The organism is Acinetobacter sp. SwsAc4 (genome assembly GCF_013391535.1).
In the GTDB taxonomy this organism is placed as follows: Bacteria; Pseudomonadota; Gammaproteobacteria; order Pseudomonadales; family Moraxellaceae; genus Acinetobacter.
In genome coordinates, this window is record NZ_JACAXC010000002.1 from 173,014 (window position 1) to 230,684 (window position 57,671).

General features: G+C 40.9%; 42 protein-coding genes, 4 tRNA genes and 2 pseudogenes (2 of these 48 only partly in view). 34 read left to right on the forward strand and 14 right to left on the reverse strand.

All coding sequences use genetic code 11. From position 1 onward, the window contains the following. Positions 1–292, forward strand: partial view of a single-stranded DNA-binding protein gene (gene ssb, locus HYG88_RS02205; RefSeq protein WP_178882492.1) — the 3' portion only. The gene continues 35 nt to the left of window position 1, outside the view; the window shows 292 of its 327 coding nt (coding positions 36–327); its start codon lies beyond the left edge, outside the window; it ends in the stop codon at positions 290–292. 1,736 nt (positions 293–2,028) lie between these two features. Beyond that, positions 2,029–3,288: an OmpP1/FadL family transporter gene (locus tag HYG88_RS02210; protein WP_034602548.1), complete on the forward strand. Its 1,260-nt coding sequence runs from the start codon at positions 2,029–2,031 to the stop codon at positions 3,286–3,288. Positions 3,289–3,348: 60 nt separating this feature from the next. Here HYG88_RS02210 and HYG88_RS02215 read toward each other — a convergent pair whose 3' ends face one another. The 3 genes from HYG88_RS02215 to ompR all read right to left on the reverse strand — a co-directional run bounded on the left by HYG88_RS02215 (position 3,349) and on the right by ompR (position 7,256). Then, positions 3,349–4,863: an acetyl-CoA hydrolase/transferase family protein gene (locus HYG88_RS02215; RefSeq protein ID WP_004660065.1), complete on the reverse strand. Its 1,515-nt coding sequence runs from the start codon at positions 4,861–4,863 to the stop codon at positions 3,349–3,351. Between the two features lie 147 nt (positions 4,864–5,010). Then, entirely contained in the window at positions 5,011–6,474 is a 1,464-nt protein-coding gene (locus HYG88_RS02220; RefSeq protein WP_005156660.1) for an ATP-binding protein, read from the reverse strand. 17 nt (positions 6,475–6,491) lie between these two features. Then, a complete protein-coding gene (ompR, locus tag HYG88_RS02225) occupies positions 6,492–7,256 on the reverse strand; it encodes a two-component system response regulator OmpR (protein ID WP_004657337.1) in 765 nt (254 codons plus the stop codon). Between the two features lie 339 nt (positions 7,257–7,595). On the opposite strand from ompR, the gene HYG88_RS02230 reads away from it, so the two are divergent. From HYG88_RS02230 to HYG88_RS15220, 4 genes are all read left to right on the forward strand, one after another. Then, the gene (locus HYG88_RS02230) at positions 7,596–9,953 is read left to right on the forward strand and encodes a Tex family protein (protein WP_178882493.1); all 2,358 of its coding nucleotides are present in this window, start codon (positions 7,596–7,598) and stop codon (positions 9,951–9,953) included. 128 nt (positions 9,954–10,081) lie between these two features. After that, complete coding sequence (locus HYG88_RS02235; protein WP_178882494.1) at positions 10,082–10,789, forward strand: AzlC family ABC transporter permease; 708 nt, start codon at positions 10,082–10,084, stop codon at positions 10,787–10,789. Next, complete coding sequence (locus tag HYG88_RS02240; protein ID WP_087535951.1) at positions 10,786–11,103, forward strand: AzlD domain-containing protein; 318 nt, start codon at positions 10,786–10,788, stop codon at positions 11,101–11,103. Before HYG88_RS02235 ends, HYG88_RS02240 begins: the two co-directional genes overlap by 4 nt. A gap of 181 nt (positions 11,104–11,284) precedes the next feature. After that, positions 11,285–11,443 carry a hypothetical protein gene (locus HYG88_RS15220; protein ID WP_256731036.1) on the forward strand — a complete coding sequence of 53 codons (159 nt, stop codon included), beginning with the start codon at positions 11,285–11,287 and terminating at the stop codon, positions 11,441–11,443. A 180-nt stretch (positions 11,444–11,623) separates the two neighbouring features. Here HYG88_RS15220 and HYG88_RS02250 read toward each other — a convergent pair whose 3' ends face one another. Together HYG88_RS02250 and HYG88_RS02255 are read right to left on the reverse strand one after the other, a co-directional pair. Next, positions 11,624–12,511, reverse strand: a complete 888-nt coding sequence (locus tag HYG88_RS02250; protein ID WP_005156652.1) for an SDR family NAD(P)-dependent oxidoreductase — start codon at positions 12,509–12,511, stop codon at positions 11,624–11,626. Positions 12,512–12,759: 248 nt separating this feature from the next. Further along, positions 12,760–14,037 (reverse strand): O-acetylhomoserine aminocarboxypropyltransferase/cysteine synthase family protein, encoded by a 1,278-nt coding sequence (locus HYG88_RS02255; protein WP_005156651.1) that lies wholly within the window; start codon positions 14,035–14,037, stop codon positions 12,760–12,762. Between the two features lie 297 nt (positions 14,038–14,334). Between HYG88_RS02255 and ettA the strand changes: the two genes are divergently transcribed. From ettA to HYG88_RS02285, 6 genes are all read left to right on the forward strand, one after another. Continuing rightward, a complete protein-coding gene (gene ettA, locus HYG88_RS02260) occupies positions 14,335–15,996 on the forward strand; it encodes an energy-dependent translational throttle protein EttA (RefSeq protein WP_178882495.1) in 1,662 nt (553 codons plus the stop codon). 184 nt (positions 15,997–16,180) lie between these two features. After that, the gene (locus HYG88_RS02265) at positions 16,181–16,579 is read left to right on the forward strand and encodes a cation efflux protein, CzcI-like (RefSeq protein WP_205666451.1); all 399 of its coding nucleotides are present in this window, start codon (positions 16,181–16,183) and stop codon (positions 16,577–16,579) included. Positions 16,580–16,633: 54 nt separating this feature from the next. Next, a complete protein-coding gene (locus HYG88_RS02270; protein WP_005317618.1) occupies positions 16,634–18,052 on the forward strand; it encodes a TolC family protein in 1,419 nt (472 codons plus the stop codon). Further along, on the forward strand, positions 18,052–19,278 hold the full coding sequence (locus HYG88_RS02275; protein ID WP_004803870.1) for an efflux RND transporter periplasmic adaptor subunit: 1,227 nt from the start codon (positions 18,052–18,054) through the stop codon (positions 19,276–19,278). The genes HYG88_RS02270 and HYG88_RS02275 overlap by 1 nt, the downstream gene beginning before the upstream one ends. After that, complete coding sequence (locus HYG88_RS02280) at positions 19,268–22,435, forward strand: efflux RND transporter permease subunit (protein WP_178882496.1); 3,168 nt, start codon at positions 19,268–19,270, stop codon at positions 22,433–22,435. The genes HYG88_RS02275 and HYG88_RS02280 overlap by 11 nt, the downstream gene beginning before the upstream one ends. 127 nt (positions 22,436–22,562) lie before the next feature. Next, a complete protein-coding gene (locus HYG88_RS02285; protein ID WP_005156644.1) occupies positions 22,563–23,507 on the forward strand; it encodes a cation diffusion facilitator family transporter in 945 nt (314 codons plus the stop codon). Positions 23,508–23,538: 31 nt separating this feature from the next. On the opposite strand, the gene HYG88_RS02290 is transcribed toward HYG88_RS02285, so the two are convergent. Further along, positions 23,539–23,877, reverse strand: a complete 339-nt coding sequence (locus HYG88_RS02290; protein ID WP_005156642.1) for a hypothetical protein — start codon at positions 23,875–23,877, stop codon at positions 23,539–23,541. Between the two features lie 224 nt (positions 23,878–24,101). Here HYG88_RS02290 and HYG88_RS02295 point away from each other — a divergent pair. Together HYG88_RS02295 and HYG88_RS02300 are read left to right on the forward strand one after the other, a co-directional pair. Then, a pseudogene (locus HYG88_RS02295) lies at positions 24,102–24,305 on the forward strand (hypothetical protein); the annotation flags it as partial. Between the two features lie 199 nt (positions 24,306–24,504). After that, entirely contained in the window at positions 24,505–25,440 is a 936-nt protein-coding gene (locus HYG88_RS02300) for a hypothetical protein (protein WP_004660107.1), read from the forward strand. Between the two features lie 42 nt (positions 25,441–25,482). Here HYG88_RS02300 and HYG88_RS02305 read toward each other — a convergent pair. The 7 genes from HYG88_RS02305 to HYG88_RS02335 form a co-directional block, all read right to left on the reverse strand. Further along, positions 25,483–25,558 (reverse strand) — tRNA-Glu (locus tag HYG88_RS02305). A gap of 37 nt (positions 25,559–25,595) precedes the next feature. Continuing rightward, positions 25,596–25,671: transfer RNA gene (locus tag HYG88_RS02310), tRNA-Glu, on the reverse strand. Between the two features lie 211 nt (positions 25,672–25,882). Continuing rightward, positions 25,883–27,289 (reverse strand): amino acid permease, encoded by a 1,407-nt coding sequence (locus tag HYG88_RS02315; RefSeq protein WP_087535957.1) that lies wholly within the window; start codon positions 27,287–27,289, stop codon positions 25,883–25,885. Positions 27,290–27,406: 117 nt separating this feature from the next. Next, positions 27,407–27,482: transfer RNA gene (locus HYG88_RS02320), tRNA-Glu, on the reverse strand. Positions 27,483–27,508: 26 nt separating this feature from the next. After that, positions 27,509–27,584: transfer RNA gene (locus tag HYG88_RS02325), tRNA-Ala, on the reverse strand. A gap of 58 nt (positions 27,585–27,642) precedes the next feature. Continuing rightward, the gene (gene gltX / locus HYG88_RS02330; protein WP_178882497.1) at positions 27,643–29,151 is read right to left on the reverse strand and encodes a glutamate--tRNA ligase; all 1,509 of its coding nucleotides are present in this window, start codon (positions 29,149–29,151) and stop codon (positions 27,643–27,645) included. Between the two features lie 105 nt (positions 29,152–29,256). Further along, positions 29,257–29,502: a DUF4179 domain-containing protein gene (locus HYG88_RS02335; RefSeq protein WP_372616323.1), complete on the reverse strand. Its 246-nt coding sequence runs from the start codon at positions 29,500–29,502 to the stop codon at positions 29,257–29,259. Positions 29,503–29,965: 463 nt separating this feature from the next. Between HYG88_RS02335 and HYG88_RS02340 the strand changes: the two genes are divergently transcribed. The 8 genes and pseudogenes from HYG88_RS02340 (at position 29,966) to HYG88_RS02375 (ending at position 39,195) form a co-directional block, all read left to right on the forward strand. After that, on the forward strand, positions 29,966–30,961 hold the full coding sequence (locus HYG88_RS02340) for a sulfate ABC transporter substrate-binding protein (RefSeq protein ID WP_178882498.1): 996 nt from the start codon (positions 29,966–29,968) through the stop codon (positions 30,959–30,961). Between the two features lie 197 nt (positions 30,962–31,158). After that, positions 31,159–32,082 (forward strand): 16S rRNA (cytosine(1402)-N(4))-methyltransferase RsmH, encoded by a 924-nt coding sequence (gene rsmH / locus HYG88_RS02345; protein ID WP_087535959.1) that lies wholly within the window; start codon positions 31,159–31,161, stop codon positions 32,080–32,082. Then, positions 32,082–32,420: a cell division protein FtsL gene (locus tag HYG88_RS02350; protein WP_005156612.1), complete on the forward strand. Its 339-nt coding sequence runs from the start codon at positions 32,082–32,084 to the stop codon at positions 32,418–32,420. The genes rsmH and HYG88_RS02350 overlap by 1 nt, the downstream gene beginning before the upstream one ends. 10 nt (positions 32,421–32,430) lie before the next feature. Further along, a pseudogene (ftsI, locus tag HYG88_RS02355) lies at positions 32,431–34,264 on the forward strand (penicillin-binding protein PBP3). 3 nt (positions 34,265–34,267) lie between these two features. Then, a complete protein-coding gene (locus HYG88_RS02360) occupies positions 34,268–35,767 on the forward strand; it encodes a UDP-N-acetylmuramoyl-L-alanyl-D-glutamate--2,6-diaminopimelate ligase (protein WP_178882499.1) in 1,500 nt (499 codons plus the stop codon). 22 nt (positions 35,768–35,789) lie between these two features. Continuing rightward, entirely contained in the window at positions 35,790–37,199 is a 1,410-nt protein-coding gene (gene murF, locus HYG88_RS02365; protein WP_178882500.1) for a UDP-N-acetylmuramoyl-tripeptide--D-alanyl-D-alanine ligase, read from the forward strand. Continuing rightward, positions 37,200–38,318, forward strand: a complete 1,119-nt coding sequence (gene mraY, locus HYG88_RS02370) for a phospho-N-acetylmuramoyl-pentapeptide-transferase (protein ID WP_004660135.1) — start codon at positions 37,200–37,202, stop codon at positions 38,316–38,318. A 58-nt stretch (positions 38,319–38,376) separates the two neighbouring features. Next, positions 38,377–39,195: a putative RNA methyltransferase gene (locus HYG88_RS02375; protein WP_178882501.1), complete on the forward strand. Its 819-nt coding sequence runs from the start codon at positions 38,377–38,379 to the stop codon at positions 39,193–39,195. Between the two features lie 19 nt (positions 39,196–39,214). Here HYG88_RS02375 and ponA read toward each other — a convergent pair whose 3' ends face one another. Further along, positions 39,215–41,785: a penicillin-binding protein PBP1a gene (gene ponA, locus HYG88_RS02380; protein WP_178882502.1), complete on the reverse strand. Its 2,571-nt coding sequence runs from the start codon at positions 41,783–41,785 to the stop codon at positions 39,215–39,217. Positions 41,786–41,947: 162 nt separating this feature from the next. Between ponA and HYG88_RS02385 the strand changes: the two genes are divergently transcribed. The 12 genes from HYG88_RS02385 to HYG88_RS02440 form a co-directional block, all read left to right on the forward strand. Continuing rightward, positions 41,948–43,006, forward strand: coding sequence for a pilus assembly protein PilM (locus HYG88_RS02385; protein WP_087547382.1), 1,059 nt, complete (start codon positions 41,948–41,950; stop codon positions 43,004–43,006). After that, complete coding sequence (locus HYG88_RS02390) at positions 43,006–43,647, forward strand: PilN domain-containing protein (RefSeq protein WP_178882503.1); 642 nt, start codon at positions 43,006–43,008, stop codon at positions 43,645–43,647. Before HYG88_RS02385 ends, HYG88_RS02390 begins: the two co-directional genes overlap by 1 nt. After that, positions 43,644–44,375 carry a type 4a pilus biogenesis protein PilO gene (locus HYG88_RS02395; RefSeq protein ID WP_178882504.1) on the forward strand — a complete coding sequence of 244 codons (732 nt, stop codon included), beginning with the start codon at positions 43,644–43,646 and terminating at the stop codon, positions 44,373–44,375. Before HYG88_RS02390 ends, HYG88_RS02395 begins: the two co-directional genes overlap by 4 nt. After that, positions 44,375–44,902: a pilus assembly protein PilP gene (locus HYG88_RS02400; protein ID WP_087543719.1), complete on the forward strand. Its 528-nt coding sequence runs from the start codon at positions 44,375–44,377 to the stop codon at positions 44,900–44,902. Before HYG88_RS02395 ends, HYG88_RS02400 begins: the two co-directional genes overlap by 1 nt. Before the next feature lie 16 nt (positions 44,903–44,918). Then, the gene (gene pilQ, locus HYG88_RS02405) at positions 44,919–47,096 is read left to right on the forward strand and encodes a type IV pilus secretin PilQ family protein (protein ID WP_178882505.1); all 2,178 of its coding nucleotides are present in this window, start codon (positions 44,919–44,921) and stop codon (positions 47,094–47,096) included. 10 nt (positions 47,097–47,106) lie between these two features. After that, positions 47,107–47,673 (forward strand): shikimate kinase AroK, encoded by a 567-nt coding sequence (aroK, locus tag HYG88_RS02410; protein ID WP_087535970.1) that lies wholly within the window; start codon positions 47,107–47,109, stop codon positions 47,671–47,673. A gap of 24 nt (positions 47,674–47,697) precedes the next feature. Further along, entirely contained in the window at positions 47,698–48,780 is a 1,083-nt protein-coding gene (gene aroB / locus HYG88_RS02415) for a 3-dehydroquinate synthase (protein WP_178882506.1), read from the forward strand. Positions 48,781–48,799: 19 nt separating this feature from the next. Then, positions 48,800–49,666 (forward strand): hypothetical protein, encoded by an 867-nt coding sequence (locus HYG88_RS02420; protein ID WP_178882507.1) that lies wholly within the window; start codon positions 48,800–48,802, stop codon positions 49,664–49,666. 463 nt (positions 49,667–50,129) lie between these two features. After that, positions 50,130–54,608, forward strand: coding sequence for a glutamate synthase large subunit (gltB, locus tag HYG88_RS02425; protein ID WP_178882508.1), 4,479 nt, complete (start codon positions 50,130–50,132; stop codon positions 54,606–54,608). 71 nt (positions 54,609–54,679) lie between these two features. Continuing rightward, positions 54,680–56,101 (forward strand): FAD-dependent oxidoreductase, encoded by a 1,422-nt coding sequence (locus tag HYG88_RS02430; protein WP_087535974.1) that lies wholly within the window; start codon positions 54,680–54,682, stop codon positions 56,099–56,101. Positions 56,102–56,471: 370 nt separating this feature from the next. Next, a complete protein-coding gene (locus HYG88_RS02435; RefSeq protein WP_178882509.1) occupies positions 56,472–57,062 on the forward strand; it encodes a LemA family protein in 591 nt (196 codons plus the stop codon). An 85-nt stretch (positions 57,063–57,147) separates the two neighbouring features. Then, positions 57,148–57,671: the 5' portion of a YgcG family protein gene (locus tag HYG88_RS02440; protein ID WP_372616324.1), read on the forward strand. It continues 490 nt past the right edge of the window; the window shows 524 of its 1,014 coding nt (coding positions 1–524); its start codon is at positions 57,148–57,150; the stop codon falls past the right edge of the window.

Genomic DNA, 57,671 nt, shown 5'->3' on the forward strand with positions numbered 1-57,671 from the left:
GCTAGGTCGTGACCCTGAAACTAAACAATTTCCCAATGGTGGCAGCGTTACGACATTCAGCGTTGCAACTACCGACCACTGGAAAGATAAGACCACTGGAGAGCGCAAGGAAGCGACAGAATGGCACAGAATCAGCACCAACGGACGTTTAGCTGAAATTGCGAGTAAGTACCTCAAGAAAGGCAGCAAGGTTTATATTGAGGGCAGCTTGAGAACAAGAAAATGGAAAGACCAAAGTGGTGCAGATCGGGAGGTGGTCGAAGTTTGGGCGGATGTTCTACAATTGTTATGATGCTAGATAACTTGGCACGGATAGCTCCCTAAATATGGGGAGCTTTTTTATTGGCTGAATGGTCAAGATAATCATGCAGACCATCCTTTTTTATAGGAGTGCAAGTGTTATAGCGTGATGGTTGGGTACGTGATTTATTCGCAAAGATTAAGCAAGTCAGATGAGTTGGTTACCAATGAAGTTACCAACGAAGTTACACCGTTATGGCTCTTTTTATAGGGCGGGAAATTGAATGTTTCAAAAAATTTAATCTATTATTTTTGATCGTAAGTACAATAAAACGCGCGCGCGCGCATGAAGCACACTGGGAATGACCATAAGAATATTAAACGTAACGTTTTGTCATGTTTTGACCTTAGGATTACTTAGGATTTTTTAGCAACTACTACGGAAAACTCAGGTTCTAACAAGTCTGATAAGTTGGTTCGCAAAGAACAAGTACGCAGTGAAGTTCGCACCCAAAACACTATTTTAAAAAAATGACACGGTTTTGAATAACAGGTTTTGACAGGTTATCAATGTCAAGTTTTGACAAGTCCGAGCAGCAATTGAGATGTAGTATTTTGCAGTAGTCCAAACCATAACAATTGATAACAAACATGCCGTAATCATGCCGTAATGAAAGTGGGGTTTTGTGGGGTTCAAAGCGTTTGAGCATCTTTGAATACTAGGTTTTATAAGGTTTTGTATTTTTAAAGTAGTCCGAAAAACTAACATTTACTAACAGCATGACAGCGTAAAATTGCGTTGGCTAAGTCCATGTTTTCTAAGGTAAACGCAAAATTGCGCTCAGTAATGAACTACGAACTTTCGTACAGTCACCAGTACCGATACCCAAAATATAGGTATCCCTTAACTTTCTCCAGTGCGTAAAGTTGAGTTTCGCAACAACTACGCGCGCGCACGCGAGGGATTTAAACAATCGTGTGGTTCAGGGGCTTAAAATCCCAATAGAGTTACAGTGTGATTATTCGGGCGGTTTACTTCTGCAAATAACCTGAACATAGGACTACCCCCCACTGGGAGATATATCCAAACTTGGATGGATTTCAAATGTGACCAAGTGACTTGCTCAACCAATTGGACGGCTAAGTTAATTTAGGATTACGTTATCGTTTCGGTAATCACCGAAACCCATGCAAGTGACTAGCTCAAAGATAGTTAGTGAGTATCTTTAAGCTACTCACAAAGGATAAGATTCTAAATCTAATCCCACCTAAGCCACTAGTAAGGTGAGTAGATCAAATATTTAGGTTTTGCGTTCCACCAAAAAGAGGAAGCGAAAAACACAGCAATCAGCTATACCCCTCCCCCCAGTGGTCAAGATAACCATGCCTAGACCACCAATCATGGTGAGCAGCTAAAAAGATCGTCAAAAATAACGAGCTTCATAAAAGGGAGTGAGTTATAGAATGCAAAAACCAACCTAAGCCACCAATCAGGGGGTACTTTTGCGTATTGTTGGTATTTTTGTTGGTATAAATGAAATTGTAAAATCTGAAAGCATTGCTACATAAGGATTGTAGGCTTCAATTCGGTTGAGGGTCCCCCACCATATTCAAAAAGCCCTAAACTCAAGTTTAGGGCTTTTTTTATGCATGAAGCAAAATGGGATGTGTTTTGATCAAAAAACCTGTTTATGAATAAAAAGAATATGCTTCTCAAATTAACTTAGTTATCTGAATAAAAGAAAAACAATATGCTTATACATATATTATTTTTACTGAAGATAAGTTATGCAAAAGTTGCTTGGGTTTACACTTCCTACATTATTTTTATCCGCTTTATCGTCATCAGTATTCGCGACAACAGGTTATTTTATGCATGGCTATGGGGTTAAAGCCCAAGGCGCTGCTGGGGCTTCTATTGCGGCATTTAATGATGCTCTGATCATTGCGAATAATCCTTCTGGATTGGCTTGGTTAGACAGTCGTGTCGATATTGGCGCGACTATATTTAACCCTAAGCGTTCTGCTGAAATTGAGGGGAATTTGGCAGGTGCCAACGGTCATTACAGTGGCAATGGACGTGAATATTTTGTTCTACCTGAATTTGCGGTCAATAAGAAAGTAAATGATACGGTTGCTTTGGGTTTAGCGATTTATGGTAACGGCGGTATGAATACCTCCTACAAGAAAAATCCGTATGCAGCTTTTGGAAATACAGGTGAAGCAGGGGTGGATTTAGCGCAGATTTTTATTTCTCCATCTGTAGCTTGGCGTTATAGCGAAAATCAATCCATCGGTGTTGCGACCAACATTCTTTATCAACGATTTGAAGCTAAAGGAATTTCAGGTTTTGCACCATTTTCTGTTGATGGGCAAAAACTGAGTAATAATGGTAAGGACTCTGCTACAGGCATAGGCGTTAAAGTCGGCTGGAGTGCCAAGCTAAATGATGTCGTAACTGTTGGTGCAAATTACTCTTCAAAAATTAAATCGGACAAATTTGATCAATATCGTGGTTTATTTGCACAAGCAGGAGGTTTTGATGTGCCGGAGAGCTATGGCGTAGGAGCCGCTTTTCAATTGACGCCTGCATTAACTGTATTAACCGATATAGCGCGTATTAATTATTCTGATGTAGATTCAGTTGGGAATCCTTTTAGTCTAGCTTCGGTGATGGCGGGTAATGGTTTCGGTTCAGAAAAAGGTCAGGGTTTTGGTTGGAAAGATATCAACGTTTACAAGATTGGTGCGGCATATCAAGTTAATCCAAGAGTGACGATAAGAGCTGGATATAGCCATAATGATCAGCCAATTCCCCAAGATCAAACCTTCTTGAATATTCTTGCACCTGGCGTAATTCAAGATCATCTCAGCGTGGGGGCGACGTGGATTATTGATCGTGCACAGGAGCTTAGTGTCGCATATACCTATGGCTTGAAAGAAACCGTAAAAGGAAGTCAATCTATTCCTTTGAACTTTGGCGGTGGTGAAGCTAATCTTGAAATGGATCAGCATATTTTAGGTGTTTCATATGGTCTGAAATTCTGATCAAAACGAAAAAGGCTGAATCAAATAGATTCAGCCTTTTTAAAGATGTGAAGCAAAAGATTAAGCGGTTTTTGCTAATTTTTCGTTTGCTAACATATGACCCGTTTCTTCGAAGTTCGCATGCCATGACAGTGCTTCACGAAGAATATGAGGTGTATGGCCACCGCGCTCGCAGGCACGATCAAAATAGTCATTTAAGGCAGCTTGATAAAGCGGGTGTACACAGTTGTCAATAATCACACGTGCGCGCTCACGAGGTGCTAAGCCACGTAAATCTGCTAAACCAACTTCAGTTACCAGAATGTCAACATCATGCTCATTATGATCAACGTGGCTTACCATTGGTACGATTGATGAAATATCACCACCTTTTGCGATTGACTTGGTAACAAAGATTGCAAGGTGAGCATTACGCGCAAAATCACCTGAACCGCCGATACCATTCATCATTTTTGTACCGCAAACATGCGTAGAATTCACGTTGCCGTAAATATCGAACTCGAGTGCTGTATTAATTCCAATAATACCTAAACGACGTACGATTTCAGGGTGGTTAGAAATTTCTTGTGGGCGTAATACTAATTTATCTTTGTAGTGTTCAAGATTGCCAAATACGCGTTCACCACATTGTGCAGATAGCGTAATTGAGCTACCAGAAGCAAATTTCATTTTGCCAGCATCAATCAATTCAAAAGTACAGTCTTGTAATACTTCAGAATACATGACCAAATCTTCAAAGTTAGAATCTTTAAGACCAGTCAAAACTGCATTTGCAATTGAGCCAATACCTGCCTGTAAAGGACCTAGGTTTTTCGCTAATCGACCTGCAGCAACTTCTTTTTCAAAAAAAGCGATGAGGTGATTTGCAATCCCTTGAGTTTCATCGTCAGGCGCAGTCACAGTTGAAGGCGAGTCGGCCGTATTATTAAAAACGATGCCTACGATTTTTGCTGGGTCAATTTGGATTGCAGTTGAACCAATACGATCATCGACTTGAGTTAATGGAAGTGGGGTACGTGTTGGACGATATGTTGGAATATAAATATCGTGTAAGCCCTCAAAGTTTTCGCTCAATGAGGTATTAATTTCAACGATTACTTTTTCAGCAAAAATTGCGAAACTTGCAGAGTTGCCTACAGAGGTTGTCGGTACGATATGACCATCTTCTGTAATCGCAACAGCTTCAATCACAGCAATATCTGGACGTTTAAGCTGTTGATTACGCATTTGCTCAACAGTTTCAGACAAATGTTGGTCGATAAACATTACTTCACCATTATTAATGGCGCGACGTAAAGTATTGTCAACTTGGAATGGCATACGACGAGCAAGTACACCTGCTTCCGTCAATTGTTTGTCTAAGTCATTCCCTAGGCTTGCACCCGTAATTAATGTGATTTTTAACGGATTTTTTTTAGCTTGTTCGACCAATGCTTGTGGCACAGCTTTCGCTTCTCCAGCACGAGTAAAACCACTCATACCAACCGTCATATCATTTTCAATAAAGCGAGCAGCCTGTTCAGCGCTCATCACTTTGTCATGTAGGGTAGCAAGGCGAATACGACTTAAAGACATGATCCATTCTCAATATACTTCTTAGTTAGATATGGATTTTAGCGTTAAAACTTGAAAAGGGAATTGGACTACGGCTAAGGTCTAATATGTGAAATGCGTGATACTTTTTCAGAGATAAAAAGAGTTATTTTTCCAGCATGAATTGTTCTAAAAATGTTCAGTTATGCTCTGTTTAATTTTATCAATTGCATTCGTTTGAGATTCTTCAAGATTTTCATGGTTGAGTGGAAGTGAAATCACCACTTCTAAACCGCCTTGCTCTCGGTTGCGGATGTTGATCTGTCCCTGATGAATGTCAACAATACGTTTTACAATGGCTAAGCCGAGGCCACTTCCTTGAATCGTGCGTGCTGAATTACCACGAACAAAGGGTTGCATGAGTTCTTCCACTTGATCGGGTGGAATACCTTCACCATGATCAGCGACGGTAATCAGAATATGATCATCTACATGGCTTGCCGATAATTCAATTGGTTCTGCGCCATAACGTTTGGCGTTGTTGACTAAATTTGCAATCAAACGTTTTAAAGATAGGCTTCGGGCAGGAATGATAGGTAACTCTTGTGCTTCAAAACGAATATCTAAGGGCTTAAATTGTACAGCGACTTCTTGAAGCAATGTATTAATATTGGTTTGTGATAGTTCTTCATCAGATCCATCTCGCATATACGAAATAAATTGATTCAGGATCGCATCCATATCATCTACATCATAAATTAGACCTTCGCGGAAAAACTCATCTGGGAGCATTTCTGCGGTCAGGCGGATACGCGTCAGTGGCGTGCGTAAGTCGTGTGAAATACCTGCCAACATGATTTGGCGATCACGTTCGGTTTGTTCCAGTGTATACACCATATGGTTAAAGGCTTGATTGACCTGACGGATTTCCAGTGGCCCGTGGTTGGTGTCCAGATAGGGGGCCTTGCCCGTTTTACTGTAGTTGTTGGCGGCATTCTGTAGGCGGCGCAAGGGACGGTTCATCTGCCGCACCAGAATCAGGATAATAATGGAGGACAGGATCGGCACACCAAATAGCCATGCTGCAATCAGTTCAACACTGTAGTTGGTGTAGGTCTTGAGGGGTTCCCTGACCCAGTTGCCATGCATCTCAGGCGTTTGAATCCAAATACGTGGTATCGGTTTGAATTTAAAATATACAGTAACGTTATCAGCGTTATCGACTCCTAGTTCTTTCGCAAGTTTGGTTTCGATTTGGTTGGTAAATAACTCGGCTAAGAATTTATCTTCAATTTTTGGAAATTCTTTGGGGTCAGTGATGTATTCAATACCAATACGGTTTTTAAGCCATGTGTCGATATCGACTTCGGTATCGCGGTGTAGGATGCGAATGTCAGGATTGTTGACCAGTTCCAGCTCAATGGCGAGATAACGCGCATGTTGTTGTAATTCTGGTAAATATAAAGTTCGCCAAAAGAACCACAAGGACATAAACAAGCTAAAAACGACCGTGAACAATACCAAGATCGTGGTACGCATGGCCGCAGAACGTGGTTTAATTTTATCTAAAAAACGTTCCCATTTTGTTCGCGGTCTTTCTGAATAGGTCGCGAAATCTGTAAATGCTTGTGGATCAATTGGTTCAAGTTTCAATGAAGAATTTCCTAAGATTACTCTGCACCATCTGGAACAAATACGTAACCTACACCCCAAACCGTTTGAATATAACGGGCACGCGCAGGATTATCTTCGATTAAACGACGTAAACGAGAGACTTGGACATCAATCGAGCGCTCCATAGCACCCCATTCACGACCACGTGCCAAATTCATCAATTTATCACGAGTTAAAGGTTCGCGAGGGTGCTGAACCAAAGCTTTTAATACTGCAAATTCACCTGTCGTTAACGTGACCACCTGACCTTCACGCGTTAAAGTGCGTGTAGAAAGGTCGAGCGACCAAGGACCAAAGCTCACCACTTCCACTTGTTGGCTTGGCGCACCTGGTACTTCACGGACTTGGCGACGTAAAACGGCACGAATTCGTGCTAATAGCTCATTTGGGTTGAATGGTTTTGGTAAATAATCATCTGCACCCGCTTCAAGGCCCGCAATACGGTCAGAATCGCTACCACGCGCTGTCAGCATAATAATGGGTGTATCGATATTAGATTGACGTAAACGACGGCAAATACTTAAACCATCTTCTACTGGGAGCATAAAATCGAGCACGATCAGCGAGAACAATTCACGTTGCAGTAAACGGTCCATTTGGGTTGCATCATGGGCAGTTTTTACCACAAAGCCTTTATCTTCTAAAAAGCGTTGTAATAGGGTACGCAGACGCACATCATCATCGACCACTAAGATGCGTTCGACCCGGTCTGTCTCATGGTGTACAGTTTCCGTCGATTCGGCAGGTACAACTAAACTCATGATGTGCTCCTTTATCGTTTATTGTCATCGTCTTTATGCAATGCGATTGTGAAATATCAATAGACCTTTGAGTATACGATTCATTGCACAGTTTTGGCTATGTTATAAAGCAACAAATATTGCCAATAAAATCAAGAGATAGATACCAAATGTATACAGGTAAAATTATGACAATCGATCTATTTTTCAATATTTAGGCGAAAAATTCTTAGTATTTTATAAGTATTTATCAATTAGCATAATCTACTCTAAAAATATTCAAAAAAACAATAGTGGATTTTATAGTCACGGACTTTATAATCAGTGCTTTTAGACTTAACCCTTGTGGAATCAATCACGATGACTGACTTAGTTCAGCAGTTGGCAAATGAACTTGCCGTACGTCCAAACCAAGTAGAAGCTGCTATTCGTTTAATTGATGAAGGCGCTAGCGTTCCTTTTATTGCACGTTACCGTAAAGAAGTCACGCAGGGCTTAGACGATACGCAATTACGCCAACTCGACACGCGTTTAACTTATCTACGTGATTTATACGAGCGTCGTGAAAAGGTGATTCAATCTTTACAAGAACAAGATAAATTAAGTGATGATTTATTGGCGCGTGTGAATGCAGCAGAAACTAAAAATGCATTAGAAGAAATTTATGCACCGTACCGTCCAAAACGTACCAGTAAATCATTTAAGGCAAAAGAAGCTGGTTTAGGTCCAATAGTTGAAAAAATTATTGCCGATCAAGTTGATCCAACTGAGGCATTGGCAGGTTTTAGTCATGAAGATTATCCAGATGTCGAAAGCCAACTTGATGCAATTCAGCACATCTTGATTGATGACTGGGCACAAAATATTGGATTAACTACTGAATTAAAACAAATTTTCTCTAAAACAGCAGTTCTTAAGAGCGCAGTTGCTTCTGAAGAGAAAAAAGAAGTCGGTAAAAAATTCCGTGATTATTTTGAGTTTTCTGAAAACCTAAATAAATTACCTTCGCATCGTTTATTGGCGATGTTACGTGGTCGTCAAGAAAATGTATTGGGTTTAAAAGTAGACGGCGAAGATGATACGCCGTTAGCTCGTATTGAAACTGAATATAATCTTGATCAAATTCAGCCTCAAAGCCGTCAAGATTATTTAAAACAAACTGCAAAATTATTTTGGCTTGGTAAGATTCGTCCGCAAATCGAACATTCGTTATTGACTGATAAGCGCTTAGCTGCTGAAGCTGAAGCAATGGATGTGTTTGCTGAAAATTTACGTCATTTACTCCTTTCTGCACCTGCAGGTGGTCGTACCACTTTAGGTGTTGATCCTGGTATCCGTACAGGTGTAAAGCTTGCGGTTGTGAGTGATGCAGGCGATGTTCTAGCACATAGTACGATTTACCCGTTTGCACCGAAAGAAGATAAACAAGGTTCAATTGCTGAATTAGCTCGTTTATGCCGAGAGTTCCACGTGGAACTTATTGCGATTGGTAATGGTACAGCAAGTCGTGAAACTGAAGCAGTTGTTGCAGAAATGATGGCTGCCAATGCTGACTTGAAACTGACGCGTATCACAGTCAGTGAAGCAGGTGCATCGGTTTATTCGGCAAGTGAACTTGCTTCTCAAGAATTACCAGAGCTTGATGTTTCAATTCGTGGCGCGGTTTCAATTGCCCGTCGTTTGCAGGACCCATTGGCTGAACTTGTGAAGATTGATCCGAAATCCATTGGTGTGGGTCAATATCAGCATGATGTGAATCAAACTGGTTTAGCAAAAACATTAGATGCTGTGGTTGAAGACTGTGTGAATGCAGTTGGCGTAGATGTAAATACCGCATCTCCAGCGATCTTGGCATATATTGCAGGTTTAAATAAATCGATTGCACAGCAAATCGTTGAATATCGTAAAGAACATGGTCGTTTCGATAATCGTCAAGCCTTGAAAAAAGTGCCACGTTTAGGTGAGCGTACTTTTGAACAATCAGCAGGCTTCTTACGTGTTCAAAATGGTTCTGAGCCATTGGATGCATCAGCGGTTCACCCAGAAAGTTATGGCGTGGTTGAAAAGATTGTTGCAGCAAAAGCCACAACAGTAAAAGACATTATTGGTAATACTGAAATTATCCGCCAAGTCAAAGCAGATGAGTTTGTTGATGACAAGTTTGGTTTGCCAACGATTCAAGATATTTTAGCTGAACTTGAAAAACCTGCTCGTGATCCACGTCCAGAGTTTCGTACTGCCAAGTTCCGTGAAGATATTACTGAAGTTGCTCAACTCACTGAAGGCATGCAGCTTGAAGGTGTAGTGACCAATGTGACCAACTTTGGCGCGTTCGTGGATGTGGGTGTACATCAAGATGGTTTAGTGCATATCTCTGAACTTGCAAATGAATTTGTTTCTGATCCACATAAAGTGGTGAAACCAGGTCAAATTGTGCAAGTTCGTGTGATGCAAGTTGATGTTGAACGTAATCGTGTGAACTTGAGTATGCGTGCTGAAGGTTCTGCGCCTGCTAAAGCACCACGTCAGCAGCAGCGTCCACAGCAAGAGCGTACTGAACGTTCAGAACGTAAGCCTCAAGGTCAACGTCCGCCACGTAAAGAAGGTGACTTTAAGCGTCCACAAAATAACAAGCCAAAAACTGAAAAACCACAAGAGCAAAAAATCGGTGGTTTAGGTGCTTTGTTATTACAAGCAGGGATTAAAGGTTCTAAATAACCTAATTTAATCTACTTACAAAACCTTCCTTCGGGGAGGTTTTTTACATTCAAAATAGATGATTTTTCCGCTTTTTATGTTGAACTTTATTATAATTCCTCAGTTCCCAACGCAAACTTGTTGTTCTTATGTCCCCAGATTCTACTGAAAATCTTTCTTCCCTCCAGCATGCTTTTTTACAAGGAGTGATCAAAATACTGCCGCTATGTTTCGCGGTATTGCCGTGGGGCTTGCTGGCAGGCTCAATGGCGATTCAGGCTGGTCTGACCACTGGGCAAGCCATAGGAATGTCTGCATTGGTTTTTGCTGGTGCAGCGCAGTTGATGACACTGGGTTTGGTTATGGCGGGTACACCTGCACTCACCATTATCATTTCAGTATTTTTGATTACCACACAGCATTATTTGTATGCTCTATATTTTCGTGAAGAAATTGCCAGACTGCCATTAAAACAGCGTTTGTTATTTGGTTTTTTGCTGACTGATGAATTGTTTGCTGTTGGTATTCATAAGCGTGAATATTATATTTATTTTTTGCTTGGGGCTGGCAGTTTTTTCTATTTGGCTTGGGTATTGTGTAGTATTGGCGGTATTGTGTTGGCTTCCTCTCTGCCAAATTTAGATCAATATCATCTCGATTTTTCCATTGTTGCAACCTTTATTGCCATTGTGATTCCCTTTATTAAAAACCTGAATACGTTGGTGGGTGTCCTGGTTTCGGTGCTTTTAACCGTTGTTTTTCTAAGCTTAGGTTTTAAAAGTGCAGCGATCATGGCAGGAGTAATTGGTATGTTGACCGCAACCTGCCTACAGAATATTCGGGAGCGTACAGCATGAGTTGGTTTCTCCTGATTATTCTGGCAATTGTGGTGTTTATGAATCGCTATATCTTGCTTGAACCTAATCTTCCTTTGCGTTTACCCAAATGGTTTCAGCAGTCTTTGCAATATTCTGCACCGTGTTTACTGACGGCAATTGCGACTCCGATTGTGTTTATGGATGAGCAGGGCATATTTCGTTCAACCCTGCTTAATCCTTATTTTCTGGCCACGATTGTAACCATTGTAATTGCTTATAAAGTGCGACATACCTTGTTGACGATTATTCTGAGTTTGGCGTGTTTTTATGGATTAGTGTTCTGGTTGAATTAGTTAAATTAAAAGATTGGGAGCATATAGATTATGCTCTAAAATGAGAGCAATTCCTGCAACACCAAAACATTATCTGCCTTTGGTGAGCGTAGATGATCTATGCAAAGTGATGGTGCGAGCTGCAACAGATTCAGGTTTAGTGGGCTAGTCCTTATTAGTTGCCTCAGAGCAGAACATTCTTTTGTCTGAATTGACGAAAATGATTGCTCAACAATTCAATGTCTCTGCACCGAAACAACATGTGCCGCTGTTTATTTTACGATTAATTTTGAAATGGACATGGTTGGCAAATCAATTAGAAATGTCGGCTGAGATGTTAAGTTTTTTGAGGACTGAATAACTGAACTTAAAACCGCTTAAACAATTTAGACAGCGTTAGGATATCCAGACAGGGGATTTAGCGGATGCCATTACAAAAACAACAGATTGGATGAAACAAACAACATCCACACAAATTATTTAAATCATAAAAAAACAGCGTATCTAGAGATACGCTGTTTTTAAAATCGGAATCACAAGATTACCAGTGTTCACCTGGGAACAAACGCGCATAGGCACGTTGTACAAGATTTAATTTCTCTTGCTCACCGATAGATGCTGTAGAGCTTGGGAATAAGTTAAATCCGATCGACATCAAAATATTATTTACATCTGGTGCAATCGCATAAGTAATTGATGCGAGACGACCTAAGTTGGTAGCAATCTTTTTCGGACGTTTCACAATTGCATAAGCAATCAAGTCTGCTGCTTGTTCAGGAGAAAGCGTCGGTACATATTTATAGATTTTAGTTGGTGCAATCATTGGGGTACGCACTAACGGCATATAAATCGAAGTGATTGCAATTTTGTGTGAGTGAACTTCAGCAGATAAACAACGGCTAAATGCATCCAGTGCCGCTTTAGACGCTACATAAGCAGAGAAGCGGGTTGCATTTGCAAGTACACCAATTGAGCTGATGTTAATGATTTGACCGTCTTTACGTTGCATCATGTGTGGCAAGATATTCAATACCAAACGTACTGCACCGAAGTAATTTAATTGCATTGTACGTTCGAAATCATGGAAACGATCAACAGACTCATGTACAGCACGACGAATTGAACGACCTGCGTTATTCACTAAAATATCGATGTGATCAACAGCAGCTAAAATTTCTTTTGAAACTGCATCAATTGATTCCATGTCGTTAAGGTCACATGGAAAAACAGAAGCTTTTCCACCCTCAGCTTCAATCTCAGCTTTGACTTCATCTAATTTTTCTTTAGTACGAGCAAGCAACAAGACATGAGCGCCAGCTTGAGCAAGATATTTTGAAACTGTTAAACCAATACCACTTGATGCACCAGTAACAATGATTGTTTTACCGTCGACTTTTTGTTGAAAAAGTTTTTTAAGTTTTGCGTTCATGTACGTGTCCTACATTAATCAAGCTGTTGTTTGCATTGCCGTCATGGTTGTGATTAGGCACTGCACTTTATTTTGTATGTATATTAACCGATATTTTTTGTTTGTCTAGTGTAAATGTTTGAAATTTAATATCTTTTTAGAGTAAAAACTCTAAAAAAATAAACCGATATTTTAAAAATGATATTATATTTTTCGAATTTTGCATAGAAAAAAAGCCCTATGTTAAGGGCTCATTGATTTCATTGAATTTAAACCTGAGCAAGCGCCTGTTCAAGGTCAGCAACTAGGTCATCAATATGCTCAATGCCAATAGACAAGCGCACAAGGTCTTCACTGACCCCTGCCGATTTAAGTTCCTCTGCATTGAGCTGGCGGTGGGTGGTGGTTGCTGGGTGGCAGGCCAGACTTTTGGCATCACCAATATTCACCAGACGTGTAAACAGTTGTAATGCATCGATAAAACGAGTACCGCCTTCTAAGCCATCTTGTACGCCAAAAGAAAGAATCGCTGAAGGTTTACCTTTCACATACTTTTGTGCCAAATGATGCTGTGGATGGTCACTTAAACCTGCATAATTGACCCATTTTACTTTTGGATGTTGTTTCAAATAATTTGCAACTTTCAGAGCATTCTCCGTATGGCGCTCCATACGAAGGCTTAAAGTTTCTAAGCCTTGTAAGATCAAAAACACACTCAGCGGACTAATCGCAGCCCCTGTATTGCGTAGCGGAACAACGCGTGCACGTGCGATATAAGCAGCTTCACCTAGAACTTCAACATAATTCACGCCGTGATAGCTTGGATCTGGTGTATTCAACGCTTTAAAACGTTCAGGATATTTGCCCCAAGGGAATTTGCCACTATCAATAATGACACCACCAATACTGTTGCCATGTCCGCCAATGTATTTCGTCAGAGAATGAACCACGATATCTGCACCAAATTCAAATGGTTTCAATAAAGCAGGAGTTGCAACAGTATTATCTACAATAACAGGGACACCATATTCATGCGCAATTTTGGCAATCGCTTCTAGGTCGATGATATTTCCAAGAGGGTTTCCGATCGACTCAACAAAGACCAGTTTGGTCTTATCATCAATAATAGAACGTAAAGCTTCGGGATTCTGATAATCAAAGAAACGAACTTCAATCCCTTGTTTCGGCAATGTATGCGCAAATAGGTTATAAGTACCACCGTATAAAGTGGATACAGATGCAATATTGTCACCGGCTTCAGCAATCGTTTGAATCGAATAGGTGATCGCTGCCATACCTGAGGCTAGAGCCAATGCACCAATACCACCTTCAAGCGCTGCGAGGCGTTGTTCGAGTACGGCGGTGGTTGGATTCATAATACGGGTGTAAATATTGCCCTGAACTTTTAAATCGAATAAGTCAGCACCATGTTGTGTATTATCAAATGCATAAGACGTGGTTTGATAAATAGGTACAGCGACAGCCTTTGTAGTGGCTTCTGGTGAATATCCCGCATGAATGGCTAAAGTTTCATCTTTATAGGTCATGATTACATCATCTACGTGAGTTAAATACTGATCGAGTGTAGCCGAAAAGCTATCCAAAATGGTGCATAATTTATGCGATTTATTGCGTTTTTATTCATATAAACAAAATAATAAGCGATTGAAAGTCATGATTCTATTGTGAAGACAAAATTGTGTAATGTCTTGAAAAAGAAAATCCTTTGATTGGATGAAACAAAGATGATCTTAACTTCATGTTAATCCCGTTTTCAGCGTATAATACGTGCGATTATTTTTCGCTTTTTGCGATTTATTGGTTTTTCAATTGAGGAGTCCTGCGTGGCCCAATATATTTATACGATGAATCGAGTGTCGAAAATGGTTCCGCCGAAGCGCGAAATCTTAAAAGACATCTCTTTATCATTTTTCCCAGGCGCAAAAATTGGTGTGCTTGGTTTGAACGGTGCAGGTAAATCTACCTTACTCCGTATTATGGCTGGCGTAGATAAAGATTTCTCAGGTGAAGCACGTGCACAACCAGGAATCAAAATCGGTTACTTAGAACAAGAGCCGCCATTAGATCCAACCAAAGATGTTCGTGGTAACGTTGAAGATGGTGTACGTGAAGCACTTGATGCTTTAGCGCGTCTTGATCAGGTTTTTGCAGAATATGCTGAGCCTGATGCAGATTTCGATGCGCTTGCAAAAGAGCAGGAAAAATTAGAATCAATCATCCATGCTTGGGATGCACATAATCTGAATAATCAGCTTGAAATTGCTGCAGATGCATTGAATCTTCCAGCTTGGGATGCAGATGTATCATTGCTTTCAGGTGGTGAGCGCCGTCGTGTTGCATTATGTCGTTTATTGCTGTCTAAGCCAGACATGTTACTTCTTGACGAACCGACGAACCATTTAGATGCTGAATCAGTGTCTTGGTTAGAGCGTTTCTTGAAAGATTTCCCTGGTACGATTGTTGCGATTACGCATGACCGTTATTTCTTGGATAATGTGGCTGAGTGGATTCTTGAACTTGACCGTGGCATGGGGATTCCTTATCAAGGTAACTACTCTTCTTGGCTGGAACAAAAGAATGCCCGTTTAGAGCAGGAACAGAAGCAGGAAGAATCTTTTGCCAAGGCATTGAAAAAAGAACTTGAATGGGTTCGTTCAAATGCCAAAGGTCAGCAAAAGAAAAACAAGGCGCGTATGGAGCGTTTTGAAGAGTTGAACTCCAAAGAATTCCAGCAGCGTAATGAAACCTCTGAAATTTATATTCCACCTGGTCCACGTTTGGGCAACAAGGTTGTGGAAGTGGAAGGCATCAGCAAGTCATTCGATGGTCGTCTATTGTACGAAAACCTGACCTTTACTGTACCGCCGACAGCGATTGTGGGTATTGTGGGGCCAAACGGTGCGGGTAAAACCACCCTATTCCGTATGATGACGGGTGAACAGCAGCCTGATACAGGTACTGTGACTTTGGGTGAGTCGGTTAAAGTTGCGTATGTCGGTCAGATTCGTGACACCTTGGATAACAACAAAACCGTTTGGGAAGAAGTTTCTGGTGGTTTAGATATCTTAAAAATTGGTGATTACGAAATTGCATCACGTGCATATATCGGTCGCTTTAACTTTAAAGGTCAAGATCAGCAAAAACGTGTAGGTGAATTGTCTGGTGGTGAGCGTAACCGCTTACAACTTGCGAAAATCCTGCAAATGGGCGCAAACGTGATCCTGCTGGATGAACCATCGAACGATCTGGATATCGAAACTTTACGTGCGCTTGAGGATGCAATTCTTGTATTCCCAGGTACAGTGATGGTAGTATCGCATGACCGTTGGTTCCTTGACCGTATTGCAACGCACATCTTGTCCTTTGAGAATGAACAGCCAGAATTCTACACAGGTAACTATGCAGAATACGAAGCATACCGTCAGTCTCGTTTAGGGGATACAGCAGCAACTAAACGTACAAAGTATAAAAAGATTACGGGTTAATTTCCTATCTAAAAAAACCAGCTTTCGAGCTGGTTTTTTTTATTTTCAGAAATTATAAATACAAATCGAGGATTGTGTGATAAAGCTAAATTACAGGACGATCTTGTTTTAGTTCGTTTAATGTAATTTTATTACATGTACTTTATTTGCTATAGTGACGCAAATTTTGAACAGTTGGTGTAACGTGCAACGTTCTGCTGTATTTATGACACTCTTGCTGAGTTTGTTCATGTTCCAAAGTTTTTGGAATGTGGCGGCGGCTTTTTGTGCGCATGAACAGCCGACTGAATATCGTACGTTGAATCATTTTGGGCATCATATCCCTGAAAATTTAGATGTTTCTGAAAAACATGCAGTAGTTGCAGATCAAGATGCTTCTGATTTACCCATGCCGTTAAGCTTGCAAGATCATCATGACCATCTGCCATCTTGTTTTCATGTGGTGGTGGCTGAAGTTCAGCAACGTGTAAATGAACCGATGTTGCACAGTCAGGACGTAGAACAAAAATATTACTGGTCCAACTTCTATCAGTCTCCACATCTTTCAGGGCTAAATCCGCCGCCTTTATCAACCCCGCTATAGGTGGGGTAGCCGAAAAATAGCCCACCGCATTCTTATTACTTTGAGGGGCTTTATATGTCTTCTAGTTTAAATCAGCGTATTCATGCAGTTGAGCAGCATACGCGAAAAAATCGTACTCAATTGTCATTGAAGTGGTCAGTGTTGGCACTTGCCTTAAGCACTGCTATTTTGAGTCCATCCATTGCCGCAGAATCTTTACTTGATGCAAATCAGCCTGCAACCAAGGCTGCACAACGTAATCTGAATTTTGAGCAAATCTTGCAGGATGTGAAACAATATCAGGCAGGCACAGGGGTGTGGCAAACGCAGCAAGGAATCGCTGAGGCCAATGTGAAACAAGCCGGGTTATGGTCGAATCCAAGTATTTCTATTCAGCAAACCGACTTTAGGTCAGGCAAAGACAAAGAGTTGGAATTTGGTGTTTCACAAAAATTAGACATTTTTGGTCAACGTCGTGCTGCGGTTAAGCTTGCCGATGTACAAGCATCTCAAGTGGGCCTTAATCAGGAACTCTACAATGCGCAACTTGAGTTAGCAGTTAAATATCTATGGTCGCAAGTCGTGGTGCTAGAGCTGGAACATGATGTGGTTCAGGCACAGTTAAAAACCAGTCAGGACACTTTGGATGCAACTCGCTTAAGACTCAAAGCGGGCAGCATTGCGCAGGTCGATTTAGATCGTACCTTGATGGCGCATATTGAAAATCAACGGTTGTTTCAACAAACCGAACTCTCTTTAGCCACTGCAAAGCGTCAATTGGCAAATCTGTGGGGCAGTACCGATAACCGCTTCTCTACTCAGGCAAGCAATGTCTGGCCACAACAAAATGATTTGCAAGATTATTTGCAGAACAATTTATTTGAGCGTGCTATTCAACTCGATATTGTACGTCAAAAAGCCAATATCGATTATTTAAAAGTATCCAATCGACCGAATCCGACCGTCAATTTAGGCATGGTGCAAAGTAAAAGTGCTGAAACAAACTCGACCGATAACAAGTTCCGAGTGGGTATCGATATCCCGTTGAATATTTTTAATCGTCAACAGTATTCATTGCGAATTGCCAATGCCAAACAAGATTTACTGGTCAAACAGCAACAGTTTTACAAGCAGCAGAACTTGAATGCGATTCAGACCTTAACAGCAGAGTTGGCGGGGTTGAAACAACAGTTCGATCTCGTCAATCAACGACAAATTCCATTGTCTGAAACGGTACAAGAGAAAATGTTGCTCGGTTTCAAAGTCGGTAAATATGCCATTACTGATGTGCAGCAAGCCACCATGCAATTGCAGGATCAACGTTTAAATAAAGTGCAGCTACTCAAGAGTGCATGGCAAAAGCAAATTGATGCAGAAAGTTTAGCACTAGGAATTGAGCCGAGTATGGTGAGTTCAAGTGATGCCTTAAATCAGATTAATCAAACCCTCTGGAAAGATACCAATAACCTTCCCGCTGTAGTAGGAGCAGAATAATGTCGACAAATAAATCTAAAAAGCAGTGGTTCTGGGTCATTCTGGTTATTGCCGTTGGCTTAGTCCTGAGCGCGTTATTATTTTTCACTGGCAAGAACAAAGCCAGCGGTGATGCAGCAGCTGATAGTCATGGCGAAGGTGAGGAAGGACATACAGAAGGTGAGGCTGGACAGGCTGAAAGTGAGGAAGGTAGCTTAAATCTCAGCCCAAAACAGATGACTGAATATGGGGTTAAGCTGGCTCAGGTTGGTGTGGGTGAAGTCGGACAGCAATTTGCTTACCCAGCAAAACTGGTGACCAATACCGATCAGCAAGCGCATGTTTCAGCAACCTTTGCCGGACGTGTGGAAAGTGTCAATGCGGTACTTGGCCAACAAGTCAAGAAAGGGCAAGTTTTAGCCACTCTATTTATCCCTGATCTGGTAGATCAGCAGGCTAATTTAAGTATTGCACAAGAAGCTTTAACGCTTGCACAGCAAGATTATCAACGTGAAAAACAACTTTGGGAACAAGGGGTTTCTGCACGTCAGGATTATCAACGTGCCTACAATGCCTATCGTCAGGCACAGATTCAGGTACAAGCTGCACGTAGCCGGTTATCTGCCTTGGGCGCATCCAGTGGCAGTCAGGGTCGCTATGTCTTGACTGCACCTTTAAGCGGTGTGGTGAGTCTGAAAGATATTGTGGTGGGAGAGCAAATTACCGCAGATAAGCAGTTATTTGTGATTGATCAGCTGGATCAACTCTGGATTGAGTTTATTTTACCAAGCGTCAATAACATCAATGTCCAACCAGATCAGCAGATCGAGTTTAAGTCGCTGCAAACCAATAATAGCTTTAAAGCACAAATCCAGACTTTGACCACCGCAGCAGATACGCAGACAGGTCGTTTGCAGGTGCGTGCCAAAGTGTTAACCCCAGCCAAAGAACTTCGACCTAATTTGATGGTAAACGTGTTATTAGATGGTACGGACAAGAAGCCTGTGCTTCGTGTTGCCAAAGGGGCGATTCAGCAGATCGAGGGTAAAGCCACGGTTTTTGTCGCTAAGCAAGAGAAAGACCAAATGCATTTCACTCCAACACCTGTACAACTGGGTAATTACTCAAGTGATGGGCAGTGGGTGGAAATCCAATCGGGTCTGACTGAAAAGCAACAATATGTCAGTCAAGGCAGTTTCCTTTTGAAATCTGAGATCGAGAAGGGAGAGGCTGAGCATGGACACTAAAGATAAGTTGCAGCTTCCTCCCGCGGAAGGCCTGTTTGATCGGATTATTCAGTTTTCAATCCGCAATGCGATTTGGGTCATGCTGTTTGTGGTGGCATGGATCGGGGTCGGTATTTATAGCTACCAAAAACTGTCGATTGATGCCGTACCTGACATTACCAACGTGCAGGTGCAGATTAACAGTCAGGCGGGAGGATTCACTGCCCCTGAGGTTGAACAACGCATTACTTATCCGATTGAAAATGCCATGTCGGGTATTCCGAACTTGGAACAAACCCGTTCCATCTCGCGTTACGGCTTGTCCCAAGTCACGGTGATCTTTAAAGATGGTACCGATATCTATTGGGCACGCCAGCTGATTAACCAGCGCTTACAGGAAGCCAAGAGTGCTTTGCCTGATGATATTGATCCACAAATGTCACCGATTTCAACGGGGCTAGGCGAGATCTATCAATGGGTGATCAAGGCTGAACCGAATGCCAAAAAGGCAGATGGTACGCCTTATGAGGCTATGGACCTGCGTGAAATTCAGGACTGGATTGTTCGTCCTCAATTACAACGTGTGCCAGGTGTTGCTGAAATCAATACCATTGGGGGATATAACAAGACCTATGTGGTTTCCCCCGATCTGAAACGTTTGCAACAACTGCAAATTCCCTTAACCGATTTGCAAACTGTACTCACTGAAAATAATGAAAACCGCGGTGCGGGTTTTATTGAAGAAAATGGTCAGCAGCTTACCGTACGTATTCCGGGGATGTTGAAAACCGTACAAGACATTGAGAATGTCACGGTCAGTACCAAGAATGGCTTGCCGATTCGTGTTGCCGATGTTGCAACAGTTTCGATTGGACATGATCTGAGAACAGGGGGTGCCACCTATAACGGTGAAGAAACCGTACTGGGTATCGCGATGATGATGATGGGTGAGAACAGTAAATCCATCGCTCAAGCACTCGACAGCAAAATGCAGGAAATCAAACGTTCATTACCTGAAGGGGTGGTGGTCGAAACGGTATATAACCGCAGTAACTTGGTTGATAAAGCCATTAAGACGGTGGCGAAAAACCTGATCGAAGGTGCAATCTTGGTGATTGTGATCCTGTTTGTGTTCTTAGGTAACTTCCGTGCGGCATTGATTACTGCCTGTATTATTCCTTTATCTATGCTGTTTACCCTGACAGGGATGGCGGAGCAAAAAATCAGTGCCAACCTGATGAGTTTAGGCGCATTGGACTTTGGGATTATCGTCGATGGTGCGGTGGTGATTGTCGAAAACTGTATCCGACGGCTGGCAGAGGCTCAACACCATAAAGGTCGACTCCTGACCCGTTCCGAACGCTTTACCGAAGTCTTTTTGGCGGCAAAACAGGCAAGACGTCCGCTGATTTTTGGACAAATCATCATTATGGTGGTGTATTTGCCAATCTTTGCACTGGCAGGTGTAGAAGCGAAAATGTTCCATCCAATGGCAATGACCGTGGTCTTGGCCTTGATCGGTGCCATTATTTTATCGGTGACTTTCGTCCCTGCTGCGGTGGCATTATTTGTTACCGGTGAGGTCAAAGAGAAAGAAAGCCGTTGGATGGCGGCATTAAAAAGCGGTTATAAATCCTTGCTGGATAAAGCCTATGCTTTCCGCTATGTGGTGGTGGCCGGTGCAGTGACTATTTTGATACTCACCGCTGCGATTGGTTCGCGTGTCGGTAGTGAGTTTGCGCCACAACTGAGTGAAGGTGACTTTGCTTTACAGTTGATGCGTGCACCAAGTACAGGAATTGAAGAATCACTGAAGATTCAGGAAAGTGTTGAGAAGCAATTACTCGCAGAGTTTCCAGAAATCAAGGCGATCTTTGCCCGTACAGGTACGGCCGAAGTGGCAACGGATGTGATGCCCCCTAATATTTCTGATGCAATCGTTTTGTTAAAGCCGCGTGATCAATGGCCAGATAAATCGGAAACCATTGACGAGCTTCGAACCAAAATGTTGGCCTATGTTGAGAAAATTCCAGGCAACAACAGTGAGTTTTCTCAGCCGATTGAATTACGTTTCAACGAACTGATTTCAGGCGTACGTAGTGATATTGGGGTGAAAATTTTTGGTGATGATATGCAGGTTCTGAACCAAGAAGCAGAAAAAGTCGCGCAAACCTTGAGAACGATTACTGGTGCAAGTGAAGTCAAAGTCGAGCAGACTGATGGCTTACCTTTGCTCAATGTCGATATCGATCACGCACTGGCTGCACAATATGGTTTATCGGTGAAATCCATTCAGGATTTGGTTGCTGCCAGTATTGGTGGACAAAGTGTTGGGCAGATTTTACAGGGTGACCGTCGTTTTGATTTTGTGGTGCGTTTGGATGATGGGATGCGTACGCCGCAGCAATTGGCGATGTTACCGATTCAACTACCGAATGGTGGTTTGATCAAACTGCAAGACGTGGCAAAAGTGGAGAATATTTTAGGCTTGGCGCAAGTCAGCCGTGAAAATGGCAAGCGCCGTGTTGTAGTCACCACCAACGTACGCGACCGTGATTTGGGCTCATTTGTGGGTGAAATGCAGCAGAAATTATCTCAGCAAAAATTACCAAGCGGTTATTGGCTTGGTTATGGCGGTCAGTTTGAAAATCTGGCCTCGGCAAAAGCCAGAATGCAGATTGTGGTGCCATTGGCATTGCTGATGATCTTTGTTCTGTTGATGGCGGTGTTTAATAACTTTAAAGAAAGCTTGCTGGTATTTAGTGGCGTGCCATTTGCGTTGTCAGGTGGATTAGTCGCACTTTGGTTGCGAGATATCCCATTGTCGATGTCAGCAGGTGTTGGGTTCATTGCGCTCTCTGGTGTCGCAGTACTCAACGGTTTAGTGATGCTGAGTTTCATCAAAGAGCTGCGTGAGCAGTTTAATGTACATAAAGCGACATGGCAGGGTGCGATTCTCCGACTACGCCCCGTTCTGATGACGGCCTTTGTGGCATCACTGGGCTTTATTCCGATGGCGATTGCCACAGGTACAGGCGCGGAGGTACAACGTCCATTGGCAACAGTGGTGATTGGTGGGATTATTTCTTCCACTTTACTGACATTGCTGATTTTGCCTGTGGTCTATCGTTGGATGAATGAAGGTAAAGAGGCAAAAAGTCAGGAAACCGCAATCTAATCCATTTATGTTATCTTCTTAATTAAGCATTTTATTAAGAAGAATCTGAACCGATCAAAGCATGATTCATGCTTTGGTCGACTGTGGGGCTGAACAGTCTTACTTTGATAATGATAAGGAGTCCAACATGAGTGGACATCAAGGGCATGATCATAGTCATGCTGCTGTTACAGAAGGCAATGCAAAAAAACTAACGATTGCGCTAATACTGACCACGACTTTTTTAGTCATCGAATTTATTGCAGGTATCATCACACAGAGTTTGGCATTACTTTCCGATGCTGCACATATGTTTACTGATGCCGCTGCATTAGCGATTGCTTTAGCTGCGATTAAAATTGCCAAACGCCCTGCTGATGATAAGCGTACCTTCGGTTATCAGCGTTTTGAGATTTTGGCGGCATTATTTAATGCATCTATGCTATTTTTTGTGGCGATGTATATTCTTTACGAAGCCTATCAACGTTTTACCCAACCGCCCGAGATTCAAAGTATAGGCATGTTGGTGGTCGCATCAATTGGATTAATCATTAATTTGATTTCCATGAAAATTTTGATGTCCAGTGCGACTGAAAGTTTGAACATGAAAGGTGCTTATTTAGAAGTGCTGAGTGATGCATTAGGTTCTGTCGGTGTGATTATTGGTGCTGTGATTATCTATTACACCAATTGGTATTGGGTCGATACCATTATTGCGGTCGCGATCGGTTTTTGGGTCTTACCAAGAACATGGATTTTGCTCAGACAAAGTATCAATATTTTATTAGAGGGTGTACCTGAAGAAGTTGATATTGAAAAGTTACGCACTGATCTATTGGCTTTAGATGGCGTTGAAAGTATCCATCAATTGAAGGTTTGGGCAATTACATCGAAGAATATTCATCTCACAGTACATCTGTTTGCACCTAAGGTTGACCGTAATCAGTTGCATCGTGCTGCGATTGAAATGTTATTGCATGAACATGGTATTGTCGAAGTGACTTTGCAGATCGAAGATGATGCTGAAATGAATTGCCAGCATATGCATCAACATGTTGAAGATGAACAACACACTCATTCACATCAGCACTGAGCTGATGTGAATCGGAATTTAGAGCAACGTGTTAGTTTTGCCATTCGTGATTACAGTCACGGCATTTCCAATGCTTTTGCGCTTGCATAAAAGCCTGCATGGAAATTTTGAAATCAGGCAGATCGCGCCAGAACAGAACACCTGCAATCACACAAACACCAAATACCGCAACCGTTGCGATTTGCAGTGTTTGTCCAGCACCATTGCCAAAAATCCACATCCCAACACTAATTAACACCAGCACCAGTAAAATAAAAATAGCAGGCACTAAAAGTACCAAGCTTTTAGGTACATTTGGGCGAGGGCTGTTGGCACCTTGACTGACAGGCATAATTTTCACGCTTTGGCATTTAGGGCAACGATATTGCATAAAGATTTCCTATAGTATTTTGCTTATTTTAGCGAAAATTATGCAAAAGCTAAAATCCTACGTTGTTCAAATACATAAACTTACTTATTTTGTACTATCTTTAAAATATTAAGTTGATTCGAGCAATCCATATCGGTCGCAGCTCGTCTAAACCTGTTCGCTAAAATAATATCAGTCATGCTAATTTGTGAACTGAATGTGTTGAATAATGCGCAAGGAATCGCATGTTGCCTACCAAACTTCTAAAATTACGATTAGCCCGCATCGAAAAGGGAGAAGATCATCTTTCGACCCAAGACAAGCTAATGTTGGTTAGCATGGAGAGTCCTGATTTAAGTGCAAATTTCTTTTTAAGATTGTTTAAAGTCTCGTTACCAAAGCAATGGAAATTCCAGCATGAGACAGATGGAGATATTCTATATACATCATAACTTATCAAATTAATTGAAAACCAATGAAACATATTTAGAAAATGGACGATTAAATTAATTTAAAAGTGTGCAACAAAAAGACGCAAATTGCGCTAAATAGCATGCTAATCTACATAAAAACAGCCAATAAGTTGATAAAACAGATTGTTGCTCATATCAAAATTGAGTTGCTGAGAAAGGGAAGAGGGAGAACATCTTGAATCGACAAGATGACAAAAAGGCAATGTTCGATATTATGCCTGCAGATATAGAATCATCAGATGAAAAACCGTCTTTATCACGTCGGTTAATCAATAAGACATTACAGCACGCACAAGATGCTGTTGAGTTTGCGAGTGATACCTCTCGTAATATTGCAGGTGTTGCAGATGCCGCCTTAGATGCCTTAGATCAAGTTACCCATCATACCAAACGTGGTGTTGAAGGGATGCGAAATACTGTTCGTGATATGGTATCAGAAACCAGTGAAGCAGCGCGTCAAGTTGCGTTGGCAATGGCACGTGCATCGTTAGGGAAAAGTAGCCTCACCTTGTATTTGCCTGAAATGCTGCTCAATAATCAAATTCGGAAACGTATGGATCGTTCTGAAATTGATGATATAAAAATTGAATGTGGCAATGATCGCTTTCATATTGAATTAGATGGCCACTATCGCCGTTTCCTATATCGTCTGTCTTTAGAATTCAATGTTTTAGAATGTCGTATTGGGCAGGAAAAATATTTACGTCTTTGTCAGGTCGATGAGCATCTGGATTTACAAATTCGTCATGGTGGTACTTTAACAAATTGGGCAGCAAGACGTGTTGGTAATATCAGCTTTGAAGTGATTAATTCCTTACCGATCCCATTTTTGATCAATCACCTCATTCGTGATGTGCCAGGGATTCAAAAAGAAGGGCATCGTTTATGGTATATCGACCTTGAAGAAGCGGGTTTTATTGATTTCATTAATAACCGCTCATGGATGGTCGATAAGCTATTAAGCTTGACTGATTTTAGTATTTTGCCAGGACTTAATATTTTGCAAGAGAGCCGTGAATTGGTACAACAATTAGTTGATCAATTTGAGATCCGAGGCTTACGAGTTCAGTCTGGACGTTTAGAAGTCCAAGTTGGAATTGGAAGTGAGTAAGCAATAAAAAAGCCACTGTCAATGCAGTGGCTTTTTAGAATTTGGCGTCCCTACGGGGATTCGAACCCCGGTTACCGCCGTGAAAGGGCGATGTCCTAGGCCTCTAGACGATAGGGACTTATATGAGGCATACATCTGAAAACAATAATAAATATTGGCGTCCCTACGGGGATTCGAACCCCGGTTACCGCCGTGAAAGGGCGATGTCCTAGGCCTCTAGACGATAGGGACGTTTCAGAGGTGGGCGTATATTAGGGTGAATTGGATAGGGTGTCAAACACTTTTCCAAAGAAAATCTAAAAAAATCTTGTGAGTGTCTAAAAATAAAACATATCGTAGAATAAATAATCAAAATAAAGAAGTTAAAGTAAAATTATCAGGCAAGTTAATTTAAGTTAAATAAAAAATGCAGCCTAAGCTGCATTTTTTATTCATTATCATTTTATTTACGATCACGATAGAAAAGATAGTGACTTAAATAACACGCAGCAATAAATAATAAACATCCGATAAAGCCAGCCTGCATTTCAGGATCGTATGCCATGCTGAGACCTGTAATTAAACAGAAAACAAAACCTAAGATGGGAACGATTGGATAAAGTGGTGCAGCAAATTTTAAATCTTTTGCTGAATGTCCAGCCTTGTACCATTGGCGTCTAAAGTTAAACTGACTCCAACAAATACTCATCCATACGATGACCATGGTAAATGCAGCAACACCTAGTAAATTCTTGAAAATTGTCTCTGGGGCAAAATGCTCAGATAGCAATCCGGGAATTGCGCCAAACATGGTTACCACTAGCGCAATGATAGGCGTACCACTCTTAGACAATTTTGAGAATATGCTTGGCAGTTGGCGTTGATCAGATAAAGACCACATCATGCGAGAAGCCGCATAGAGACCTGAGTTTGCAGCGGATAATAAGGCAGTAATAATCACGAAGCGAATAATATCGTCGGCATATGGAATACCGATGTATTTAAATACTGTTACGAAAGGGCTGCTACTCACTCCATCACCGCCTAGGCCAGTTATATGGAAAGGAAGTAATGCACTAATAACAACAATCGTACCCACAAAGAAAATTAATAGTCGCCAAATTGCCGCATTAATTGCTTTCGGAACATTTTCAGCTGGATTTTTGGTTTCACCTGCGGCAACACCAATGAGTTCAGTTCCAGAAAAGGCAAAGTTAACAATTAACATCGTGGTGAAAATTGGAAAAAGACCTTGTGGAAACCAACCATGTGCCGTTAAGTTATGAAATAACGGTGCTGATTCAGTGCCTTGGAATGGAATGAAACCAAAAATTGCGCATAAACCTAAAAGGATAAAGACAATAACGGTAACGACTTTGACTAATGCAAGCCAAAATTCTGATTCAGCAAAAATGCGGGTTGAACTTAAATTTAATCCTAAAATTGTAATTGCAAAAATAATGGTCCAAATCCACATTGAAATATGAGGGAACCATTCTTGCATGAGTAAGGCTGCGGCAGTAAATTCTGTACCAAGCGTTGCGGTCCATGTCAGCCAATACAGCCAAGAAATCATATAACCCGTTCCTGGGCCAATATATTTTTGAGCGTATGCGCCAAAAGATCCAGCCACAGGCATATGTACTGCGAGCTCACCTAAACAGAGCATGACCATATAGGCAATTAAACCACCTAAAAAGTAGGCAATAATTGCGCCGATAGGACCTGTTTGAGCGATGACCTCGCCAGAACCTAAAAATAAACCTGTACCAATTGCACCGCCCAATGAAAGCATCACTAGGTGACGGGTGCTCATTGCACGTTTTAATGTTTTTGATTCAGAGGTAGCATTTGAGTTGGAAGATTGCATACCACAATTTGTCCAAGCGTGGAGAAGCGGGTATTTTATGTAAAATTTTGAAATGTGCAATCTGAATGAATGAATGTTTAGTTGAAAATTATAATTTTAATTATTTTGCATAAAATATGGCGTCCCTACGGGGATTCGAACCCCGGTTACCGCCGTGAAAGGGCGATGTCCTAGGCCTCTAGACGATAGGGACTTATTGAGGCAACACAAATTGAAGTTTGGTGGAGCCAAGCAGGATCGAACTGCTGACCTCTACAATGCCATTGTAGCGCTCTACCAACTGAGCTATGACCCCAGTCTGTGTGAGCGCAATATTAGGGCGAATGCGCTCACACGTCAATGATTAAACTGAATTAATTCTCACTATTTGCATCATTTTTCGGCAGTTTGAGTGATTCGTTTAATTTTTCCCAAACTTTAAGTTCTTTCTTGCTTGGTCCACCTACGATTTCTAAGGCATGACGTAAACGTGCAAAAGTCAAATCAGGACCTAGTGTTACCATAGATTGCATCACAGGCGTTGAACTCGTTGAACCCGCAATCGCAATAAAGAATGCTGGCATAAAGTCACGAAGTTTAACTTCCATTTGAGTGGCTAAATCCATCAGTGTTTGGCTGACAGTATCATTATTCCACGTAAACTGACTTTCTAAGCGCCAAATTGCAAATTGTAAGCTTTGACGAACTTGTTCTTCGGTCAATTTTTTGCTTTCAAACTGTTCTTTACTGATTTGTGGCATGTGATTGAAATAGAAACCAGCCCAATTCACAGCTTCTGAGAGTAGATTGATACGAGGTTGAATCGCAGCCGCAATGTCTTCAAGTGTTTGACGGTCACTTTTCCATGTTAATAGGCGATCTAGAAGTTGTCCCGATGTTAAGCCTTTGATCCATTGACCGTTCAGCCAATTAAGTTTTTCAACATCAAAGATTGGGCCGCCCAATGAAACACGCTGTACATCAAAGTTTTCAACCATGTCCTGTAACGTGAATACTTCACGCTCATCAGGCATTGACCAACCCATGCGACCTAAATAATTCAATAATGCTTCTGGTAATACACCGATGTCGCGATAATAGTTAATAGAAGTTGGGTTCTTACGTTTAGACAGTTTTGATTTATCTGGATTACGTAACAATGGCATATGACATAAAGTTGGCATTTCCCAACCAAAATATTGGTAAAGCAACTGATGCTTAGGCGCTGAAGGCAGCCATTCTTCCCCACGTAATACATGGGTAATTTCCATCAAATGATCATCCACGACATTAGCAAGGTGGTAAGTTGGTAAACCATCCGTTTTTAGCAACACTTGCATGTCAACTTGTGCCCAAGGAATCTCCACTTCACCACGAAGCAAATCATTAATCTTACAAATACCATCTTCAGGTACTTTCATTCGAATGACATGTGGTTCACCCGCAGCAAGACGTTGTTGTACTTCTTCTTGTGAAAGTTTTAAGCCACGCCCATCATATTTTGGCGTTTCACCACGTGCTTGCTGCTCTGCACGCATTTGGTCTAGGTCTTCTGCTGTTGCGAAACAATAGAAAGCATGTCCTTTTTCAACCAAATCTAAGGCATATTGTTTGTAAATCCCCATACGTTCCGATTGACGATACGGCGCATGAGGGCCGCCCACATCTGGACCTTCTGACCAGTTCAATCCTAACCAACGTAAAGAATCTAAAATCATTTTTTCTGATTCAGGTGTTGAACGGAGTTGATCTGTATCCTCAATACGTAAAATAAATTCACCGCCGTGCTGTTTAGCAAAACATAAATTAAATAACGCAATATAAGCAGTACCTACATGAGGGAAACCTGTAGGAGAAGGCGCAATACGGGTACGAACTTTCATAAATTATCGAAGCTTAAATTAAAATTGAAACTATTATAACGAAAAAGCCTAGTCACAGCATGACTAGGCTTATTTAAACATGTAGAGCGTTACATATTTAAAAGATCAAGATGTGTGCGGTTGAAAAATAGTCTGAACAAAGCGTGAAAAACGTTCGTGTTGGCTTGCAAAGAACGTTTGCGTTGGCGTTGTACGGATCGTATTCAACATTTTTAATTCGTCATCTGTTGAAGGCAACATAGCTGTATTACGTTTTTGTTGATCAAGCGCTTTCACAATTAACGAAGACGATTTGTCTATCATTTTAATATTATTGTTTTCTTTAATTGCGGCTGCATGTCCAACTTGAATAGAAAACACCAAAAATAAGCTTAAGCATAGTGTTTTTTTAAGTTTTGATGCTTGCACGGTAACATCCCCTTCATGACTTCGAGTCTACAAGACTAACTAAATGACTATAGTATTGCTTTAATCATACGATTCAAACATAAATTTTAATAAAAAATATAAGCATGTCACACTTTTTACAAAAAATAATAAATAAACATGATTTTGGGTATTGTAAGCCTGATGGCTAGAATATCTGCAAATCAAATCTAACAAGCAAATGTGTAGAAAAAGTGGAGAATGATAATTTTTCTCAAAATAAAAATAACATGAATAAACACTTAGCATTTTAACTGCAATACATCCTTAATATCACGATATATAAAAAAAAGAATAATTTCTAAATTATTGATATAACTATTTGATTGTAAATTATTTTTAAATAAATATAGTGGTCACAGATATACAGAAAATGAGTGAATAATAAATGAAAACAGTGATCGCCGCAGCATTGCTTGCTTTGGGTTTAAGTAGCATAGCGCAGGCAGCTACAACGTTCTTAAATGTATCTTATGATCCAACACGAGAGTTTTATCAAGAATATAACCAAGCATTTGGTCAATATTGGAAACAGCGTACAGGTCAAGAGGTCGATTTTAAACAATCGCATGGTGGTTCAGGCAAACAGGCAAGATCGGTAATTGATGGTTTACAGGCTGATGTTGTGACATTGGCTTTGGCGAATGATATTGATGAAATTGCCAATGCAGGTCTCATTCGTAAAGATTGGCAAAAACAATTTAAAAATAATTCTGCACCTTATACATCAACGGTTGTCTTCCTTGTCCGCAAAGGAAATCCGAAAAATATCCGTGATTGGAATGATCTCACCAAAGAGGGTGTCGAAATTATTACCCCAAATCCGAAAACAGGGGGTGCACCGCGTTGGATTTATTTATCGGCATGGGGCTATGCGTTGAAACAACCCGGTGGTAATGAGACTAAAGCCCGTGATTTAGTGAAAAAGTTATACCAAAATGTCAAGGTACTTGATTCGGGAGCGCGAGGTTCTTTAACTACATTCGCTGAGCGAGGTATAGGCGATGTGTTACTGTCATGGGAAAATGAAGCTTTATTGGCGACCCAAGGTTTAGGTAAAGATAAATACGATATTGTATATCCATCAATTTCGATTTTGGCTGAGCCTTCAGTTGCGATTGTAGATAAAACCGTGGATAAAGATGGTAATCGCAATTTAGCGCGCGGTTATTTAAATTTTCTTTATTCACCTTTAGGGCAGGAACTTGCGGCAAAACATTATTTCCGTCCACGTAATCCGCAAGTTGCAGCAAAATATGCGAAACAATTTCCAAAGATCAAACTATTCAGCATTAACGATGTATTTGGTGGATGGGCAAAAGCGCAAAAAACCCACTTTGTGAATGGTGCGATTTTTGATCAAATTTATGCAGATAAACGGTAAATAAATTATATATAAAATTTGTGATTGAATATGGGAAAGCAAATACACCGAGTATTTGCTTTTTTGTTGCATAAAAAATGATAAGAAAACGGTTTTATCTATGAAAAGTTAAGAATTCTCTACAAAAAGTCGTTTGGTACTGGGATAAAACAAGGTGATAATGTGCAGTTACATTTTTAGCTATTGATCCTATTGTTATGTCGCATATTTCTGTCTTACTTCATGAAACCGTTGATGGCGTATTGGCAGGTCGCGATACTGGTATTTTTGTCGATGCAACGTTTGGTCGAGGAGGGCATACCAAGCTCTTACTTTCCAAATTGGATCAAAATGCGCGTGTTTACGCCTTTGATAAAGATCCTCAGGCACTTGAAGTTGCCGCACAATTAGAACAAGAAGATTCGCGGTTTAAAATTATTCATGCCAGTTTTGCCGATATTCAGGCGGAATTAATAAATATTGGTATTACCGAAGTTGACGGCATTATGGCCGATTTGGGTGTGTCTTCACCACAACTTGACCAAGCAGAACGTGGGTTTAGCTTTATGCAAGATGGCCCACTAGACATGCGTATGGATAATTCTCAAGGTTTAACGGCAGCGGAATGGTTACTTGAAATCGAAGAAGAAAAATTAGCCAATATTATTTTCCAATATGGCGAAGAGCGTTATAGCCGTCGTATTGCCAAAGCGATTAAATTGGCAGGTGAAATTACGACAACTGCTCAACTTGCAGAAATTGTTAAGGTTGCACATCCAAAATGGGAAAAGCATAAACATCCTGCAACGCGTACTTTCCAAGCGATTCGTATTGCAATTAACAAAGAGCTTGATGATATTGAAACGTTTTTACCGCAAGCTGTAGAATTGTTGAAAGTACAAGGACAGTTGGCTGTGATTAGCTTCCACTCTTTGGAAGATCGTTTGATTAAACAATTTATTCAAAAAGAATCAACTTTAGCGGAAGATCATGGTTGGGGAATGCCTCAAGCACAGGTTGATACGCGACGTTTAAAGAAAGTGTCTCGTATTCGTGCGAGTGAAGCAGAAGTAAAAGCAAATCCTCGTTCACGTAGTGCATGGTTACGTGTAGCAGAGCGTTTAGAGCAGAAAGGCAGATAATGAATAAAAAGAATGATGATGAGATCATATCTAGCAGCAAGAAAGGACTGAAAAAAGTTGTAGTGTATGCTGTGCTGATGGCGATGGTATTCACAAGCGCAATGATGGTGGTCTTTCAAGTGTTTGAATATCGTCATGATTATCGTGATTTAAGTGCTTATATGCGTGAAAGAGACGATCTGAATGCAGAATGGGGGCGCTTGCTGATTGAACAACAAACGTTTGGTGCAACTGCGCAGATTGGCTCTCGTGCTGTTACACAATTGCGGATGTTTTCACCACCCGCAGCACAAACGGTTGTGATTTCTTTACCTATGACTTCAAAGCAAGACAAATAAGGCATGCTGTATGGCAGATAAGCGAAGTAAACCAATACGAAAAAAACAGCAGTCTATTTCTGAAAGACCGACACTTGCTTTAGACATGTGGCGATTTTATTTGCTTTGGGGCACGGTGTTACTGTGCTTTATTGTATTGATTGCACGTGCATTTTATGTGCAAGTGGTCAATAAAGACTTTTTACAAAATAAAGCAAATGCCAATATTTTGCGTACGGAACGCCTAGAAGCAATGCGTGGTGTGATTAGTGATCGCCACGGAGTGCCTTTAGCGATTAGTACACCGATCATGAAAATTGTGATTGACCCAAGAGATTATTGGGAAACGAAACAGCAATTTGATGAAATCACAGCCGAATTAAAAAAAGATCCACATAACCGAAAATTAAAACGTCAATTACCTGATAAAAACTTGAATTTAGATGAGTTGGCAGATGCGGTTGGTGTAGACCGTGCTGATCTCAAAAAGCAAATGGAAGCTCGTCCACGCTCACGTTATTTGGTACTACAAAAAGAAATTCCACCGCAGCAAGCTGACCTCATTACCAAGCGAAACTTTCAAGGGGTTTATGCTGAAAAGACGTATAAGCGTTACTATCCGCAACCACAGCCGAATGCACAAATTATTGGTTTAACCAATAGTGAAGGTGTTGGGGTTGAAGGTTTAGAGATGCAACTGAATAAACAGTTGTCAGGCGTCGATGGTGAACAAAAAATTATTCGGGATAAAAAAGGTAATCGTCTTAAAGTCTCAGAAGTGATTAAAGAAGTCGAGTCAGGTGAAAATGTCACGCTCAGTATCGACTCACGTTTGCAATATATTATGTATCGTGAATTGACCGCTGCTGGTGTTGCAAATAATGCTCGTTCGGCAACCGCTATTGCTGTAGATGTAAAAACTGGTGAAATTTTAGCAATGACCAGTTGGCCGTCATATAACCCAAATGATAAAAATGGTTTAGCCAACAAAGATGCAATGCGTAACCGTGGTGCAATCGATATGTTCGAACCAGGTTCGACGATGAAACCATTTACTGTTGCAGCTGCCTTAGAAAGTGGCAAATACACGCCAAACACAATCGTGAATACCTCACCAGGTTCAATGAAGTTGGGATGGCATACCATTCGTGATACACACAACTATGGTGCATTAACTCTGACAGGTATTATTGTTAAATCATCTAACGTGGGTTCAGCCAAACTCGCGTTATCGTTACCTAAAGATGCGATTCCATCATTCTTCCGTCGTGTCGGTTTTGGGCATCGTTCTGATGTGAAATTCCCAGGCGAGAGCGCAGGGCTGTTGTATTCGGGTGATAAGTTGAACCCCTCTCAGTTGGGTACGATGGCGTATGGTTATGGCTTAAACGCAACCATTCTCCAAGTTGCACAAGGTTATGCGATGCTCGCAAACCATGGTGTGGAAATGCCATTAAGTCTAAGAAAATTAGATCAAGCACCCCAAGGTAAGCAAGTTCTTGATCCTAAGATTGCAGATCAAGTGCTATTGATGCTTGAGCAGGTTACTATGCCTGGTGGTACAGCTACACAGGCCAATATTCCTGGTTATCGTGTGGGTGGTAAAACAGGTACGGCACATAAATTACGAGCTGACCGTAAAGGTTATTCGAGTAATGAATATCGTGCCTTATTTGCTGGGGTTGCTCCAGTGAGTGATCCTCGTCTGGCGATGATTGTCGTCGTTGAAAATCCTCAAGGTCGTTATTATGGTGGTCTCGTTGCAGCGCCTGTTTTTGCGAGAATTATGCAAGAATCGCTACGATTACTGAATGTACCTTTAGATAAACCACTTGATACCTCTATAAAATCCAATCCGTAGGTAGATTATGTCGATTAGTTTTCAGCAGATATATCCGATTCATATCGATGCGGCTTGGTTCACTCAGCCTTTTCAAGGCTTTTGTCTAGACAGCCGTAAGATTGAAGTTGGGCAGATTTTTATTGCTTTAAGTAGTTATAGCCAACCTGAAAAAACCCGTCAATTTGCACAAAATGCGCTGAATGCAGGGGCATTGGCGGTCATTAGTGAAACAAGTTTGGGGCTTGCGAACGAATGGGTTTGCCCTGAAGTACGTTTTCTTATGGGTGAATGGCAGCAGCAATATTTACAAGCGGTCGATCCTGTAGAGTTATTACGTGGTATTGCAGTCACAGGTACCAATGGTAAAACCACGATTTCACGCTTAATTGCAGAGTTAATTAGTTCGCAAGGGCAAGGCTGCGCAGTGATGGGGACAACAGGCAATGGTATCTTGCCAAACTTGACCCCCTCAACCCACACCACTTTAGATGCGCTGCAATTACAGCAGGCATTGCATGATTACGCTAAACAAGGGGCTAATTTTGTTGCACTTGAGGCGAGTTCGCATGGTCTGGAACAAGGTCGTCTGAATGGTTGCGATCTTGAGATAGCAGTTTATAGTAATTTAAGTCGTGATCATTTGGATTATCACGGTACTTTAGAGGCTTATGCAGAAGCTAAGGCGCTATTATTTAAATTTACTACATTAAAAGTCGTTGTGATTAACATCGACGATGCACATGCAAACGTGATGCTGGCTGCTGCGAAAGAGAATCCATCAAAACCGAAAGTTTTGACTTATTCTTTGACTCAAACTTCTGCGGATTATTATATTGATCATTTGCAATATCGCTTGAGTGGTGCAAGTTTTACATTGATTAGTCCAACAGGTACATTTGCTGTGCAAAGCCCTTTGCTTGGGCATTTTAATGTAGAAAATTTATTAGCAAGCTTGATTGCAGCAGAATATGCTGGTTTTTCGCTTGCAGATTTAGTGCAGTTCGTTCCGCAACTTAAGGGTGCCCCAGGACGCATGCAAGTCATTCAAGATGCGGATCGTCTATTTGTCGTTGATTATGCACATACACCTGATGCATTGATTCAGGTGTTAACCACGTTGAAACGTCATGTCACTGGACAATTATGGGCGGTATTTGGCTGCGGTGGTGATCGCGATCGCGGTAAGCGTCCTTTAATGACTCAGGCTGCGCTTGATCATGCTAATCCTGTAGTTCTCACCTCGGATAATCCACGAACTGAAAACCCTGAACAGATTTTTGCTGATATGAAGCAGGGAATTGATTTTACAGAACACAGCGTACATGAAATTCAAGATCGCCGCGAAGCGATTAAATTTGTGGTCGCTCAAGCTCAAGCTGGAGATATTGTCGTGATTGCTGGTAAAGGTCATGAAAACTATCAGGAAGTAGATGGAGTTCGTCACTGGTTTGATGATGTGGTCGAGGTGCAGTCTGCGATTAATGCTCAGCCACATTCTGTAGATTCAGCTTATCCTGCACACTAAGGTTAAAAGGTAAATAAAGCGTATGCATACTTCAACAACCAGCACCGTTCCACTAGAACCTTGGACAGCAGAGCAATTACAACAAGCGACTCAAGGTGAATGGCATAATTATAAGATTCCACAAAGCGAAATTAAACGTATTTTGACTGACTCTCGTCATGCTGAAGCTGGAGATGTTTTTCTTGCTTTAAAAGGTGAGCGCTTTGATGCTCATAATTTTGTAGCACAAGTGGCGACGCAAGGTTGTGAGATTGCCATCGTAGAGCGCCCAATTGATGCAGATATTGCACAACTCGTCGTTAAAGATACACGTTTGGCTTTAGGGCATCTTGGAGCGTATCGCCGTCAGCAAAATCCACAGTTGAAAGTGATTGCTTTAACAGGCAGTAGTGGTAAAACCACCACGAAAGAAATGTTGGGTAGTATTTTATCCCGTTTAGCACCAACCTTGATCACGCGTGGCAACCTGAATAATGATTTGGGTGTGCCGATGATGTTGCTGGAACTGCGTCAGGAGCATCAATATGCGGTGATGGAGTTGGGTGCCAGTCACCAAGGTGAAATTGATTACACCTCGAATCTGGTGCAGCCACATGTGGCGGGGATTTTGAATATTGGTACAGCGCATTTGGGTGAATTTGGTGGCCGTGAGGGCATTTGTCGCGCCAAATCAGAAATCTATTCGCATATTTTGCCTGACGGAATATCGGTTGTTCCCGCTGATGATGATTTTACAGCGACTATTCGTGAAAATGCTCAAGCTCATTTAATGTTGAGTTTTGGTGATGGTGGCGATGTGTTTGCGACAGAGGTTGAATTACATCCTCAATCAGCAAAATTCAATTTACATACTCCACAGGGTATCCGTACAGTAGATCTACCGTTTGCAGGTGCTCATAATGTGCAAAATGCAACTGCTGCAACAGCATTTGCCTTGGCAATTGGGATTGCGCTTGATGATGTTGTACAAGGCTTAGAACAAGCACAGGGTGCCAAAGGGCGTCTGAATTTTATTCAACACCAAAATCACTTATTCATTGATGATACTTATAATGCCAATCCAACTTCAATGCGTGCAGCAGCAGAAGTTCTTGCTCAACAAACGGGCATTAAAGTGATGGTAATCGGGGATATTGGTGAGCTTGGAAGTACAGCAGCGCAACAACATTATTTGTTGGGCCGAGATTTGGTTTCGATGCAAGGTATTCATTTTGTAGTTGCAGTGGGTGAATTCTCACCTGCCACTCAAGAAGGTGCAAGAAGCACACAATACGGTAAAAAATTACAAGCTTTTCTGAATCAGGGGCAAGCTTTGTCATTTTTAATGAGTTTAGTAGAGACACATCAACCCCAGCACATGAGTTTCCTATTTAAAGGTTCTCGCTATACCCATATGGAAACGTTGATGGCTGACTTGATGGAGAAGATTTAAATGTTGTTATGGTTATTTGAACAATTGGCAGGCTATAACAGCTCTTTCCAAGTGGTTCGTTATTTAACATTACGCTCTTTGTTGAGTGTATTAACTGCTTTGACCATTGGCTTGGCTTTGGGGCCTGTGATGATCCGTAAATTACAAGCCTTAAAATATGGTCAGGCAGTAAGCTCATTTGCTCCTGAAAATCATGCGAAGAAGATGGGAACACCAACGATGGGTGGGATCTTAATTCTGCTCTCAATTGGTATTAGTACCTTATTATGGGCTGATTTATCAAACCCTTATGTTTGGATTGTATTGGGTGTTATGGTGGTCTTTGGTGCTGTTGGTTGGGCAGATGACTGGATTAAAGTTCGTTATAAAGATAATGCTGGTTTACCTGCACGTAAAAAATTCTTTTGGACTTCTGTGGCATCATTAGGTGCTGGTATTGCTTTATATCTAATTGCAAAACAGCAAGATAATCCAATGAATACTGCAAATATGCTAGATTTGCTGATTCCATTCTTTAAGAATCTCTCCATTCCACTTTCAGCGGTGCCGTTTGGTTTAGCATTTATTGTTTTCACTTATTTAGTGATTAATGGGGCGTCAAATGCAGTCAATCTGACGGATGGATTGGATGGATTGGCAATTATGCCAATTGTCATGGTTGCAGCAGGTTTGGGTGTATTTGCCTATTTATCAGGTGATATTCGGTTTGCCAATTATTTGCATATTTCCTATGTAAAATATACCTCTGAACTGGTGGTGGTGTGTTCAGCCATGGTTGGCGCAGGTTTGGCTTTCCTTTGGTATAATGCGCATCCTGCTCAAGTATTCATGGGTGATGTCGGGGCTTTGGCACTTGGTGCGATGCTAGGTACAATTGCTGTTATGGTCCGCCAAGAAATCGTTTTTGCGATTATGGGTGGTGTATTCGTAATGGAAGCCGTTTCTGTATTTTTACAAATTGGTTCATTGCGAATGCGGAATAAGCGCGTTTTCTTGATGGCACCTTTACACCATCATTATGAAAAACAAGGTTGGAAGGAAACACAGGTTGTTATTCGTTTTTGGATTATTACCATTTTCCTTGTTGTGTTAGGCTTAATGACCTTAAAGTTGCGTTAAACCATGATTCAAAAAGAAGCTGGTGATCACCAGCTTTTTTTATGTTTGGAGAAAATAGATGAATTTATTGATGTGTCCTGTTTGTCGCCAATCATTGAATTTGGTTGACCGTTCTTGGCGTTGTGAAAAAGGCCATCATTATGATGTCGCCAAACAAGGTTATGTCAATCTGCATGTGGTACAGCATAAGCATAGTAAGACACCAGGGGATACTGCAGAGTCGGTATTGGCTCGTCGTGAATTTTTGCAAACAGGTGCTTATCAGCCGTTACAGCAGGCGATTGTTGAACTGTTGCAGCGGCTCAGGCCGAAAACTATTTTAGATATTGGTTGTGGTGAAGGTTATTACACCAGTGCGATGCAAGCGCATACTCAACACTGTATAGGTGTGGATATTGCTAAAACAGCTGTACAACGAGCTGCAAAACTCAACTCCAAAGTCACTTGGGTTGTTGGGACGGGTGCAACATTGCCCGTACAGGATCATTCAATCGACGTATGTACTAGTTTATTTAGTCCAATTCCACAAGAAGAGATCACACGTGTTCTTCAAGGGAATGGTCATCTGATTGTGGTGACACCTGCACCTCGACATCTCTATAGGTTGCGTGAAGCTTTATTTGAGCAAGTAAATTTACACGAACCAGAAAAATTTTTAGAACAGCTAGATGATCAATTTGAATTGCAGCAACAACAGCTTGTCGAGAGTGCAATCGAGTTAGATCAACAAGCGCTAAAAAATTTGATTGCTATGACACCTTATGCTTATAAAGCGAATCCTGAACGAAGAATGATTTTAGAACAAGAACAGCATTTCTTAGTGACAGCCGCTTTTCAAATTTATGTATTCCAAAAAAGAAAGAAGCCATCAATTTGATGGCTTCTTTTAAATTTACTTATTGAATATTATTAATTAAATTTTCAATACCATCATGTTCTTTTTGGGGTGATGCTGTTTCCATCGTTGGTGGCTGTTTTTTCGTTGGAACAATAATTTGCTCTTCATCAGATGGTGCTGTATCTGGTAAATCTGAGAAGTCAGTTTGCGCGGAGCGAGTTGGTGCAACTGGAGCAGGGCGATAAAGTGGGCGTGCCAACGGTGGGGAAGCACGATATTCTTTTTGCCCTTCATTTTTCTCCAGTTGTAATTTGTCGAATGAAATTGGATCTTTCGCGTCTTTATCGAAATGTACCCACGCTGATGGCGTATCTTTAAGCGAATTCGCCATGAAATTCGTCCAAATTGGTAAAGCAGCAACTCCGCCATATTCACGTCGACCGAGTGTTCGAGGTTGATCAAAACCAACCCAAGCGATTGCAACTAATTTTCCATTAAACCCTGCAAACCATGCATCTTTGGCATCATTGGTTGTTCCTGTTTTTCCACCTAAATCGTCACGACCGATTTTAAGTGCTGCTCGTCCCGTACCATGCTGAATCACATCGCGTAAAATATTAGCCATATCATAAGCTGAGCTAGATTTTAAAATGCGTTGCGCTTGGCGATAATTACCATTTGTCGTTGCGGCTGTTTGAGAGTTAGATGTAACAGTTTTAGATCCGGCAGATACATCATCTAAAGTTTCATTGGTGATTTCATTTACAGCATCTTGCTCTTGAATAGCATCAGCTGTTGCATAGGCATTTGGATCACTAATACAAGGGATACAAGCATATTCTGGATTTGCTTCATAAATTACTTTGCCTGATGCATCTTCTATTCGTTTAATAAAATGGGGCTGAATGCGATAACCGCCATTTGCAAAAGTGGCATAGCCTGTAGCCATTTGCACAGGGAGTACTTGAGGTGTTCCTAATGCGATTGTGTAGTTACGAGGAATTTGATCTTCTTGTAATCCAAAATCCATAAATAGTTGGCGTGTGCGTTCAATTCCCACAGTTTGTAATAAACGGACAGAAACCGTATTCCTTGACAAATATAATGCACGACGTAAAGGAATCATGCCTAAGTAACGTCCATCGGAGTTTTTTGGAGACCATTTACCAATACTGATGGGGCTATCGTTCACCATGCTATAAGGTGTCATACCACGTTCAAGTGCCAATGCATAAACAAATGGTTTAATAGTTGAACCTGGTTGTCTCCACCCTTGTAACGCACGGTTAAACTTAGATTGATAAAAACTATAGCCGCCAACAACAGCTTCTATGGAGCCATCATTTGGATTCAATGCAATCAATTGACCTTGAACTTTAGGAACCTGTACTAAAGACCAAACGGTTTTGTTTTCATTGGGGCGTAATCGAATAATATCTTTCACTTTAACGATTTGTGAAGCATTGGACATAGCGCCGCCTACACTGTTCGCATTCCGATAAGGGCGAACCCATGACATTCCTGCCCAATTTACCGTAACTGTTGAGCCATCTTGCATCAAAGCATCAAAAGAATTGTTATTCACTTTTATGACTTGTGCTGGATAGGTATTTGCATATGGGACAAACTGGTTAAGAGGTTTGTCATGTGCTTCTGGTCCACGCCAACCATGGCGGCGATCATATGCTTCTAAACCGTCTTGAATTGATTCTTCAGCGTAACGTTGACGGTTACTATCAATCGTCGTATATACCTTATATCCTGAATCAATTGCTTGCTCGCCAAAGTTTTCAACCAATTCTGAACGAACCATTTCGCCAACGTACGGGAAAACATTACTGACAGAGCGATCAATCATATTCAGGTTGATTGGCTCAGCAACAGCTTTTTGATATTCACTCTGATTAATATAGCCAAGTTGTAGCATACGCCCTAAAATCCAATTCCGGCGTTCAAGCGCGCGTTCAGGATTGACGACAGGGTTGTATTTTGATGGTGCTTTCGGTAATCCTGCAATCATTGCCATTTGCGCAATGGTAAGTTGATTAATATTTTTGTTGTAATAGATTTGTGCAGCTGCAGCAATTCCGTAAGCATTTTTGCCTAAGAAGATCTTATTGACGTATGAGCTTAGAATTTCTTGTTTGGTGAGATTTTGCTCGATTTTGCGAGCGAGAAAAACTTCAGTTAGTTTGCGTTTAAGTGTTCGTTCTGGACTCAAATAATAGTTTTTTGCCACCTGCATGGTAATGGTTGAACCACCAGTTTGTACATCTGACCCTGTAATAGATTCTGTTAGTGCTCGCCCCAAGCCCTTAAAACTAATCCCATTATGTTCAAAAAATGACGAATCTTCTGCTGCTAGAAATGCATGAATAAACGCTGGTGGAATCTGTTCGTATTTCACTGGAATGGAAAGTTTTCCGCCATATTCTGCAATTAACTTATTATCTGCCGTGTAAACTTGCAATGGTTTTAGTAAAGGTGCCTTTTTTAATGAACTCATATCAGGCAAAGAGGGTGCTAGATAGAGATACATGCCATAAAATCCCATTGGAAGTGAGACTAATATAATAATAAGCATCAAAAAAAATGGACGAACAATACCAGAACTGGATAGCTTTTTCATAATAAGTAAGTTTTAATAAGAGCGAATGGCAAACTAATTATGGTCAGTATATCCTTTAGCCTTACGGATTGTTAGATGAGATATTGTATCCGTATCAATTAAAGACCAAAACAAATTAGTGAGTTGTATTTTTGGGGATAAAAAAATAAATAGGAATGTACTGTGCTCAGGTTATATCGTAAACCAAATAAGGGGTTAGTGGGTGTCGATATTAGTTCGACAACTGTTAAGTTATTGGAGCTCTCTGTAAAGAACGGTAGATATTGGGTTGAAAGCTATGCTGTGATGCCACTGCCTGAAAACAGTGTCGTAGAAAAAAGCATCATCAATCCAGAAGCAGTTGGTGACGCGCTTGAACGAGTCGTTAACCTTGCGAATCCGCATACGACGAATGTAGCTATAGCTGTGCCAACTTCAATGGTGATTAATAAAATCATTGAAATGGATGCAGATATGACAGCCGATGAACGAGAAGTTCAAATTCGTATGGATGCTGAGCAATACATTCCGTTCCCACTAGATGAAGTAAGTCTAGATTTTGAAGTCTTATCTGACAAATTAGCAAACCCAAATCGTGTAAATGTATTGTTAGTGGCAACGCGTACAGAAAATGTTGACACACGTGTAGAAGTTCTTGAGCTGGCTAATTTATCTGCAAAAATTGCTGATGTTGAAAGTTATGCCATGGAACGTGCTTTCAGTGTATTCGCAGATACTTTGCCAATAGGTGCAAACACAGTTGGTATTTTAGATATTGGTCATACTATGACCACCTTATCTGTCATGCAGAAAGGTAAAATTATCTATACACGTGAACAGGTATTTGGTGGTCGACAGCTAACCCAAGATGTTCAGAGCCGTTATGGTTTGTCTTTTGAAGAGGCTGGGCGTGCGAAAAAAGAAAGAACACTGCCTGACGACTATGATACTGAAGTGCTCGAACCCTTTTTAGATGCTGTAGTTCAACAAGCGGCTCGTTCACTTCAATTTTTCTTTTCATCATCACAATTCAATGAGATTGATCATATTTTATTGGCAGGTGGTAATGCCAATATTCCTGGTTTAGCCAAGTTGTTACAACAAAAACTAGGTTATCGCGTCACCATTGCCAATCCATTCTTACAAATGGGCTTTTCTCCGCAAATTGATATTAAAAAAATTGAAAATGATGCTTCCTCATTGATGGTTGCATGTGGTTTAGCATTGAGGAGTTTTGATTAATGGCAAAGATTAACTTACTCCCTTGGCGTGATGAGCTAAGAGAACAAAAAAAGAAACAGTTCGTTGCATTTTGTGCTGGGGTAGCAGCATTAGGCGTAGTATCAGTTTTTTCTGGCTGGATGTACTTTGACCATAAGTTGAATGATCAGGAACAGGCAAATCAGTTAATTGTAAGTACTAATCAGAATTTAGATACTCAACTTAAGTCATTAGATGGTTTGCAAGAACGACGTAATGCAATTATTGAGCGTATGAAGTTGATTCAAGGCTTACAGGGGCAGCGTCCTATTACAGTGCGTTTAGTTGATGAGCTAGTGCGAGTAACACCACCTACAATGTATTTGACAAAATTTACCCGTACAGGTGATAAATTTACCATTGAGGGTAAAGCAGAAAGTCCAAATACCGTTGCTGAGCTTTTGAGAAATCTAGAAGGTTCACCTTGGTATCGTAATGCTTTTATGAATTCTTTTTTAGCGGCAGATGATAAAAAAGATAAAACAGTAAGCTCTTTAGTTCCTCGAGTTGAAGAAAACTATGGAAGTTTTGTGGTAACTGTTGATTTGGGAGAAATAGGCACAACAGCTGAGGCTGACCCAACTTTAGAAGCAGTTGCATCAGGATCAGGGGTGGTGAAATGAGCCAAGAAGATTTAAACGAATTTGATCAAGAGATTGTTGCTTCGAAAAAGAAAAAAATGACATTAGAGCAATTTTTTCAACAATTTAATACATTGGATATGAATAATTATGGAGGGTGGCCACTTTCTGTAAAAATTACCTGTTGGATTTTTGTTTTTCTAGCAGTTATTGCTCTAGGATATTTTGTCGTAATTAGAGGTCAACTTGATGATATTGCAAATGCTCAAGCACAAGAGCAAAGTTTGTTAAATGAGTTTAGGGAAAAGGATTCTAAGTTACGTAATTTGCAGCAATACCAAGCTCAGCTACAAGAAATGGAAGCAAATTTTAATCAACAATTAGAGCAATTGCCGAAAGAAACTGAAATTCCAAGTTTAGTTGAAGATATTAATTTAACTGGTGTGAACTCTGGATTAAAGTTTAAAAATATTCGCTTAGAAAATGAAGTAAAGCAAGAGTTTTTTATTGAACAGCCAATTAGTATTGAAGCAACTGGTGATTATCATGCGTTTGGTGCTTTTGTAACAGGGATTGCTGCGTTACCTAGGATTGTGACATTGCATGATTTTGTTGTTGAGGCGAAGGAAGATTCTCAGAGGAAATCTGATATTCCTGTAATTAATTATTCAATCAACGCTAAAACATATCGATATATTAGTTCTGATGAGCAAGTTGATGTTCAATCCGCTACAAGTGCACCTGCACCTGCTCAAGGAGGTCAGCGCTAATGAATAACTACAAAATATTATTTTCCTTATTAATAGTTATTAGTTTAACAGCTTGTGACTCTCGTATCGATGCTGTAAATCAACAAATGGCAGACATACGAAATCAACAGCCATTACCAATTGAGCCAGCTCCAGTATTCACCCCTGTACCATTATTTAATTATTCGGCTCATCAGTTGAAGAGTCCATTTATGCCGAGTTCGCTAGCTGCGGAATTAAAAATTATGGCCGGGAAGCGGGTTTATCCTAATTTGAATCGTCAACCTCAACCTTTAGAAAGTTATGCTTTAGAAGCATTAAACATGAAAGGAAGTATGCGAGGTAAAATGAATGAAACAATTGCTTTAATCCAAACGCCAGATAAACAAATTGAGCGTATACAGATTGGTAGCTATTTGGGGATGAATCAAGGACGTGTAGTTAAAATTAGCCCTACACAAATTGATTTAATAGAAATTGTGCCAGATGGGCGAGAAGGTTATGTTGAGAGACCGCGTACGCTCGTTTTAATTGGTCCGGTATCGTGAGATTAAGGGAATAACAATGAAAAAGCAGTTAAAAAGTTCTTTATTTGGGGAAGTCAAGACCATGAATCATGCATTCCGTCAATTTTCAATGGGTGTAGTGGCTATTGCAATTATGCAAGCTGCATCTGCACAAGTGAGTATGACGAATATTGTTCCAATGAGTTTGGCTGATCAAGGTACAGAAATTCGTGTGATGTTTAATGGATTGCCTCCACAACCGCAGGCATATCAATTGGAAAAACCTTCTCGATTGATTTTAGATTTTGATAAAACGCAACAAAATTTGAAACAGGCATCAATACCAGTATCAACTAATGAAGCATCAACAATTGATGTTGCAGCTGATGATCAGCGTTCACGTCTAGTTATTAATTTAAAGGAAGCAGGAGCATTTACGACACGTGTTGAAGGGAACACGTTTATTCTTAAAATAAATGCAGTTCAACCAGTAAACGCTGTTCGTAATGCTACGGTTGTCAGACAACCACAGCAAGGTGTATCAAATATTGGTTTCCAGCGCGGTAAGGATGGCGAGGGGTTGGTTGTTATTGACCTGTTGGGAAATAACACACCTGTCGATGTACAGCAGCAAGGTAGTAAGATTGTGGTGCGAACAATGGGGAACAAAATTCCAACGCATTTAGCTCGTCGTTTAAATACCAACGATTTTGCTACACCTGTCGCAAGTGTAGATGCTTATAATGATAAAGGAAATGGTGTGATCACCATTCAGTCTGCTGGTAGTTATGAATACATGGCTTACCAAGCGGAAAATAAATTAACGATTAGTCTTAAGCGCCCAGAAGATAAATCTTCTCCGAAAGCTAAAGCCCAAGTCTATACTGGGAATAAAATTTCATTAGATTTTCAAGATATTGAGGTGCGTCGAGTTCTGCAGCTGTTGGCTGATTTTACCAGTATAAATATGGTGGCAGCTGATACCGTACAAGGTAATATTACGCTGCGGTTGAAAGATGTGCCTTGGGATCAAGCTTTAGATATTGTTCTTAAGACCAAGAATTTAGATAAACGTCGTAATGGCAATGTAATGTGGATTGCCCCAGTCTCAGAATTAATAAAATCTGAAGAAGAGGAGGCAAAAGCTATTGCACAAAGTATTAAGCTTTCTCCAATACAAACAGAATATATTAAATTGAGTTATGCAAAAGCTGCAGATGTACTCAAATTAATTGAAGAATCTCGTGATGGTAAAGGTGGAACATCAAATAGAACAGCTAACTCTGACTCATTAGCTTTAGAAAGTCTATTAAGTTCTCGTGGCAGTGCTGTGGCAGATACTCGTACAAATACTTTAATCATTAATGATACTGCACTTAATATTGACAAAATTCGAAAATTGATTGATTTGTTAGATGTGTCAGTAAAACAAGTTATGATAGAGGCGCGTATTGTAAGTGCAAGTACCGATTTTACGAAAGAAATGGGTGTTAAATGGGGGATTCTATCGCAAGGTATTACTAGTAATAATGATTTGTTAGTAGGTGGTAGTGATACTACTTTATGGAACTTAAGAAAGCCTACTAAAGATAGTGATACAGGGGGATGGAAATATGAAATTGAACGTCCAGATAATTTGAATGTGGATTTGGGAGCGGTAACGCCAGGTGCTAGCCGAATTGCTTTTGGCTTAATTAGTTTGTCTGACTTTATGTTGGATCTGGAGCTTTCTGCGGTACAGGCTGATGGTTATGGTGAAGTAATTTCAACACCAAAAGTAATGACTGCGGATAAGCAATCAGCAAAAATAGAATCAGGTACAAAAATTCCATATGCTTCTTCAAGTGGTAGTGGTGCAAATGCAGTGCCTAAAACTGAGTTTATCGATGCGACATTAAGTTTGGATGTAACGCCTAGTATTACGCCAGATGGTAAAGTGATGATGAAATTAAGTATCACTAAAGATGCACCAAGCTCACCAACACCTACAGGTCAATTAACAATTAATAAAAATTCAATTGATACCAATGTATTGGTTGATAATGGTGAAACTGTAGTATTAGGCGGAATTTTTGAACAGGAAAACCTTACTAATCAGACCAAAGTGCCTTTCTTGGGAGATTTACCCTATGTTGGGAAATTATTCCGTCGTGATTCAAAAACAGATAAGAAACGTGAACTACTTATTTTTGTGACACCGAGAATTGTTAATGACACTTTGACGAGAAATCATTAATATATTTTGAATAATCGCAATTAATATAGGTGGCGCGTTGCAGGGCAAAGCGTTTGAAACCCTACCAAATATTTATTTGGTAGGGCCAATGGGGGCAGGGAAAACAACAGTTGGTCGACATTTAGCAGAATTGTTGGGGCGTGAATTCATTGATAGTGATCATGAAATTGAGCGTAAAACAGGTGCTACAATCCCTTGGATTTTTGAAAAAGAGGGTGAATCTGGTTTTCGAGCACGTGAAACTAATGTGTTAAATGACCTAACTGCACGTTCTGCCCTTGTTTTGGCGACTGGTGGTGGTGCGGTAACACAATCGGAAAATCGAAAATTTTTAAAACAGCGAGGTATCGTTGTTTATCTATATACTCCTGTAGAGCTTCAGCTACAGCGAACTCATCGCGATAAGAATCGTCCATTGTTGCAAGTAGAAAACCCAGAAAAGAAATTAAGAGATTTGTTAACTGTGCGAGATCCACTTTATCGTGAGGTTGCGCATTTTATTGTTGAAACAAATCAGGGTGCGGCGCGAGATTTAGCGCAAAAAATTCTACAGCTTATTTTATCTAAACAAATTTAGTAATTTTCTTGTTGGTCTAATTTTATGCAAACACTACATGTTGAATTGGGTGATCGTCGCTATCCTATTTTTATTGGAAGTAATTTAAATCCCAGAGATTTGCTAGCGCCATATATTCATGGTCGACAAGTGATGTTGGTTTCCAATACAACCGTCGCACCATTATATTTGCAACATTATGTTGATGGATTGCGCCAGTTAGATAAACAGATTGCACAATGTATTTTACCTGACGGTGAGCAATTTAAAGACATTGAACATTTGAATTTAATTTTTGATGCGCTTTTGGAGTCAGGTTTTAATCGTGATTGCACAGTGCTTGCATTAGGTGGTGGAGTCATTGGTGATATGGCTGGTTTTGCATCAGCTTGTTTCCAGCGCGGAGTGAATTTTATTCAAGTACCAACTACATTATTATCTCAAGTTGATTCAAGTGTGGGTGGGAAGACAGGAATCAATCATCCTTTAGGTAAAAACATGTTGGGTGCGTTTCAGCAACCTCAAGTTGTATTAGCGGATATGGCACAGCTTGATACTTTACCAGACCGTGAACTTTCTGCTGGTTTGGCTGAAGTGATTAAATATGCATTACTAGGCGATGTGGATTTTCTAGTATGGTTAGAACAGAACATGGATGCGCTTGTTGCACGTGATGCGAATTTACTCGCAGAAGCAGTTTATCGCTCATGCGCACATAAAGCTAGAATTGTGGCTAATGATGAAAAAGAGCAGGGTGAGCGTGCACTTCTAAATTTAGGGCATACCTTTGGGCATGCAATCGAATCCTATCTAGGTTATGGGGTATGGTTACATGGTGAAGCGGTTGCAACAGGTATGGTCATGGCGGCAGATTTGTCACACCGTCTAGGTTGGATATCTGCTGAAGATGTTGAGCGTACAAAAAGAATTATTCTACGTGCCCATTTACCGATATCATGTCCACAGATTCCACTCGACGAATTTTTGGCTTATATGTCGCATGATAAAAAAGTACTCAATGGCCAATTACGTTTGGTTTTACTTAAAAAGTTAGGCCAGGCCATCATTACCAAAGATTTTGATGTGGATTTAATGAAGCAAACGATTCTTGCGAACCAATCTTCATAATCAATATATTGAGAAAAATATGCTTATTTCTAGATCAATCTGGCAAAATATTCAACAATACAGCTGGCTCACGCTTGCAATTGTATGCTTGATTGCTGCATTGGTCTTTTGGGGAATTACTGATGGAGATGCTTTGGTTGAGGTAGATCAACCAGCTAAAACTGAAGTTCAAATTCAACCTGAAAAAGTGACTGCAACTGCTCATCTAGGTGCCTTTTCTAATGAGGTGAAGCCGCTAGATTTAACAACCAGAGTTGTTGTTTCTAATGAGCATGCACCAGAATTTCGTGGCACTAAATTTATTAAAGAAAATCAGCAAAAATGGACGATGGAAATTTTTCGTAGTTCAGATGAAGCAATTGTTAAAAATTTTTTGTTGACTCGATTAGATCGGAAAAAGTTTATTTATTTCCGCTTAACTGGGGAGGATCAGGCAGAACAATATGTTCTTGCTTATGGTATGTCACCGAATATGGAGGAAGCAAATCGTCAGTTTGCTCAATTGAATTTGGTACTTCCGCAATCCGTGCAACCTAAAGCCCAGCAATTATCAAAATATGCAGAGTTTGTGAATGATTTAGGGTTTGATGAATTAAAAACAGCGACAAATCAGCTTTATGATATTCAGTTAAAACCCGCAGCGCTACCTAAAGTGGACGAGAGTTTGTTGGCTGCAGGGGCGGTGGTTTCACAAGGCAGTTTGGGTGTTAGTTCAGAAAAGCCAGCAGTTGATCCTGCAATAGCAACTCAGACAACAGTCACACAGCGTGATGCTCAAGGTAACGTGGTAAACGTCAAACAAAGCCAATCTTCAACACAAAACCCTGAAAAATTGAAAGAAAATTCAGATTCTTCTAAACGCGATGTGGTAGATCCATTCAATTAGTATTGCACTAATTTTGAGCATTATTGGCGCTTTTTTAAGGCGAAATGACTTATTTTGGTGCAAAAAAACCTGATAAGATATAGCTTTAGCCTATTATAAATTAAGGTTATTTTAATTTTTTTAATGATTTAGTAAATTTTCAATTAATTGGTATGTTTTTTGCTTCCTTGTGGTGCTAATTTATCTGCTCATTGCACTTTTTCACACTAAACACCCAATTAATTTAGTGAAATGGAAAGTTTTTGTGCTTTACAAACATTGGTGAAGGTGTAATAACTGAAAACACTTTATATGCTTGAGTACGCTGTTTCTTCTTAAAGAAAGGCGTATATTGCAAATCCGCCAGGAAAAATGTTTTTGCGAAGCATTGAACTTTATATGAGTTGATCGGCAATATCGCAGAAAATGAATTGATTGTTTGTTGCTCGAAAGAGCCATGTTGAAAGAAGGGTACGCTATGCACATGCCATCGCCTAATACTGTAGCTCCCGCTCAAGGCTTATATCAGCCTGATGAGTTTAAGGATAACTGTGGTTTTGGTCTGATTGCCCATATGAAGGGTGAATCAAGCCATCATCTGGTCGAAACTGCGATTCACAGTTTAAGTTGCATGACGCACCGTGGTGGTATTGCCGCGGATGGTAAAACGGGAGATGGTTGCGGATTGTTATTGGCAATGCCAAAACAATTTTTCCGTGAAGAAGCTCAGAAGCTAGGCAGTAATCTAACTGAGATTTTTGCTGCAGGCACAGTATTTTTGAATATTGACCCTGCTTTAGCTCAAAATGCAAAGAACATTTTAAATAAAGAAATTGCAGCAGAAGGTTTAACGGTTGCGGCATGGCGTGTTGTACCAACAAATAATGATGCTTTAGGTGAAATTGCATTACAATCACTCCCAGCATTTGAACAAATTTTAGTGAACTGCCCAATGGGTTTGACTGAAGTTGAATTTAACCGCAAGTTATTTTTAGCTCGTCGCCGTGCAGAACAACAATTACAAAACGACCCATTATTCTATGTGACCACACTTGCAACAACTGTTATCACATATAAAGGCTTAATGATGCCAGCAGCAATTGCTGACTTCTATACCGACTTAGCTGATGAACGTCTAAAATCGCATATTGTGGTATTCCATCAGCGTTTCTCAACCAATACTTTGCCACGTTGGCCATTGGCTCAGCCATTCCGTTATCTTGCGCATAATGGTGAAATTAACACCATTACAGCAAACCGTAACTGGGCACTGGCTCGTACGCCAAAGTTTGAAAATCCATTACTGCCAGGTTTAACTGAGTTAAATCCGATTGTAAACCGTACTGGTTCGGATTCATCAAGCCTAGACAATATGCTTGAAATTCTTGTTGGTGGCGGAATGGACTTATTCCGTGCACTTCGTATGTTGGTTCCACCAGCATGGCAGAATGTTGAAACTTTAGATGCTGATCTACGTGCATTCTATGAATTTAACTCTAAGCATATGGAAGCTTGGGATGGTCCAGCAGGTCTTGTGATCCAAGATGGTCGTCACGCGATTTGTATGTTGGATCGTAATGGTTTACGCCCTGCACGTTGGGTGATCACCAAAAATGATTACATCACGCTTGCATCAGAGATTGGTGTATGGGGTTATGAACCAGAAGATGTTGTGTCTAAAGGTCGTGTTGGTCCTGGTCAAATTTTAGTTGTAGATACTTTGACAGGCAAAGTGCTTGATACGAAAGATGTCAGCAATCACCTTAAAAACATGCGTCCGTATCGTGAATGGTTGCGTGACCATGCGATTCGTTTGAAAGCAGATCCTCAGCTTGAAGAACAATTGAGTGATCAGGGTTTAACTGGTGATGCATTAAAAGCGGCTCAAAAAATGTTTATGGTGACATTTGAAGAGCGTGATCAGATTTTGCGTCCAATCGCAGAAAGTGGTCAGGAAGCTGTTGGTTCAATGGGTGATGATACCCCAATGGCAGTCTTGTCTCGTCAAGTTCGCCATGTATCAGACTATTTCCGTCAACAGTTTGCGCAAGTGACTAACCCACCAATCGATCCATTACGTGAATCGATCGTAATGTCATTGGAAACATGTTTGGGTCGTGAGCAAAATGTGTTTGAACAGGGTCCTGAACACGCTGACCGCATCATTATTTCAAGCCCTGTATTGTCACATTCAAAAATGCAGCAGCTTCGTGATGTTGAAAAAGAACGTGCGGGTTATGCTGTTGCTGATATCAATCTGAATTATGCAGAAACCGAAGGTTTACAAGCCGCAGTTGCACGTATTTGTGAAGAAGCTGCACAAGCTGTTCGTGATGGTAAAACTTTAATCGTTTTGACCGATAAAAATATTCGTGAAGGTTTCTTGCCAGCAAACTCAGCATTGGTAACTGGTGCAGTACATCATTACTTAATTCAAGTTGGTTTACGTACTGATGCAAATATTTTGGTTGAGACAGGTTTCGCACGTGATCCACATCAATTTGCAGTACTGCTAGGTTTTGGTGCGACAGCAATTTACCCGTATTTAGCTTATGACGTGATTAATGATTTGGTTGCGAAAGGCGAATTATTGGGTGACCCAATTTATGCGCAAGCAAACTTCCGTAAAGGGATTGAGAAAGGTCTATTAAAAGTTCTTTCTAAAATGGGGATCTCGACAGTTGCTTCTTATCGTGGCGGCCAACTGTTTGAAGCAGTAGGTTTGTCATCTGAAGTCGTGGATAAATGTTTCCTTGGTGTACCAAGTCGTATCCAAGGTGCGACTTTCGCTGATTTAGAAAATGACCAGAAAAAATTGGCAAGCACAGCTTGGTCAAATCGCAAGCCAATTGATCAGGGTGGTTTACTCAAATTCGTATTCGGTAAAGAGTACCATGCGTTCAACCCTGATGTGATTAACTCATTGCATAAAGCGGTTCGTTCAGGTCAATATCAAGACTTTAAAGAATACGCTGAGCTAGTAAATAACCGTCCAGTTGCTACGATTCGTGACTTATTCAAGTTAAAAACAACCGATTCGATTGCGATTGATCAAGTTGAAACGATTGAAGAGATTCTACCTCGTTTTGATTCTGCGGGAATGTCTTTGGGTGCATTATCTCCAGAAGCACATGAAGCAATTGCAATTGCGATGAATACGATTGGTGGTCGTTCGAACTCTGGTGAGGGCGGTGAAGATCCTGCACGTTACGGTACGATTCGTAACTCGAAAATCAAACAGATTGCATCAGGTCGTTTTGGTGTAACTCCTGCGTACTTAACCTCTGCTGAAGTGTTGCAGATTAAAGTGGCACAGGGCGCGAAACCAGGTGAAGGTGGTCAGTTACCAGGTGGTAAAGTGAATGGCTTAATTGCACGTTTACGTTACTCAGTACCGGGTGTGACTTTGATTTCTCCGCCTCCGCATCATGACATTTACTCAATTGAAGATTTGTCACAATTGATCTTTGACTTGAAGCAAGTCAATCCTCATGCGATGGTATCGGTAAAACTAGTATCAGAGCCAGGTGTTGGAACGATTGCGGCTGGTGTGGCAAAAGCATACGCTGACTTTATTACCATTTCAGGTTATGACGGTGGTACAGCAGCATCTCCACTTTCATCGATTCACCATGCGGGCTCGCCTTGGGAACTTGGTTTAAGTGAAGCGCATCAAGCACTTCGTGTCAATGACTTGCGTGGTAAGGTTCGTGTTCAAACGGATGGTGGTTTAAAAACTGGTTTAGACGTGATCAAGGCAGCTATTTTAGGTGCTGAAAGCTTTGGTTTTGGTTCTACGCCAATGATCGCATTAGGTTGTAAATACCTACGTATCTGTCACTTGAATAACTGTGCAACTGGTGTCGCAACACAGCAAGACCATTTACGTCAAGAGCATTATATTGGCGAACCAGAAATGTTGATTAACTTCTTCAAATTTATTGCAGAAGAAACGCGTGAATGGTTAGCTGCTCTAGGTGTTGCATCACTTAAAGATTTGATTGGTCGTGTTGATTTGCTTGAAGTTTTACCAGGTGAAACTGAAAAGCATGCTCATCTTGATCTCAGCGCTTTATTGACTTCACATCCATCTGCTGAAGGTAAAGCTCAGTATTGCCAAGTTCAAGGTAATGCGCCATTTGATAAAGGTGTATTGGCTGAGAAAATGGTTGCTGAAATGCTACCAGCGATTGAAGCAGGTACAGGCGGTTCATTTAATTTCACTGTTGGTAACTGTGATCGTTCAATTGGCGCACGTATTTCAGGTGAGATCGCACGTCGCTACGGCAACTTAGGGATGGAAAACAGCCCAGTTGTGATGAATCTTGTTGGTACAGCTGGTCAGTCACTTGGTGTTTGGAACGCAGGTGGTCTGCATATCAAACTTGAAGGTGATGCGAACGATTACGTTGGTAAAGGCATGGCGGGTGGTCGAGTTTCGATCTTCCCACCAAAAGGTTCACCGTTCCAAACACAAAATACTGCAATCATTGGTAACACTTGTTTGTATGGTGCGACTGGCGGTAAGTTATTTGCTGCGGGTACTGCGGGTGAGCGTTTCGCTGTTCGTAACTCAGGTGCTTTTGCGGTAATAGAAGGTGCTGGCGATCACTGCTGTGAATATATGACAGGTGGTGTGGTAACTGTCTTAGGTAAAGTTGGTCATAACTTTGGTGCGGGTATGACAGGCGGTTTCGCTTATGTACTTGACCTTGATAACGACTTTGTTGACTACTATAACCATGAGTTGATTGACCTAAATCGTATCTCGACTGAGGCGATGGAAGATCATAAAGAAAACCTCCTCCGTATTCTCGATGAACATATTCAAGAGACAGGAAGTGCTTGGGCATACAAAATCCGTAATGAGTTCGACTTCTATAGTCGTAAGTTCTGGCTTGTAAAACCAAAAGCTGCTAATTTGCAATCGCTTTTGAAAACAACCCAAGCCGATCCACAATAATTCCACGACTGCAAAGACATAGGCAGGTGCAGAGGTGAAGGACACCACTGCACCTACCCACGGAGAGAGACATGGCAGAACGCCTCAATAATGACTTTCAATTTCTGGATGTAGCACGCCAAGATCCAGAGAAAAAAGATATTACTGTCCGCAAAGCAGAGTTTGTGGAAATTTATAAACCCTTTACTGCGGAAGTTGCTGCGAATCAAACGCACCGTTGCTTAGGGTGTGGTAACCCGTATTGTGAATGGAAATGCCCAGTACATAACTATATTCCAAACTGGTTAAAGCTGATTGCAGAAGGTCAAATTTTCCAAGCGGCTGAACTTTGCCATCAAACCAATACCTTGCCAGAAGTTTGTGGTCGTGTTTGTCCGCAAGACCGTTTGTGTGAAGGTGCATGTACCTTAAATGACGGCTTTGGTGCAGTCACGATTGGTAATGCAGAAAAATATATTAATGATACAGCGTTCGCTTTGGGCTGGCGTCCAGATATGTCTGGCGTGAAATGGACCAATAAAAAAGTGGCCATAATTGGTGCGGGTCCAGCGGGTTTAGGTTGTGCTGATATTCTTGCCCGTGGCGGTGTGAAACCAGTTGTATTTGATAAACGCCCTGAAATTGGTGGTTTACTTACATTTGGTATTCCAGAATTTAAAATGGAAAAAGATGTCATGAAACGTCGTCGTGAAATCTTCACGGGGATGGGTATCGAATTCCGCTTAAATACTGAAATCGGTGTTGATGTAACGATTGAACAACTCCTTGCTGAATACGATGCCGTATTTATGGGGATGGGAACTTATACCTACATGAAAGGTGGTTTCCCTGGCGAAGATCTTGATGGTGTTTACGATGCCCTAGATTTCTTAATTGCTAACGTCAATCGTTGCCAAGGTTGGGAAAAAGATCCAAGCGAATACATCAGTGTTGATGGTAAGAAAGTGATTGTTCTGGGTGGTGGTGACACTGCAATGGACTGTAACCGTACTTCATTACGCCAAGGTGCGCATGATGTGACATGTGCTTACCGTCGTGACGAAAGCAACATGCCGGGTTCTGCGCGCGAAGTGAAGAATGCCTATGAAGAGGGTGTAAAATTCCTATTCAATCGCCAACCGATCGAGATTGTGGGCGAGAATGGCAAAGTGACTGGTGTTAAAGTGGTGACTACCCAAATGGGTGAGCCTGATAGCCGTGGTCGTCGTAGCCCTGAACCTGTTCCGGGTTCTGAAGAAATTTTACCAGCAGATGCGGTATTACTTGCATTTGGTTTCCGTCCAAGTCCTGCTGATTGGTTTGGTTCTGCAAATGTAAGTTTAGATGGTTCAGGTCGTGTTGTTGCGGCAGAACAACAAGAATTTAAATTCCAAACATCTAATCCAAAAATCTTCGCTGGCGGAGATATGGTGCGTGGTTCTGACCTTGTTGTAACTGCAATTTGGGAAGGCCGCCAAGCAGCAGAAGGTATTTTAGATTATTTAGGTGTCTAATTCATCTTTTTAGTTTGATTGCGATAAAGCCTGCTCAAGCAGGCTTTATTTTTTTTCATCTTATCTTTTTGGTAGTTTTAGCAAATCTTGTAAGCTTTCTGCCCTGTCCCTGATCATTTTTCAGCGTGATTTTCAAAGACCAATTAGGAAATTGTGCATGCAATAAAGATGGCTCTTGTAAATGCAAATTCAGAGAAAATTATTTAAATTGCCTCAAGGCATTGGGGATTACCGTACGACGGTTACAGTTCTCCGATGATTCTATGCAATGATATAAAGATTTCAACAAATAAATGTTACACAGAGAACAAAAAATCACATTACAATGAATTATTGAAAAATATAAAGAAAAACCTGAGGATAAATTTTTATGAAAGTGATCAAACAAACTGCGCTCGCAACTGTATTGGCAAGCACCTTATTGTTCACAGGCTGTGGCTATAACACCTTGCAGGTGAAAGATGAGGCGGTCAATGCTTCCTGGTCTGAAGTACAAAACCAGTATCAACGCCGTGCTGACCTTGTGCCTAATCTTGTCAATGTAGTGAAAGGCTATGCCAAACATGAAGAGCAAGTCCTCACAGAGGTTACGCAAGCTCGTTCCAATGTGGCAGGTTTAAAAGTGGATAAAGAAGTTTTAGAAGACCCAGCACTATTTGAAAAATATCAACAAGCACAAAGTCAATTGACAGGTGCATTATCTCGTTTAATTGCGGTTTCTGAAAATTATCCAGATTTAAAAGCTAATGAACAATTCCGTGATTTGCAAGCACAATTGGAAGGTACAGAAAATCGAATTGCGGTTGCTCGTAATCGCTATATTACGACCGTGCAAGATTACAATTCATATGTGCGTCAGTTCCCACAAGCAATGACAGCAAAAGTGATTGGCATGAAAACCAAAGAGAACTTTAAAGCAGAGCAATCTGCACAACAGGCGCCAACAGTTTCATTTAATTAAGATCTGAAATTGTTCTTGATGGGTTTGGAGTTGCCATATGTTGGAAAAAATTACACAGAAACTTAAGCAGCTTTCGGCTGTTCTCATGATTGTTTTTGTAACACTATTTTTTCAACATACAGTTTGGGCTGAGGTTGCGACTGCAACAGATGAAACTGATTTAGTTGTTGCAGGTAAAATGATTCAGCAGCCACAACAAAATCAATCACAACCAAACACTACAGCACAACAAGCACCTATTTTACCGCAAGTTGCCAATGATATGGCTGAGGGTGAATCCATACGTGGTTTACCGACATTAAATCGGCCCATCATAGATCAAGCCAAAATATTAAGTGAGGCGGAAACACAGCAACTCAATCAAAAAATACTGACGTTGTATCAGCAGGGTAAAGCTCAGATAGGAGTGATTATTGTACCCACCACTGGACAGGAAGCGATTTTTGATTTTGCTTTACGTACAGGTGAAAAATGGCAATTAGGTTCTGCTAAACGTGATAATGGTTTGTTGATGGCAATTGCAGTCAATGATCGCAAAATTCAGATTCTAACAGGTTATGGTCTCGAAGGTGTTTTACCTGATGTGGTTCTTAGCCGCATTATTCGTAA

Coding starts and splice junctions, on each gene's coding strand:
- ompR (WP_004657337.1), bottom strand. CDS start 7,256: ATGAGTTTAGTTGTACCTGCCGAATCGACGGAAACTGTACACCATGAG.
- HYG88_RS02215 (WP_004660065.1), bottom strand. CDS start 4,863: ATGTCTTTAAGTCGTATTCGCCTTGCTACCCTACATGACAAAGTGATG.
- HYG88_RS02240 (WP_087535951.1), top strand. CDS start 10,786: ATGAGTTGGTTTCTCCTGATTATTCTGGCAATTGTGGTGTTTATGAAT.
- HYG88_RS02250 (WP_005156652.1), bottom strand. CDS start 12,511: ATGAACGCAAAACTTAAAAAACTTTTTCAACAAAAAGTCGACGGTAAA.
- HYG88_RS02285 (WP_005156644.1), top strand. CDS start 22,563: ATGAGTGGACATCAAGGGCATGATCATAGTCATGCTGCTGTTACAGAA.
- HYG88_RS02270 (WP_005317618.1), top strand. CDS start 16,634: ATGTCTTCTAGTTTAAATCAGCGTATTCATGCAGTTGAGCAGCATACG.
- HYG88_RS02390 (WP_178882503.1), top strand. CDS start 43,006: ATGGCAAAGATTAACTTACTCCCTTGGCGTGATGAGCTAAGAGAACAA.
- HYG88_RS02280 (WP_178882496.1), top strand. CDS start 19,268: ATGGACACTAAAGATAAGTTGCAGCTTCCTCCCGCGGAAGGCCTGTTT.
- HYG88_RS02350 (WP_005156612.1), top strand. CDS start 32,082: ATGAATAAAAAGAATGATGATGAGATCATATCTAGCAGCAAGAAAGGA.
- HYG88_RS02395 (WP_178882504.1), top strand. CDS start 43,644: ATGAGCCAAGAAGATTTAAACGAATTTGATCAAGAGATTGTTGCTTCG.
- HYG88_RS02420 (WP_178882507.1), top strand. CDS start 48,800: ATGCTTATTTCTAGATCAATCTGGCAAAATATTCAACAATACAGCTGG.
- HYG88_RS02435 (WP_178882509.1), top strand. CDS start 56,472: ATGAAAGTGATCAAACAAACTGCGCTCGCAACTGTATTGGCAAGCACC.
- HYG88_RS02360 (WP_178882499.1), top strand. CDS start 34,268: ATGTCGATTAGTTTTCAGCAGATATATCCGATTCATATCGATGCGGCT.
- aroB (WP_178882506.1), top strand. CDS start 47,698: ATGCAAACACTACATGTTGAATTGGGTGATCGTCGCTATCCTATTTTT.
- rsmH (WP_087535959.1), top strand. CDS start 31,159: ATGTCGCATATTTCTGTCTTACTTCATGAAACCGTTGATGGCGTATTG.
- HYG88_RS02255 (WP_005156651.1), bottom strand. CDS start 14,037: ATGACCTATAAAGATGAAACTTTAGCCATTCATGCGGGATATTCACCA.
- HYG88_RS02400 (WP_087543719.1), top strand. CDS start 44,375: ATGAATAACTACAAAATATTATTTTCCTTATTAATAGTTATTAGTTTA.
- HYG88_RS02230 (WP_178882493.1), top strand. CDS start 7,596: ATGACTGACTTAGTTCAGCAGTTGGCAAATGAACTTGCCGTACGTCCA.
- HYG88_RS02235 (WP_178882494.1), top strand. CDS start 10,082: ATGTCCCCAGATTCTACTGAAAATCTTTCTTCCCTCCAGCATGCTTTT.
- HYG88_RS02375 (WP_178882501.1), top strand. CDS start 38,377: ATGAATTTATTGATGTGTCCTGTTTGTCGCCAATCATTGAATTTGGTT.
- ponA (WP_178882502.1), bottom strand. CDS start 41,785: ATGAAAAAGCTATCCAGTTCTGGTATTGTTCGTCCATTTTTTTTGATG.
- murF (WP_178882500.1), top strand. CDS start 35,790: ATGCATACTTCAACAACCAGCACCGTTCCACTAGAACCTTGGACAGCA.
- HYG88_RS02315 (WP_087535957.1), bottom strand. CDS start 27,289: ATGCAATCTTCCAACTCAAATGCTACCTCTGAATCAAAAACATTAAAA.
- pilQ (WP_178882505.1), top strand. CDS start 44,919: ATGAAAAAGCAGTTAAAAAGTTCTTTATTTGGGGAAGTCAAGACCATG.
- gltX (WP_178882497.1), bottom strand. CDS start 29,151: ATGAAAGTTCGTACCCGTATTGCGCCTTCTCCTACAGGTTTCCCTCAT.
- HYG88_RS02340 (WP_178882498.1), top strand. CDS start 29,966: ATGAAAACAGTGATCGCCGCAGCATTGCTTGCTTTGGGTTTAAGTAGC.
- HYG88_RS02210 (WP_034602548.1), top strand. CDS start 2,029: ATGCAAAAGTTGCTTGGGTTTACACTTCCTACATTATTTTTATCCGCT.
- HYG88_RS02430 (WP_087535974.1), top strand. CDS start 54,680: ATGGCAGAACGCCTCAATAATGACTTTCAATTTCTGGATGTAGCACGC.
- mraY (WP_004660135.1), top strand. CDS start 37,200: ATGTTGTTATGGTTATTTGAACAATTGGCAGGCTATAACAGCTCTTTC.
- HYG88_RS02290 (WP_005156642.1), bottom strand. CDS start 23,877: ATGCAATATCGTTGCCCTAAATGCCAAAGCGTGAAAATTATGCCTGTC.
- HYG88_RS02275 (WP_004803870.1), top strand. CDS start 18,052: ATGTCGACAAATAAATCTAAAAAGCAGTGGTTCTGGGTCATTCTGGTT.
- gltB (WP_178882508.1), top strand. CDS start 50,130: ATGCCATCGCCTAATACTGTAGCTCCCGCTCAAGGCTTATATCAGCCT.